The organism is Micromonospora sp. NPDC050417, assembly GCF_044458865.1.
Lineage (GTDB): Bacteria > Actinomycetota > Actinomycetes > Mycobacteriales > Micromonosporaceae > Micromonospora_G.
Genome location: NZ_JBITIH010000008.1, coordinates 173,015 through 229,327 on the forward strand (window position 1 = coordinate 173,015; position 56,313 = coordinate 229,327).

54 protein-coding genes, 1 tRNA gene and 1 pseudogene (1 of these 56 running past the window's edge) are annotated in these 56,313 nt (G+C 70.0%); 17 read left to right on the forward strand and 39 right to left on the reverse strand.

Annotated elements, in window-relative coordinates; genetic code table 11:
* From ACIBF5_RS13060 to ACIBF5_RS13070, 3 genes are all read right to left on the reverse strand, one after another.
* On the reverse strand, positions 1-481 hold the 5' portion of the coding sequence (locus ACIBF5_RS13060; protein ID WP_396811131.1) for an ABC transporter permease. The gene continues 596 nt to the left of window position 1, outside the view; 481 of the gene's 1,077 nt are visible here — the first part of the coding sequence; its start codon is at positions 479-481; its stop codon lies off the left edge, out of view.
* Entirely contained in the window at positions 478-1,563 is a 1,086-nt protein-coding gene (locus tag ACIBF5_RS13065) for a mandelate racemase/muconate lactonizing enzyme family protein (RefSeq protein ID WP_396811133.1), read from the reverse strand. Before ACIBF5_RS13065 ends, ACIBF5_RS13060 begins: the two co-directional genes overlap by 4 nt.
* A gap of 88 nt (positions 1,564-1,651) precedes the next feature.
* Positions 1,652-2,707: a sugar ABC transporter substrate-binding protein gene (locus ACIBF5_RS13070; RefSeq protein WP_396811135.1), complete on the reverse strand. Its 1,056-nt coding sequence runs from the start codon at positions 2,705-2,707 to the stop codon at positions 1,652-1,654.
* 155 nt (positions 2,708-2,862) lie between these two features.
* Here ACIBF5_RS13070 and ACIBF5_RS13075 point away from each other — a divergent pair, with 155 nt between their 5' ends.
* The gene (locus ACIBF5_RS13075) at positions 2,863-3,540 is read left to right on the forward strand and encodes a GntR family transcriptional regulator (RefSeq protein WP_396811137.1); all 678 of its coding nucleotides are present in this window, start codon (positions 2,863-2,865) and stop codon (positions 3,538-3,540) included.
* Positions 3,541-3,665: 125 nt separating this feature from the next.
* Here ACIBF5_RS13075 and ACIBF5_RS13080 read toward each other — a convergent pair whose 3' ends face one another.
* Positions 3,666-5,267, reverse strand: coding sequence for a flavin monoamine oxidase family protein (locus tag ACIBF5_RS13080; protein ID WP_396811139.1), 1,602 nt, complete (start codon positions 5,265-5,267; stop codon positions 3,666-3,668).
* A gap of 171 nt (positions 5,268-5,438) precedes the next feature.
* The gene (locus tag ACIBF5_RS13085) at positions 5,439-6,023 is read right to left on the reverse strand and encodes a sigma-70 family RNA polymerase sigma factor (RefSeq protein ID WP_396811141.1); all 585 of its coding nucleotides are present in this window, start codon (positions 6,021-6,023) and stop codon (positions 5,439-5,441) included.
* Between the two features lie 160 nt (positions 6,024-6,183).
* Here ACIBF5_RS13085 and ACIBF5_RS13090 point away from each other — a divergent pair, with 160 nt between their 5' ends.
* A complete protein-coding gene (locus tag ACIBF5_RS13090; RefSeq protein ID WP_396811143.1) occupies positions 6,184-6,951 on the forward strand; it encodes a zf-HC2 domain-containing protein in 768 nt (255 codons plus the stop codon).
* An 82-nt stretch (positions 6,952-7,033) separates the two neighbouring features.
* On the opposite strand, the gene ACIBF5_RS13095 is transcribed toward ACIBF5_RS13090, so the two are convergent.
* The 6 genes from ACIBF5_RS13095 to ACIBF5_RS13120 all read right to left on the reverse strand — a co-directional run bounded on the left by ACIBF5_RS13095 (position 7,034) and on the right by ACIBF5_RS13120 (position 11,867).
* The gene (locus ACIBF5_RS13095; protein WP_396811145.1) at positions 7,034-9,076 is read right to left on the reverse strand and encodes a cytochrome c oxidase assembly protein; all 2,043 of its coding nucleotides are present in this window, start codon (positions 9,074-9,076) and stop codon (positions 7,034-7,036) included.
* A complete protein-coding gene (locus tag ACIBF5_RS13100) occupies positions 9,073-9,621 on the reverse strand; it encodes a copper resistance protein CopC (protein WP_396811147.1) in 549 nt (182 codons plus the stop codon). The genes ACIBF5_RS13095 and ACIBF5_RS13100 overlap by 4 nt, the downstream gene beginning before the upstream one ends.
* Before the next feature lie 195 nt (positions 9,622-9,816).
* A complete protein-coding gene (locus tag ACIBF5_RS13105) occupies positions 9,817-10,284 on the reverse strand; it encodes a DUF5709 domain-containing protein (protein WP_396811149.1) in 468 nt (155 codons plus the stop codon).
* 141 nt (positions 10,285-10,425) lie between these two features.
* Entirely contained in the window at positions 10,426-10,800 is a 375-nt protein-coding gene (locus ACIBF5_RS13110; protein ID WP_396811151.1) for a hypothetical protein, read from the reverse strand.
* A 345-nt stretch (positions 10,801-11,145) separates the two neighbouring features.
* Positions 11,146-11,220, reverse strand: a tRNA-Val gene (locus tag ACIBF5_RS13115).
* Between the two features lie 86 nt (positions 11,221-11,306).
* Positions 11,307-11,867: a TIGR02611 family protein gene (locus ACIBF5_RS13120; protein ID WP_396811153.1), complete on the reverse strand. Its 561-nt coding sequence runs from the start codon at positions 11,865-11,867 to the stop codon at positions 11,307-11,309.
* A 304-nt stretch (positions 11,868-12,171) separates the two neighbouring features.
* Between ACIBF5_RS13120 and ACIBF5_RS13125 the strand changes: the two genes are divergently transcribed.
* On the forward strand, positions 12,172-12,603 hold the full coding sequence (locus tag ACIBF5_RS13125) for an SsgA family sporulation/cell division regulator (RefSeq protein ID WP_121159322.1): 432 nt from the start codon (positions 12,172-12,174) through the stop codon (positions 12,601-12,603).
* Positions 12,604-12,735: 132 nt separating this feature from the next.
* Here the strand turns inward: ACIBF5_RS13125 and ACIBF5_RS13130 are convergent, their stop codons facing one another.
* Complete coding sequence (locus tag ACIBF5_RS13130; protein WP_396811155.1) at positions 12,736-13,512, reverse strand: glucose 1-dehydrogenase; 777 nt, start codon at positions 13,510-13,512, stop codon at positions 12,736-12,738.
* Between the two features lie 359 nt (positions 13,513-13,871).
* On the opposite strand from ACIBF5_RS13130, the gene ACIBF5_RS13135 reads away from it, so the two are divergent.
* From ACIBF5_RS13135 to ACIBF5_RS13150, 4 genes are all read left to right on the forward strand, one after another.
* On the forward strand, positions 13,872-14,321 hold the full coding sequence (locus ACIBF5_RS13135; protein WP_396811157.1) for a hemerythrin domain-containing protein: 450 nt from the start codon (positions 13,872-13,874) through the stop codon (positions 14,319-14,321).
* A gap of 148 nt (positions 14,322-14,469) precedes the next feature.
* Complete coding sequence (locus ACIBF5_RS13140) at positions 14,470-15,510, forward strand: helix-turn-helix transcriptional regulator (protein WP_396811159.1); 1,041 nt, start codon at positions 14,470-14,472, stop codon at positions 15,508-15,510.
* 85 nt (positions 15,511-15,595) lie between these two features.
* Positions 15,596-16,051, forward strand: coding sequence for an RrF2 family transcriptional regulator (locus tag ACIBF5_RS13145; protein ID WP_396811161.1), 456 nt, complete (start codon positions 15,596-15,598; stop codon positions 16,049-16,051).
* A 167-nt stretch (positions 16,052-16,218) separates the two neighbouring features.
* Positions 16,219-16,398, forward strand: coding sequence for a DUF4236 domain-containing protein (locus ACIBF5_RS13150; RefSeq protein WP_121159317.1), 180 nt, complete (start codon positions 16,219-16,221; stop codon positions 16,396-16,398).
* Positions 16,399-16,490: 92 nt separating this feature from the next.
* Here ACIBF5_RS13150 and ACIBF5_RS13155 read toward each other — a convergent pair whose 3' ends face one another.
* Positions 16,491-17,444, reverse strand: a complete 954-nt coding sequence (locus ACIBF5_RS13155) for a hypothetical protein (RefSeq protein WP_396811163.1) — start codon at positions 17,442-17,444, stop codon at positions 16,491-16,493.
* Positions 17,445-17,536: 92 nt separating this feature from the next.
* Entirely contained in the window at positions 17,537-18,058 is a 522-nt protein-coding gene (locus ACIBF5_RS13160; protein ID WP_396811165.1) for a VOC family protein, read from the reverse strand.
* Between the two features lie 46 nt (positions 18,059-18,104).
* Here ACIBF5_RS13160 and ACIBF5_RS13165 point away from each other — a divergent pair, with 46 nt between their 5' ends.
* Both ACIBF5_RS13165 and ACIBF5_RS13170 read left to right on the forward strand, forming a co-directional pair.
* Complete coding sequence (locus tag ACIBF5_RS13165) at positions 18,105-18,581, forward strand: MarR family winged helix-turn-helix transcriptional regulator (RefSeq protein WP_396811167.1); 477 nt, start codon at positions 18,105-18,107, stop codon at positions 18,579-18,581.
* A 58-nt stretch (positions 18,582-18,639) separates the two neighbouring features.
* Positions 18,640-20,760: a tetratricopeptide repeat protein gene (locus ACIBF5_RS13170; RefSeq protein WP_396811169.1), complete on the forward strand. Its 2,121-nt coding sequence runs from the start codon at positions 18,640-18,642 to the stop codon at positions 20,758-20,760.
* 11 nt (positions 20,761-20,771) lie between these two features.
* Here the strand turns inward: ACIBF5_RS13170 and ACIBF5_RS13175 are convergent, their stop codons facing one another.
* Together ACIBF5_RS13175 and ACIBF5_RS13180 are read right to left on the reverse strand one after the other, a co-directional pair.
* Positions 20,772-22,217, reverse strand: coding sequence for a sensor histidine kinase (locus ACIBF5_RS13175; protein ID WP_396811171.1), 1,446 nt, complete (start codon positions 22,215-22,217; stop codon positions 20,772-20,774).
* A 101-nt stretch (positions 22,218-22,318) separates the two neighbouring features.
* Entirely contained in the window at positions 22,319-22,978 is a 660-nt protein-coding gene (locus tag ACIBF5_RS13180; protein WP_396811173.1) for a response regulator transcription factor, read from the reverse strand.
* Between the two features lie 94 nt (positions 22,979-23,072).
* Between ACIBF5_RS13180 and ACIBF5_RS13185 the strand changes: the two genes are divergently transcribed.
* On the forward strand, positions 23,073-24,215 hold the full coding sequence (locus tag ACIBF5_RS13185; RefSeq protein WP_396811175.1) for an outer membrane lipoprotein carrier protein LolA: 1,143 nt from the start codon (positions 23,073-23,075) through the stop codon (positions 24,213-24,215).
* Positions 24,216-24,510: 295 nt separating this feature from the next.
* Complete coding sequence (locus ACIBF5_RS13190) at positions 24,511-26,853, forward strand: HelD family protein (RefSeq protein WP_396811177.1); 2,343 nt, start codon at positions 24,511-24,513, stop codon at positions 26,851-26,853.
* On the opposite strand, the gene ACIBF5_RS13195 is transcribed toward ACIBF5_RS13190, so the two are convergent.
* Positions 26,833-27,207 (reverse strand): hypothetical protein, encoded by a 375-nt coding sequence (locus ACIBF5_RS13195; RefSeq protein ID WP_396811179.1) that lies wholly within the window; start codon positions 27,205-27,207, stop codon positions 26,833-26,835. The two genes, ACIBF5_RS13190 and ACIBF5_RS13195, sit on opposite strands and share 21 nt — an antisense overlap.
* Before the next feature lie 222 nt (positions 27,208-27,429).
* Here ACIBF5_RS13195 and ACIBF5_RS13200 point away from each other — a divergent pair, with 222 nt between their 5' ends.
* Positions 27,430-27,834, forward strand: coding sequence for a hypothetical protein (locus ACIBF5_RS13200; protein ID WP_396811181.1), 405 nt, complete (start codon positions 27,430-27,432; stop codon positions 27,832-27,834).
* A 136-nt stretch (positions 27,835-27,970) separates the two neighbouring features.
* Here ACIBF5_RS13200 and ACIBF5_RS13205 read toward each other — a convergent pair whose 3' ends face one another.
* The 17 genes and pseudogenes from ACIBF5_RS13205 to ACIBF5_RS13285 all read right to left on the reverse strand — a co-directional run bounded on the left by ACIBF5_RS13205 (position 27,971) and on the right by ACIBF5_RS13285 (position 43,739).
* Positions 27,971-28,918, reverse strand: coding sequence for a sporulation protein (locus tag ACIBF5_RS13205; protein ID WP_396811182.1), 948 nt, complete (start codon positions 28,916-28,918; stop codon positions 27,971-27,973).
* A gap of 195 nt (positions 28,919-29,113) precedes the next feature.
* Positions 29,114-29,554 (reverse strand): carboxypeptidase-like regulatory domain-containing protein, encoded by a 441-nt coding sequence (locus tag ACIBF5_RS13210; RefSeq protein WP_396811184.1) that lies wholly within the window; start codon positions 29,552-29,554, stop codon positions 29,114-29,116.
* 142 nt (positions 29,555-29,696) lie between these two features.
* On the reverse strand, positions 29,697-30,671 hold the full coding sequence (locus tag ACIBF5_RS13215) for a trypsin-like serine peptidase (protein ID WP_396811186.1): 975 nt from the start codon (positions 30,669-30,671) through the stop codon (positions 29,697-29,699).
* Between the two features lie 631 nt (positions 30,672-31,302).
* A complete protein-coding gene (locus ACIBF5_RS13220) occupies positions 31,303-32,688 on the reverse strand; it encodes a cellulase family glycosylhydrolase (RefSeq protein ID WP_396811187.1) in 1,386 nt (461 codons plus the stop codon).
* 218 nt (positions 32,689-32,906) lie between these two features.
* Positions 32,907-34,289, reverse strand: a complete 1,383-nt coding sequence (locus tag ACIBF5_RS13225) for a M1 family metallopeptidase (protein WP_396811189.1) — start codon at positions 34,287-34,289, stop codon at positions 32,907-32,909.
* Between the two features lie 199 nt (positions 34,290-34,488).
* Positions 34,489-35,094 carry a DinB family protein gene (locus ACIBF5_RS13230; RefSeq protein ID WP_396811191.1) on the reverse strand — a complete coding sequence of 202 codons (606 nt, stop codon included), beginning with the start codon at positions 35,092-35,094 and terminating at the stop codon, positions 34,489-34,491.
* Positions 35,095-35,139: 45 nt separating this feature from the next.
* Entirely contained in the window at positions 35,140-36,174 is a 1,035-nt protein-coding gene (locus ACIBF5_RS13235; RefSeq protein ID WP_396811192.1) for a hypothetical protein, read from the reverse strand.
* A 76-nt stretch (positions 36,175-36,250) separates the two neighbouring features.
* Positions 36,251-36,427 (reverse strand): hypothetical protein, encoded by a 177-nt coding sequence (locus tag ACIBF5_RS13240; RefSeq protein ID WP_396811194.1) that lies wholly within the window; start codon positions 36,425-36,427, stop codon positions 36,251-36,253.
* A 201-nt stretch (positions 36,428-36,628) separates the two neighbouring features.
* A complete protein-coding gene (locus ACIBF5_RS13245; RefSeq protein ID WP_396811196.1) occupies positions 36,629-37,090 on the reverse strand; it encodes a hypothetical protein in 462 nt (153 codons plus the stop codon).
* Between the two features lie 210 nt (positions 37,091-37,300).
* Entirely contained in the window at positions 37,301-37,456 is a 156-nt protein-coding gene (locus ACIBF5_RS13250) for a hypothetical protein (RefSeq protein ID WP_396811301.1), read from the reverse strand.
* Positions 37,457-37,521: 65 nt separating this feature from the next.
* Positions 37,522-37,794, reverse strand: a pseudogene (locus ACIBF5_RS13255) (helix-turn-helix domain-containing protein); the annotation flags it as partial.
* A 2-nt stretch (positions 37,795-37,796) separates the two neighbouring features.
* Positions 37,797-39,263: a phosphatase PAP2 family protein gene (locus ACIBF5_RS13260; protein WP_396811198.1), complete on the reverse strand. Its 1,467-nt coding sequence runs from the start codon at positions 39,261-39,263 to the stop codon at positions 37,797-37,799.
* Positions 39,264-39,332: 69 nt separating this feature from the next.
* A complete protein-coding gene (locus ACIBF5_RS13265; RefSeq protein ID WP_396811201.1) occupies positions 39,333-40,376 on the reverse strand; it encodes a YihY/virulence factor BrkB family protein in 1,044 nt (347 codons plus the stop codon).
* Positions 40,369-41,382 carry a diacylglycerol/lipid kinase family protein gene (locus ACIBF5_RS13270; protein ID WP_396811297.1) on the reverse strand — a complete coding sequence of 338 codons (1,014 nt, stop codon included), beginning with the start codon at positions 41,380-41,382 and terminating at the stop codon, positions 40,369-40,371. Before ACIBF5_RS13270 ends, ACIBF5_RS13265 begins: the two co-directional genes overlap by 8 nt.
* Positions 41,383-41,488: 106 nt before the next feature.
* Positions 41,489-42,628, reverse strand: coding sequence for a S1 family peptidase (locus ACIBF5_RS13275; RefSeq protein WP_396811203.1), 1,140 nt, complete (start codon positions 42,626-42,628; stop codon positions 41,489-41,491).
* Positions 42,629-42,933: 305 nt separating this feature from the next.
* A complete protein-coding gene (locus tag ACIBF5_RS13280; protein ID WP_396811205.1) occupies positions 42,934-43,503 on the reverse strand; it encodes a Clp protease N-terminal domain-containing protein in 570 nt (189 codons plus the stop codon).
* Positions 43,503-43,739 carry a helix-turn-helix domain-containing protein gene (locus ACIBF5_RS13285; RefSeq protein WP_396811207.1) on the reverse strand — a complete coding sequence of 79 codons (237 nt, stop codon included), beginning with the start codon at positions 43,737-43,739 and terminating at the stop codon, positions 43,503-43,505. The genes ACIBF5_RS13280 and ACIBF5_RS13285 overlap by 1 nt, the downstream gene beginning before the upstream one ends.
* A 199-nt stretch (positions 43,740-43,938) precedes the next feature.
* Between ACIBF5_RS13285 and ACIBF5_RS13290 the strand changes: the two genes are divergently transcribed.
* From ACIBF5_RS13290 to ACIBF5_RS13300, 3 genes are read left to right on the forward strand one after another with little or no spacing between them, the layout of a single operon-like run.
* A complete protein-coding gene (locus ACIBF5_RS13290) occupies positions 43,939-44,787 on the forward strand; it encodes a universal stress protein (protein ID WP_396811209.1) in 849 nt (282 codons plus the stop codon).
* A gap of 58 nt (positions 44,788-44,845) precedes the next feature.
* A complete protein-coding gene (locus tag ACIBF5_RS13295) occupies positions 44,846-47,227 on the forward strand; it encodes a phosphoketolase (RefSeq protein ID WP_396811211.1) in 2,382 nt (793 codons plus the stop codon).
* 3 nt (positions 47,228-47,230) lie between these two features.
* The gene (locus ACIBF5_RS13300) at positions 47,231-48,133 is read left to right on the forward strand and encodes a universal stress protein (protein WP_396811212.1); all 903 of its coding nucleotides are present in this window, start codon (positions 47,231-47,233) and stop codon (positions 48,131-48,133) included.
* Here the strand turns inward: ACIBF5_RS13300 and ACIBF5_RS13305 are convergent.
* The 3 genes from ACIBF5_RS13305 to ACIBF5_RS13315 all read right to left on the reverse strand — a co-directional run bounded on the left by ACIBF5_RS13305 (position 48,130) and on the right by ACIBF5_RS13315 (position 50,332).
* Complete coding sequence (locus ACIBF5_RS13305; RefSeq protein WP_396811214.1) at positions 48,130-48,669, reverse strand: serine acetyltransferase; 540 nt, start codon at positions 48,667-48,669, stop codon at positions 48,130-48,132. The genes ACIBF5_RS13300 and ACIBF5_RS13305 overlap by 4 nt on opposite strands.
* Before the next feature lie 82 nt (positions 48,670-48,751).
* The gene (locus ACIBF5_RS13310; protein WP_396811216.1) at positions 48,752-49,567 is read right to left on the reverse strand and encodes a hypothetical protein; all 816 of its coding nucleotides are present in this window, start codon (positions 49,565-49,567) and stop codon (positions 48,752-48,754) included.
* Between the two features lie 93 nt (positions 49,568-49,660).
* Positions 49,661-50,332, reverse strand: a complete 672-nt coding sequence (locus tag ACIBF5_RS13315; RefSeq protein WP_121159292.1) for a FadR/GntR family transcriptional regulator — start codon at positions 50,330-50,332, stop codon at positions 49,661-49,663.
* A 286-nt stretch (positions 50,333-50,618) separates the two neighbouring features.
* Here ACIBF5_RS13315 and ACIBF5_RS13320 point away from each other — a divergent pair, with 286 nt between their 5' ends.
* Complete coding sequence (locus ACIBF5_RS13320; protein WP_396811218.1) at positions 50,619-51,089, forward strand: aminoacyl-tRNA deacylase; 471 nt, start codon at positions 50,619-50,621, stop codon at positions 51,087-51,089.
* Between the two features lie 19 nt (positions 51,090-51,108).
* Here ACIBF5_RS13320 and ACIBF5_RS13325 read toward each other — a convergent pair whose 3' ends face one another.
* A complete protein-coding gene (locus ACIBF5_RS13325; protein WP_396811220.1) occupies positions 51,109-51,510 on the reverse strand; it encodes a cold-shock protein in 402 nt (133 codons plus the stop codon).
* Between the two features lie 104 nt (positions 51,511-51,614).
* Entirely contained in the window at positions 51,615-52,175 is a 561-nt protein-coding gene (locus tag ACIBF5_RS13330) for a hypothetical protein (protein ID WP_396811222.1), read from the reverse strand.
* A 778-nt stretch (positions 52,176-52,953) separates the two neighbouring features.
* Here ACIBF5_RS13330 and ACIBF5_RS13335 point away from each other — a divergent pair.
* A complete protein-coding gene (locus tag ACIBF5_RS13335) occupies positions 52,954-56,274 on the forward strand; it encodes a ThuA domain-containing protein (protein WP_396811224.1) in 3,321 nt (1,106 codons plus the stop codon).
* The last annotated feature ends 39 nt before the right edge of the window (positions 56,275-56,313 follow it).

Sequence of the window (56,313 nt, forward strand, 5' to 3'; positions counted from 1 at the left end):
GGATCGTGATCAGGCCGATCATGGCGAAGTCCAGGGCGAGGGTGACCACGAAGGAGTTCACCCCGGTACGCGAGATGATCAGCCCGGCCAACGCGCCGAGCAGGGTGCCGACGGCGAGCCCGATCACCAGCCCGACCGGCAGTGGTACGTCGAGCCGGTCGTACGCCAGCCCCATCGCGAAGGCGCTCATGGCGGCCATCCGCCCGACCGCCATGTTCATGTGCCCGAGCGAGAGGACCATGAGCTGGGCCAGGCCGACCACCGCGTACACGCTGATGTCGGCCTGGAGCGGCACCAGGGTCAACGCGGTGTTGAGGAACGCCGGCCGCAGCGAACTGAAGAGCACGACCAGCCCGATCAGCAGGACCACCAGCCCGAGGCGGGGGTTGGCCCAGAGGGGGATGCCCGGCGGCTTACGGGGTGCCGGAGGCTCGGCCGCCGGTGGCGCCTCCGGTGTGACCGTGGTGGTCTGATCACTCACTGGACTCTCCGGTTGTCGATCGCGTCGCGGTCCCAGTCGATGCCGAGTCCGACGGCGGTCGGTGGCAGCGCGTGCCCGTCGACCACCTCGATCTCGCCCCTGGTGATCGCACGTAGTTGCGGGATGTGTTCCAGGTAGCCGCTGTTCGGTACCGCGCAGCAGAGGCTGACGTGTAGTTCCATCAGGAAGTGCGGGCAGACCGTCACGTTGTACGCCTCGGCGAGGTGGGCGACCTTCAGCCACGGGGTGATGCCGCCGATCCGGGCCACGTCGACCTGGACGATGCCGGCCGCTCCCCGGTGCAGGTAGTCACGGAACTGGGCGATCGAGTACATCGACTCGCCCACCGCGACCGGGATCGACGTGGCCGAGGCGAGCGCCCGGTGCCCGGACACGTCGTCGGCGGGCATCGGTTCCTCGAACCAGTAGGGGTCGGAGGGTTCGAGCAGCCGTGCCCGCCGGATCGCCTCGGCCGAGGTGAGGGACTGGTTGGCGTCGAGCATCAGGTCGAAGTCGGGTCCGACCTCGGCCCGTACCGCGGCGAGCCGTTCGGCGTCCTGGACCGGGGAGCGGCCGATCTTCAGCTTCGCCCCGGGCCAGCCGGCGGCCTGGCTGGCCTTGGCGCCGGCGATCAGTTCGTCGGTACTCAGGTGCAGCCAGCCGCCCTCGGTGTCGTAGAGCGGGATGCGTTGCTTGGCGCCACCGGCGAGCACCCAGAGCGGCTGGTCGGCGTCGCGGCACCGCCAGTCCCAGAGCGCGGTGTCGACCGCGGCCAGGGCGAGCGAGGTGATCGCGCCGACGGTGGTGGCCCGGGTGGCGGCGAAGAGGTCGCGCCAGACCGCCTCGACCCGTCGGGGGTCGGCGCCGACCAGTCGGGGAACCAGGTAGTCGCGCAGCAGCGCGAGCACCGCGGTCCCACCGGTGCCGATCGTGTACGCGTAACCGGTGCCGGTCCCGCCGTCGTCCGTCCGGATCTCGACGAAGACGGTCTCCTGTTTCAGGAACGACTGGACGGCGTCGGTGCGTACGGTCTCGACCTCCAGGTCGACCAGGTACGCCTCGGCGTGGGTGATCGCGGGCAACGAGGCTCCTTGACGGGATGGCGCGGTACGAGGGGGTGCGGTCGGCCGTGGGCCGGTCAGCGGGGGTCCGCTGACCGGCCGGGCGGGACTACTGGCAGTTCAGGTACTGGCCGTCGAAGGCCTTCTTGAGTTCGTCGGTCTTGGCCTGCCGGTCGGTCTCGTAGTTGTCGACGTTGGCCTTGGTGACCACGAAGGAGCCGGAGTCGACGACCACTCCGGGCTTGGTGACCGTGCAGCCACCGGCGAGCTTGGTCAGCGCGTACGACCCGACGGACGCCTGCCCGACCGGGTTCTGCAGGACGGTGCCGGCGACCGAGCCGTCCCGGATGCCGGCGAGGATGGTCTGGTCGTCGTCGATCGCGATCACCTTGATCGGGAGCTTGGCCTGCTTGACTCCCTCGGCGGCGGCGACGGCCGGGTTGTACGCGGTGTTGACGATCCCCTGGATCTGGTTGCCCTTCGCGGCGAGCAGGTCGGCGACCGCCTTCTGCGCGCTCTGTAGGTCCTTGTCCACGTCGGTCACGGTCTGGAGCAGCTTGACCTTGCCGCCGGTCTCGTCGACCGCCTTCTGCACCCCGGCGATCCGGCGCTGGGTGTTGGAGTCGACCTTGTTGCCGGTGAGGTGGACCAGGTTGCCCTGGCCGCCCATTGCCTCGACGGCGGCCTGACCGGCCTTGTACGCGGCGAGTTCGACGTCGGTGGAGAGGCAGAAGTCCGCCTTGTTGACGTCACCGGCCGGGCACGAGGCGAGCGAGGCGACGGGGAAGCCCTGGCCCTTGAGGTCCTCGAAGGTGGAGTTGATGTTCTCCGGGGCGACCCCGAAGATGCCGAACGCGTTGTAGCCCTGCGCCGCCAGCGCCTTGAGGACGTCGTTCTGCTTGGTCTGGTCCCAGCCGGAGGTCTCGTTGAACGTGACGTCGGCCAGGCCGAGGTCGGCCTTGGCCTTCGTGGCCGCGTCCTTCCACGGCTGGAAGTACGGGTGCGCACCGCCCGGCACGAGGGCGATCTTCACCTGGTCGGCGGCCCGCGTGGTCGCGCCGGCCGCCTCGTTGTCACTCTTCTTGGTGCATCCGGCGGTGGCCAGCGTGCCCAGCGCCAGGATGGCAGCCGCGGCGCCGAGCCGAATCAACGGGCTCCGATTCATGACCGCACCTTTCCCGCATATCGTCGATCCTATAGGATGTATCATGGATGTTTAGTCGATCACTCTTGTCGGCGTCAAGGCTTAACCTCGAAGAAACATGACGTCGTTATCAAGGCGTGTTCGAGGACCACGGCGACAACCTCAGAAGGAGACGGATGGTCAACCAGCAGCCGGTCCGTCCGCTACGCCGGTCCACCCTCGGCGAAGACGTGTACGAGACGCTCAAGGTGCTCGTACTCGAACACACACTCAGCCCCGGCGACCGGATCAACATCGACGCGCTCGCCCGCGACCTGGCGGTCAGCCCCACCCCGATCCGCGAGGCGCTGGCCCGCCTGGAGGCCGACGGGCTGGTACGCAAACGCCCACTGGTCGGCTACACGGTGAGCCCACTGCTGACCCGGGCCGAGTTCACCCACATGTTCGAGATGCGGTCACTGTTGGAGACCGCCGCCGCCCGCTGGGCCGCCGAACGTGCCAGCGACGAACTCCGCACCCAGATCAGCGCCGAGGCCGCCACCACGGTCGACACCGACGAGGGCGACCCGGAGGGCTGGCGCTGGCACGCCGCGTTCACCACCCTCGACGCCCGGTTCCATGACCTGATCGCAGGCGCCGCCGGCAACCCGCTGCTCTCCGACGGCATCGCCCGGCTCCACGCCCACCTGCACCTGCACCGCCGCTACTTCCCGTACGCACAGACCGGCACCACCAGCACCGAGCACCAGCGGATCGCCGACGCGATCGCCGCACACGAGCCGGACGAGGCGGAGGCGGCGATGCGGGAACACCTGGACCGGGCCCGGGAACGCCACCTACCCGCCTTCGACTGACGCCGCCGGTGAACCCCGATGCCGCGTACGCCGCGACGGAAGCCCATCCGGAGCGGGCCCGGCAGCGACCTGGCCTGAGCCTGGTCGCCGCCGGGCCGGGGTTCCCCTGCCCGCGCCCGCAGCGGTCAGCTCGACATCACCCGCTGGTGCAAGGCGGTCACCACCGACCGGGCGGAGACGAACGCCCCGTGCTGCCAGGCGGTCTCGTGGCTCAGCCAGTCGCCAGCGAAGTAGACCCGCCCCGCCGGCTGCAACAGCAGGTTGTACCCGGCCGTGCCGTGCGGCGGCGAGGTCCAGGCCCCTTCCAGGTAACGCGTCCGGTCCCAGGCGTGGGAGAAGGAGGTGGCCAACTCGGTCCGGTACTTCTCCCCGTGGATCTTCACCCCCTGGGCGACCGCCCGCGCCTCGCGCTCGGCCGGCGTGAGCGCGCTGTACGTACGGGCGTTCGCGCCGGTGTTGTAGTAACCGACGATCAGGCCCCGCCTACCGTGGAAGCCGTACGACGGGTACCAGATGTGGGCGAGGTCGAGGTCGGTCTCGGTGATGCCGCCGTAGATCCGCTCGTCCGTCTCCCACCAGCGGCTGCGGTACTCCAGTCCGATCTTGCCGGAGGCGGTGACCGGGAAGCTGCCCAGGGCGGCGGTCACGTTGGTACCGAGATTGTGCGGCACCCGGGCCATCAGGTGCGGCGGCAGCGTGGCCACGCAGTAGTCAGCCCGGATCGACTTCTCGTGCCGACCCTGGCGGTAGGTCACCTCGACCTCGCGGCCCCGATTGGTCACCCCGGTGACCTCCGCGCCGAGCCGCACCCGGCGACCGCCGACCGCCCGGGTGAGGGCGCGCGGAATCGCGTCCATCCCACCGACCGGCTGGAACATCAGCATCGCCTGGTCGTAGCCGAGTTCGAAGGAGAAGTAACGCCCGACGTTGCTGGCGAAGACGTCCGACAGCGGTGGCGGGGCGCCGAGCGGGGTGCCCCCGTCGTTGCCGGCACCCGGGTAGGCGGCGTACCCCCGCCGGTTCGTCCCGGTGTACGCCCAACCGCTGGTACGTCCACCGATCGCCCCGAAGTTCTGTAGGAACGACAGCAGGCGCTGCTTGTCCTCGGCGGTGAGTTGGGCGTCCAACGCCCCCTGGTCGGTCGCCTTGGCGAGCAGTTCGGAGACGTAGCCGTACACGTCGGCCTTGGCGGTGCGGTAACGCTGGGCGGAGGCCATACCGGTGGACTCGTTGTAGATCCGGGCGTCGGCGTTGGCGTTGGTGAAGACCTCGATCGGCACCCCGAGTTCGCGGCAGTAGTCCAGGGTGACCATCCACTGTGCCAACCGACCGGGCCCCGCGTTGAAATAGGTCCCGTCGGAGAACCTCGCCTTCTGCGTCCGCCCGTCCAGGTCCGTCTCGACGCTGCCGCCCCGGATGGTCAGGTTCCGCCCGCCGGCGACCCCGCGCGCCTCCAGGATCGTGCAGTCGTACCCGGCCTTGCCCAGTTCGTACGCGGTGGCGAGGCCGGCGACACCGCCGCCGAGGATGACCACCCGGGCACCGGACCGGCCGGTCAGGGTGAAGTCGGATCGCGCCGGTGCGCGAAACGCCGGTGCGGCGGACGCGGCGGTCGGTGCGAGTCCGAGCGCGCCCATGGTGGCGAGCATCGCGCCGGCGCCACCGCTGGCACCGACGGCACGCAGAAAACCGCGCCGGTCGATCGCGGGTCGCGCAGGATGGTTCACGGGTTGCGTGTGGTGGCTCATACGTCCCCCTGTCGAAGATCCGTGGGACGCCGAGTCTCGGCGCGGACTGTTACCGCCGAAGCGAAATGATGTTGCGGAGCGATTTCGTTGATCTTCGATGGAAGCTGGCGCCCACACCGCACCCGCCCGGCAACCCGAGGGGCCGTCGGGTCAGCCGATCACCCGGAGCTGACCCTCCGGGCCGCCCTGCTCCCGCATCGCGACGACGAGGTCCGCCCGCGCCCTCGCCACCCGTGACCGGATGGTGCCCACCGGGCAGTCGCAGACCAGCGCCGCCTCGGCGTAACTCAGCCCCGCCACCTGGGTCGCGACAAACGCCTCACGTCGATCCCGGGGCAACGTACGCAACAAGTGGTCGAGCAGGACGCCCTCCTCGAACCCGCCACCCTGTCCGGCCCTGGTCGCGTCGACGGCGCCCTGCCAGTCGGCAAGCTCGGTGGTGCGCGGACGACGGACCAGCGCGCGGATGTGGTCCGCCGCGACCCGACGCGCGATCGCCAGCAGCCACGTCCGCGCGGACGACCGGGCCGCGAACCGGGGCAGTGCCCGCATCGCCCGCAGATAGGTTTCCTGGGTCAGGTCTTCCGCCTCCTGCGCCCCGGCCAGGTGACTGACGAATCGGTGCACGTCACGCTGGGTGGCCCTGATGAACGCACCGGCCGCGGTCCGGTCGCCGGCCTTCGCGGCCAACGCCCAGCGGGTGATCTCGTCGTCCTCGGACCCGGTCGCAGGCATGTGGGAAGGTTAACCTGCCGGGCCCCCGATTAGGGTTGCGGCATCACCACGGAAAGCGGCGTCCTCATCCCCATCGGCAGCGGCGTCTCGATGGCGCGGCAGCGTCCGCAGGGAAACTCGACGCCTTCACGGGAACTCGACAGAGCCGGGGACCGACAATATGAGTGTGGGGTGCGAACAGTACCGGGAGTCGCTCTCGGCGTGGCTGGACGGCGAGGATGATCCGGCCGAGCGGCACGTCGTGGAGCGACATCTCGGCGAATGCGCGGAATGCCGCTCGTGGATGGATGCCGCCGCCTCGGTGACCCGGCTCGCCCGGACCAGCGTGGTCGGCGCCGAGGTCGAACTCGACGAGCGGCTGCTCGCGGCGGCGCCCGGCCCCGGCCGGCTACGTCTGGCGATCACGCTGCGCGTCCTGTTGGGGGTGCTCGGGGCGGTGCAGTTCGTACTCGGAGCGGCACAGATCGCCGGCATCGCGGGCACCCAGCACCTGCACGACCTGACCGGGACGACGGTCCCGCCCAACCACCTCTGGCACGAGTCGGCCGCCTGGAACGTGGCTATCGGCGCCGGCTTCGGTTGGATCGCGCTGCGGCGTACTCGGCCGGTCGGGATCCTGCCCACCCTCACCGCCTTCGTCGCCGTACTCACCCTGCTCTCCGCGAACGACATGATCGTCGGCCGGGTGGACGTGAGCCGGATCCTCAGCCACGGTTTCATCGTGGCCGGCTACCTGATCATCCTCGCCCTGACCCGGCCCGCGCTCGACCCCGGCGAGCCGCCCCGACAGCACGATTCCGGCCCGTCCCGATGGCGGGCCAGCTTCGACGCCGAGGAAGCAGCCCCGATGCCACCACTGCGCCTGGTCCGCTCCCACCCCGGTGCCCGCCCCGCGCACGCCCGCCACAACACCCACCGCGCCGCCTGAAAGGAAGGGCCCCTTCTTATCGTTTTCGGTAGAGGAAGGGCCCCTTCCTAACGGCTCGCGCTACCGGCGATAACGGCTCGCGTTACCGGCTCGGGTCGTGTCGGGCCGCCTCGGCCAGGAAGGCGTTGTAGCGGGCGAGCTCGTCCTCCTCGCCGCTCGCCCGCGCCCGGTCGGCGGCGCGGTCGAGCCGGGCCTGCTCCCGCTCGTCCGCCCGGATCCACTGACGGACCAGCAGGATCATCACGATCACGGCCGGCACCTCACCGAACGCCCAGGCTATGCCGGCGCCGAGATGCTGGTCGGCGAGGAGCGTGCCGGCCCAGTCCGGGTGTACGGCGCTGTACCAGTCCGGGGCGATGACCGTGGTCGACTGCATCAGGATCACACCGAGGAAGGCGTGGAAGATCATCGCCGCGAAGTGGATCACGACGAGCAGCGGCTGGGGCAGCCGCCGCCGCCCGGGGTCCACCCCGATCAGCACCCAGAAGAGCAGGTAACCCGCGAGCACGAAGTGGGTGAGCATCGCCAGGTGCCCCAGGTGGTAACGCATCAGGGTGCCGAGCAGCCCGCTGAAGTAGAGCCCGTACAGGCTGGCGACATAGATGCCGAGGGCGACCAGCGGATGGGTCAGCACCCGCGTCACCCGGCTGTGGATCAGGATCAGCAACCACTCCCGGGCGCCCCGCACCTCGGGATCGGCGGGTCGGCGCAGCGCCCGCAGGGCAAGCGTGACCGGTGCCCCGCCGACGAGCAGGATCGGCACCGCCATGGAGAGCACCATGTGCTGGACCATGTGCACACTGAAGAGCAGGTACGCGTACCGGGCGACGCCGAGGTTGGTGATCGCGGCGAGCAGCAGCAACCCGGCCAGCCAGCTCGCGGTCCGCGACCACGGCCACCGGTGCCCCGCGCGGCGCAGTCGATACACGCCGGTCACGTACGCGGCGATCCCGAACCCGGTCAGGGTCAGGAAGAACATGTCCGGCAGTACGTCGCCGAGCATCCGAGCCGCTGTCGGCGCCGGTGGCAGTGCGAAGCCGAGCAGTTCGACCAGCGGATCGGGCTCGACCGGGTCGACCGGAACCGGGGTCGGGCTCCGGGACAGCGCCACGGCCAGACCGAACGTGGCCGCGAAGACGGCCACCTCCCCGGCTGCCAGCCGGACGAACGCGCCCGCCCTTCCGGCCCGAAGGGCCGGCAGCGTACGGGCCCGGTGGAGGGCACCGATCCCGCCCAGGAGCAGCAACGCGGCGATCTTTCCGAGCAGCAGGGCGCCGTAGCCGGAGTGCCAGAGCTGGTTCCACTCCCCCAGGCGTACCCAGGCGTTGGTCAGCCCGCTCACCGTCACCAGGACGAAGCAGGCCAAGGCGAGCCGGCTGTACCGCGCCGCCGCGTCGGACAGCAACCGCACGTTCCGTACGAGAAGGAGCCCAACCAGGCCGCCGAGCCAGACGGTGGCGGCCAGTACGTGCAGGGCCAGGCTGGTCACCGCCAGTTGATGGTTGCCGGCGCCGGCCGCGTGCCCGGTGAACGCCGGTGGCAGCACCGCCACCAGCCCCAGTACGGCCGTGGTCGCGGCCAGTGTCCGGGAAACCCCGGCCCGGGACAGTACGGCGAGCAGCAGCGCCAGCCCCGCCTGCAAGGCCAGCGCCCGTCCCTGGCTGATCGAGGTGGCGAAACTGAGGACGGTGGCGGAACGCAGTTCGGGGATCGGCTGTCCGAGCAGGTCGGAGACGGTCAGCACCAGCATGGCGATCGCCGAGAGTGCCCAGCCGAGCGCACAGCCGGTCGCCCAACGGAGCAGGAGGTAACCGCGCGGTGACACACTGCTGCGGTCACCGGGGAGCAGGAAGGCGGCCGTGAGCAGCAGACCGACGGTGACCGTGGCGAACCCGTCCAGGACCAGCCGTACCACGGGCAGCCCCCAGCGGGTGACCGGGCCGGGGTCGGGCAGTCCGGCGATCGCGGTGCTCTCCACCGCACCGCCGAGCCGGAGAGTCAGCAGCAGCACGGCCAGCGCCGCCACCCCGACGGCGACCGGCAACCACCAGCGCCGCCCACCGCCGACGGCGGGGACGGCGGAGCCGGGAGCGGCGGCGGTCCCCGGTTCACCTGGGCCGCTCATCGGGCCCGGACCGCTCGGCGGTGCCGTACCCGGATCAGGCCGGCGGCGGCGACGACCAGGGCGACCGCTCCCCCCGCGCACCACCAGCGTCCGTCCGGACCGGCCGGTGTGGTCGCGGTCGCATCGGCCCGGTCCGCTTCGGCCGGCTGTGCGGGCTGGACCGGCTCCGCCGGTTCCTGCCCGGGTGGCAGCGCCACGGTGAACCGGAACTCGCCCTGCACCGGATGTCCGTCGGCGGAGATCGCCCGCCAGGCGACCCGGTAGTCACCGGAACGCAGCGGGTGCACCGGCTGGCTCATCTCGTGGTCCACCACCCGGACCGGCCCGTCACCGTAACGACGCTGGTCCGCGCCCTCGACCACGACGGTGCTGAGGTCGGCCCGGACGAGTTCGTCGAAGGTCAGCCGGACCGCCGCGACCTGCCTGGTCACGGTCGCGCCGTCGGCCGGGTCGGTGCCGAGCAGCCGGGAATGCGCCCAGGCCGGCGCGGCGGCCGGCACACCAGCCAGGAGTACGGCGATCCCGGCGACCGCCGGCACCGTCATCCGCGCCACGATCCGTCCACCCCGCACGAGCACCGACCTCACTTCCGCCTGTTCCGGAACCCGGTAGGTGGTCGTGCGGACGTGATCTGGAGTTCCCACGAGCCGGTGCGGGGCACGTCACACCGGCACCGGCCCGTCGGTCGAACCGCTCGGACCGGTCAGGTCGGTCGGGTCGGTCGGGTCGGTCAGGCTCCGTCAGGGGAACTCGACGATGTGCATCGCGGCCTCCTCGGCCGACGCGCCGCCACCGTCGATTCCGACATCGCTGCCGATCGACTCACCGTCGACGTCAGGCCCGAACCCCTCGTCCGGGGCGACCAGGCGCCCGGCCCGCAGATCCCCGACCTCGTTGGCATCCAGGAACTCGTCGGCCTCGCGGGAGAGCGCGTCCTCGTCGAGGTCGGTACGGAGCACCGGGCCGTCCCACGGCGTCGCCTGCTCCGGAACCTCCTGGGTGAGCCGCTGGTCGAGCGACTCACCAATGCTCGCCTCCTCGGCGGTCACACCGAAGGCGGTCGAGCCCCGATAGTTCTCCGGCGGGGAGTAGCCCTCGTCGAGCGCGTCGTCGAGCCCTCGGTCCTCCAGCGTGTCCTCCGCCGACAGTTGGCCCTCGTCGTGGGGGAACCAGACGTCCGTCTCGGCCGATCCGTCAGGGGTGGTCATGTCGCGCCTCCTCGCTGCTCATGGCTGGCGGGTGCCGCCGTTGGCGAGCCTAGCCACCTCCTCGCCCGAGTGCCGGGTTCGCGACCGACCGGTACGTCAGTCACCACCACCGGTGATGACGGTGGTGGTGGTCGCCAGGGGTCACGAAACGACCGGTCTCCTGAGTCGCCTCCGGTGCACGGCGACCGCGGCCACGTGGCTTCCGAGTGCGATGGCGACGGCCGCCGGCAGGAAGTCGCGCCACGGATCCGGTAGTCGATCTCCGACGACCAGGTGGCCGAGCGCGAGGCAGGGAAGCATGGTCACGCCGAAGGCGAGCACGGCACGGAGCCGGTAGCCACGCAGGACGATCGCGCCCAGCCCACCGGCCACGGCGTTGGCGCAGACGAATCCGAGTCCAGGCCAGTTCATGACGTCCACGACCGTGGCCATCACGAGTCCGAAGCAGAAGCCGAGGAGGGCCAGGCTGCCGACGACCCTCAGGTCATCACCGAGCGTCCCCGGTTCCTCGTCCATGCGATCCAGTATGGACATGGACCAGGTCGCCGGGCGCGTCCGCTCGGGGGCCGGGAGTTCACCCGTTGGGTGGGTCGACCGGCACCCGCGTCCGGACTGCCACCGCCCCGCTTCTTCGCGCTGTCCCGCTTCATCTCCGCTGTCACGCTTCTTCGCGCTCAACGAACCGGGGATGAATGGGGTTACGCCGGTCATAGCAACCTGATCGACCAGCTTGTAGGGACCATTCGGGTCACACCGGACTCAACGGAAAAAGCAGGGCTGAATGGTGGAGCCACGAATCCGTCGAACGGGCACCCGACAACAACAAGAGGGTATGTCCTTCGACAGGACATACCCTCTTAGTGGTGGGCGATACTGGGATCGAACCAGTGACCTCTTCGGTGTGAACGAAGCGCTCTCCCGCTGAGCTAATCGCCCTCAGCGCGCATGACTCTACCTGATCCGGTCGGCCCCCCGCATCTTCGGGGGTGGCCACCCCAGCGAGCGGGGGCGCCGACTGGGTCTCAGTGGGTCGCGAGGTAGTGGAGTGCGTTGGCGACCAGGTCGATACCGAGGCTGAACTTCAGCGAGAGCCAGACAACCACGCTGACGAAGACCAGGCCGACCGCCCCGAGTAGGAGCCGTACGGGCCAGGACTGCCGGGTCGCCCAGCGGGTCCAGGCATGCACGTTGCGCCGGGTGAAGGTGAGCAGGCGTCGGGCCCAGTGGTATTCGATCGCCCAGACTCCGAGGCCCGCGATCACCAGCAGCCAGCCGGGACCGGGCAACGGGATGAGCGCCAGACCGACCAGCACCACCACCGCGCCGACCACCGCCACGATGATCTTGAGCGCGATCCGGCCGGTCGGGTTGGCCCGGATAATCTCCAGGGCGGTCTGCACCCGCTGCCGAAGACTCCTCGGCTCCGACTCTCGCTCCGCCACCAGGGAGTCGCCCTCGGCGGGCTTCGACCCGCTCTCGTAGGTGACGCGCTCGTCGTCGGACACTTGGTACCTCCGCTCCTCGATCACGGGTGTCGACCCCCCAGCATCGGGCGCACCGCGGTCGCCGTCACCGTTGGTCATTGCTCCATTCAGGAGCATTTGAGGACCATTTCGACCCTCAGTGTCGCCCCGGCCCGTCACTCAACAGGACGACTGGACGTTACCGGAGTGAGTCGACGTGTGAACCATCCGGCGCCGGGTGGAATCAGGGACCTGGGTAGAACTGGACATCCTACCTAAATTTTCGATTTTGAGCGGCGTTTGGGGACCCTCTTCCCACTACTGGGTGAGATCAGCGTATGGCGGAGCGTAACCAGGTTCATCGCCTGAGGATGGGAAAAGCGGGGCACGTACGCCCCGCAGCGGTGCCGGGGGGAGAACGTCCATGAGTGTCATCCGACCGACGACAGTCGAGGTCGAGACGTCGTTAAGGCTCGTCGCACCTGATGCCACCGCGCTGCCGGTGCGCGCCAGTCTGCGCTACGACCCAGCCGACCCGTACGCGGTCCATGTCCTGTTTCATGCCGAATCTGCCGGCGGCGAAGCGGTCAGTTGGTCCTTCGCCCGAGAGCTACTCGTCACCGGGCTCGACGAGCCCGCCGGAATCGGCGATGTCCGGGTGTGGCCCTGGGCCACACCGCGCGGAGACTTCGTCGCGCTCGCCCTTTCCTCACCAGACGGGAACGCACTGTTCGAGGTGCCCCGGAGCGTCCTGGTCAGGTTCCTGCGGCGGACCTACGTGGTCGTGCCCCGGGGTAGGGAGAGCGAACACCTGGACGTCGATGCCGCGGTCAACCGGCTGCTCGCCGGTCGCTGAACGGCAGGGACAACAGCGGCGCCGCGCGGACCTGCCGAGTCCGCGCGGCGTCGGCCTACCCTGACCCGGCACGTACGGCCCGGGGTGAGGTTGCAGGGCATGCGACGTTGTCGCCTGGATCGTGCCGATCGGTCAGCCGTGGGTCGTCATGCCACCGTCGACCGGAATAACCGCACCGGTCAGGTACGCGCCGGCGCGGGAGGCCAGGTAGATCGCCGCCCCGGCCATATCCTCTGGTCGACCGATCCGGCCGAGCGGCACCTGGTGTTCGATGGCCGCCCGGGTGTTCGGGTCATTCAACGCGAAAGCCATCATCTTGCTCTCGAACGGACCGGGCGCGATCGCGTTGACGGTGATGTGTTCCGGGGCCAGTTGGTGGGCCAGGCTCCGGGTCAGCATGTGCACCGCCGCCTTGGTCGCCGCGTAGGCGTAGACCTCCATCGAGGGCACCCGGATGCCGTCGATCGACCCAATGTTGATCACGCGGCCCGGGTCGGCGAGACTCGCCGAACCGCGCAGCGCGGGCAGCAGTGCCGTGGTGAGGCGGAACACCGCCTTGACGTTCACCGCCCAGAGCTTGTCGAAAGCGCTCTCCGGGTACGCCTCCAGCGGCGCACCCCAGGTGGCTCCGGCGTTGTTCACCAGCACGTCCAGCGCGGGCACCCGAGCCGACACCAGCTCGGCGAGCCGGTCGGCGCCCTCGGCGCTGGAGAGGTCGGCGGGGATCGACTCACAGGTGCCGAATTCGGAGAGCCTCCGCGCCACCTCGTCACAGACGTCGGCGCGACGAGAAGAGATGATCACCGACGCGCCCGCCTCGACGAAGCCCTGGGCGATCATCAACCCGATCCCCCGCGAGCCGCCGGTGACCAGCACCGTCTTGCCCTCGACCGAGAAGAGCCCCGGCATGCGCACCTCTCCCGGGAATCGTCGTTTGTCACTATTGTGACATCGCTAACTCATCCGATACCGTTCGGAAACTTAGTCGCGGTGCCACCGCCGGGGCAACCCTTCGGACCCGCCCGTCCCTCGGGTCCGGCTGGTCCCCGGCGGTGTCCGCTCCCCCGCCGTCGCCCCGCGCCAACGTCGGGCGTTGACCATGCTCTGGTCCAGCAAGGACGGCCCCGGACCGGGCGACCGGGGCGTCGACCACAAGCGTCGACGGACCTCGCCGACCGGCGGGGCGGGACGGGACGGGACGGGTGCCGTTTGACGCGCCTCGACGCCGGGTACCCAGCGGATGCTCGGCTCTCCAGGAGGATGACGCGATGAACGACGCGGTTAGCCTGATCCAGCAGGACCACCGGGTCCTGGAGAAACTCCTCCACCAGCTTCGGGATCCCGCCGTCGACCGGGTAGCCGTGGTGGAGGAGGTCCGCGCCCGGCTGGCCGCCCACCGGCGCGCCGCCGAACAGGTCTATCCGCTGCTGGCCGGGGACGACCGGGCCGCCGACCAGATGCCAGATCTGGCTACCGCCGAGGAACGGCTTGAGGCACTGCGCGCGAGCGACCCGAGCAGCGACCGGTTCGACGGGGCACTACGCGAATTCAGCGAAGCCGTCGCCCAGCACATCCAGACGGAGGAGACCGAGGTGCTGCCGGAGTTCGCGATCGACGACGACCCGAAGATGCTGGAACGGGCCGGCGCGGCCTTCGACGACCACCGGGTCGACGAACTACGGGTGTACGGCATCGACGACCGCACGCCGGGTCACTGACCACGACGCGGCCACAGAACCACTTCGGCACGACCGCGATGGCCGGCAGTCCAACTACTGGTCCCATCCGGTCACTGTCTGAAATCAATCGGACACGCGTCGGCGCGCTCGGATGCGCGGGGCCTGAGCTGCGGCTACCGTCAGGCGGATGGTCCGTTTCGGTCAGACTTCCCAGCCCACGGCCGGGTCCGCCCTCACACCACGATGGGCGCGCATCGGCACTTCGACCCTGCGTGAGTTGTCGACCGAGTCCGGACCGAGACGGCCCGCGCTGCTCGACCACCATCTTCTGCTCCTGGTGACCGTCGGGCACGGCAGCTACGAGGTCGACTTCCAGCCGTACCAGTGCCGACCGGGGACACTGATCCTGGCCCGACCGGGCCAGCTTGTCCGTACCGGCGCACCGGGCGGATGGGACGCGGCGGTCGTCTGCTGGTCCGACGACACCCTCGACCGACTCACCCCCGGCAGCCTGCCGCTCGGACCCACCCACTGGCAACTGGCCGGCGAGGACCAGGATGCGGTGATCAATGAGGTGAGCCAACTGGTGGTGGACTGTCAACGCCACCGGGGCGGCCAGCTCGCCGTCGACCTGCTGCGCCACCAGCTCGCCGTGCTCCTGCTCCGACTCGCCCTGCTTCCCAGCGGGACGCCCGCGTCGCCGGTCGCACCGGCAGCGGAGGACGCGGACCCGTCGGCTACCGCGGAGAACGGCACGTACCAGCGGCTGTGCCGGGAGATCGAGGCGCACTTCCAGGACACCCGGCGGGTGGAGGACTACGCCGCCCGGTTGGGCTGCTCGGTGCGTACCCTGACCCGCGCCTGCCTCGCCGAGACCGGCCGTAGCGCGAAACAGCTGGTCGACGACCGGGTGGCCTTGCAGGCACGGCGACTGCTCGCGGCGACCGACGAACCGATCGCCGAGATCGGGCGGCGGCTCGGCTTTCCCGAACCGACCAACTTCGGCCGCTTCTTCCAGCGTGAGGTGGGTCAGAGTCCAGGCGCCTTCCGGACCGGGCTGGGCCGGACCATGGTTCACGTCGGCGACGGGTCGGAACTCCCCGAGACGGCTGGCAACGGGACCAGCGGTCCCGACCGGCCCACGGTCACGCCACGGGTGCCGGGACAACGTCCGGTCGGGCCGCAGCTCCTGCTCGGTGCGCCACCGCACGCCTCGGTTCCCGGATAGCGCCCGCCCCGCCTCCATCCAGACGCTGGTTACTGGCCGCGAGCCTGTCCCAGAGGGAGGGGCGGCGAACGGGCATGATGGTGTGGTGCAAATATCCGCGCGCGGCGACTACGCGGTCCGGGCGGCGCTGAGCCTCGCCTCGGCGTACCCGTCGCTGATGTCGGCCCAGGCCATCGCCCAACAGCAGGACATGCCACGCAAGTTTCTCGAAGCAGTCCTAGCGGACCTGCGTCGCGCCGGCATCGTACGGGCACAGCGCGGCGCGGAGGGCGGCTACACCCTGGCGAGCCCGCCCCGGGAGGTCAGCGTCGGCGCGATCCTGCGAGCCGTCGACGGGCCACTCGCGGGCGTACGGGGACTGCGCCCCGAGGAGACCCAGTACGAAGGTGCCGCCGAGAACCTGCCCCGGCTCTGGATCGCGGTCCGGGCAGCGGTTCGTGACGTGGTCGACGAGGTGAGCCTGGCCGAACTGGTCAGCGGACGAATGCCGGCCCACGTACGGAAGCTGACCACCCGGCCCGACGCGTGGCAACCACGCTGAACCAACGGTCGGGGTGCCGATCAGGTCGGTAGCCGGCCCGTCGGGCGCCCGTCGGCCGGCTGCGTTCAGGACCGTCGCAAGAGGACCGGCCAGGTTTGGCCCGGGAGCGAGCAGGGAACCCTGGACCTGTCCCCCGACATCCACGCACCTACGAAGGGAGCACGGCCATGGGCCTGATGTTCCGGAAGCGCAAGAAGTTCGGTCCGCTGATCCTCAACTTCACCGAAAACGGCTTCTCCTCTTGGAGCATCAAGATCGGCCGCTGGTCGTGGAACTCCCGGGCCCGCGCGCACCGCGTCGACCTGCCCGGCCCGCTGTCATGGAAGCAGGACAAGGCGCGACACTGACCGAACGACCCGAGCGGGGTGCCGGCCAGCGGGTCGGGCACCCCGCTCTATATGTCCGCTCCACCTCGGAGCCGCCCCGGTCCTACGGACGGTCAGCCGACCAGGGCGGCCGACCCGGGAGGCGTGACCGGCGGTGACACCAACTCGATCACGACGTCGCCGCCGAGCCGGCCGTCGACCGGGTCACGGCGTACCAGTCCTGAGCCGAGCAGGTCGAGCAGGGCCCGGTTCGCGTCTCCCGCCCGGTAGACCGTCTGCCCGGCGGTGAACTGGCGCAACTCGCTCACCGAAGACCGGCCCACAGTCCCGAGCCGGGCCAGTAGACGTCGTCCCAGCGGCTGCGGGTCCGGACTCGGCGTCAACGGCAGTGGCTCTCCGGGCACATGGGGATCCCGGTAACGGACCCGCGAGTCGCCGCCGACGGCCCAGAGCCCGTCCTTGAATGCCTCCAGTCGCTTGCCGGAGGACGTACCGAAGACCAGCAGCCGAGGCGGGATATCCGGCGTACCGATCAACTCGACGTCCCCGACCAGGGAAAACCCGGCGTCCGAGAGCACCTCGCGGTGGTCCATCTCAGTCCGCGCCGGACCACCGAGCACCATCAGCACCTCGGCCGGTCGCCCCGCGGTGACCGCCGCGACCGCCGCCCGGTCCGGTGCTGGTCCCCGGCTCGCGTCCAGCACCGCCAACAGTGGCGCCCCGGCGGCACCGGCCGCCTTGAGCGCCACCGGCAGCCGGTCGAATCCACCGGGTACGACGTACACGTTCATCTCCGCCGGCAGCTCGGCCTGACCGGCACCGAGCCGACCACCCAGGTCGCCCGGTTGCGCGGCGAGCACCACGACGGTCAACCGCTGTCCCCGCCTCGGCTGGCCGGGACCGGAGAAGACCCGCAGCGCCGCCTCGACCGTCGCGCTGTCTCCCCCCGGGTACGCGTACACCAGGGTGGCGCGGCGCCCGGGGGCGGACATCGCGCCGGGGGCCCACTCGGCGACCCCGGAAACGAGCAGGTCACGCAGGACATCGGTGATCGGGTCGGGATCCATGCTGTCGTTGTACCGTGCCGATCGAGGCGGTGTCACATCCGCCCCGCCCCGCGCCGGCCGGGTTCACCGGTCGGCTTCGTACGCCCGCCCCGTCAGGCCGGTACGGAGATGCCCACTCCGCCGCGTGTCTGCCCGCCGTACCGCTGCTTCTCCCGGGCGAGGTCGAGCCGGCCGATCCGCTTGCGCGCGGCGAGCGCCGCGTCGTCGAGCCGGTCGGCGGGGACCAGCCAGACCACCTCGAACTCCAGCCCGTCCGGGTCGTGGGCGTAGAGGCTCTTGGTGGTGCCGTGGTCGGAACTGCCCGCGAGCGCACCAGCCTCGGCGAGCCGGGCGGCGGTCGCCGACAGCTCGTCGAGGGTGTCGACCTCCCAGGCGAGGTGGTAGAGGCCGACCGTGGTGCGCCCGGCGCCGGACGGTCCGGCGTTGCCGCCGATCTCGAACAGGCCCAGGTCGTGGTCGTTGGTGGAGCCCGGGGCCTGGAGGAACACGGCTCCGGAGAAGTTGTCCGGCGTCATCGGGACGGGCTGGAAGCCGAGCACGTCGCGGTAGAAGGCAACGCTGCGGGCCAGATCGCTGACGAAGAGTACGGCGTGGTTGAGGCGGTGGATACCCATGTGCCCACGGTAGCGCGAGATAGTTGAACGTTCAACCATCGGAGTTATGCTCTACCTCATGACCCGCTGGCTCGATCCCGAGGAACAGCGCACCTGGCGGACCTTCCTCGCCGCCAGCCAGGCGCTGATGGAAACGCTCGACCGGGAGCTGCAACAGGACGCCGGCATGCCGCACGCCTACTACGTGATCCTGGCCCACCTCTCCGAAGCCCCCGACCGACGGCTACGGATGAGCGAACTGGCCGAGCGGGTGGGCTCCTCGCGCAGCCGGCTCTCACACGCCATCGGGCGCCTTGAACAGTTCGGCTGGGTCCGGCGCGAGGACTGTCCCACCGACCGCCGAGGCCAGCTCGCCGTCCTGACCGACGAAGGCTTCGCGGAACTGGCCGCCGCCGCGCCCGGACACGTCGAGGGAGTACGCCGGCATCTGTTCGACCCGCTCAGCCCAGCGCAGATCGACCAACTGCGGCGAATCAGCGAAGCATTGGTCGACCATCTCGACCCGAAACGTCCAGCATCATGACCAAACTGCCCCCCATCCACCTCTTGTACTGAACGTTGCTGGACCAGCACGATGGGACGTGTCTCCCGGCTTCGGCGATCTCACCCCCCAGGCGCAACAGCTCGTGGCCGCCGGCGACCTGGCCGGCGCGCAGGAACTCCTCAGCGCCGCCCTCAACAGCGCCGATCCCAGACCGGCACACGCCTCACCGGAACTGACCGAGGCAGCCGGGCTACAGGCCAGGGTGCTGGTCGCACTCGGCGAACCCCACTCCGCCCGGGGTTGGGCCGCGTTCGCGTACGCCGCCGCCACCCGGCTCCACGGCCCGTCTGACCAGCGTACGGTCGCCAGCGCGGCGACCCTCGCCGCCGTACTGCACCGGGTCGGCAGCCACGAACGGGCCGCCCGGCTCTACCGCGACGTCATCATCGAGCTGACCGCCACCGACGGTCCCGAGTCACTACGGGTCCTCGCCGCCCACGCCGACCTGGCCACAGTGGAGTACGCCCAGGGTGAGTGCCAACTCGCGCGCAACCGGCTGGAGGACGCCTGGGAGCTGCACCGCGAGGTGTACGGCGACGGCCACCTCAGCGGCATCCGGATGCTCGCCCGACTCGGCTCGATGCAGCGCGACTGCGGGCACTTCGCCGAGGCACACGAACACCTGGCCCTCGCCCGCGAACTGTGCCGCGAACACCTTCCCGCCGACCACCCGCTCGCCGTGCAGGTGGCGGCACTTGCCCGCGCGGCGGCGAACCCGGACCACAGTTGCGCCGACGGGGAGTCCACCGAGCCGGACCAGACGCCGGCCGGCCACCTCGACCCCGCACCGTCCACCGCTACCGACCACTTCCCCGGGCCGGACGGCTACCCGACGCCCGCCGACGCCTACCCCGCCCCGGACGGCTACCCGACGCCTACCGACGCCTACCCCACCCCGGACGACCGCACCGCCCCGACCGGCGCCCACGTCGCACCACAGCACGACTACCCGACCCCCGCCACCTCGTATGCGGCCTATCCACCCGCCGCCGAGTCGTCCACCACACCCGTGGGCGGTTACCCGTCGACCACCGAGAACTACCCGTCGGTGGCAGCAGCCAGCGAGCGCTATCCGGCTGCGGCAACACCCCCGGGCGTCGGTCCGCCCGACCCCCCGCCACCAGCACGAATGCCAACGCCCAGGGTGCCTCCGCCCCGCTCGCCGGTGGACCACGGCCCGTTCGGCCCCGGCGCCTCGCCGGCCGACGCCGTCTACCCCGCGTCCGACGAGAGCGCGGTCGAGCATGACAGCCGGTGGTGGCCCCCCGACCGGACCGAACCCGATCCGGGCGACGATCTCGCCGACGACCGCAACGGTTGGACGGCGAGCGGCCAATCGGGCTGGCGCACCGACCAGTCGACCGAACGGGACAACGACTCCTGGGCCCACGAGCCCTCGGGCACGGACTGGAACCACGCGCCGGCCGGCAGCGGTTGGGATCGTGCCCCGGCCGGTGGCGGCTGGGACCACTCGGTCCCCGGTGGCGGTTCCCCGCTGCTCCCCGGTGGCGGTTCCCCGCTGCCGCCCGCCGTACCGAGCATGGCGACCGAACCCGGCGACGACGGGTTCCGCACCCCCGGTACGGGGGGCGCAACCGGCACCCGCCACCTGCCGGAACGACGGCAACAGGCGAAACTGCCGGTCCGGATCTACCAACCGCCGCGCCGGCCGCTGCGGCGGACCCTCCCGGTGATCCTCGCCGGCCTGGTCGTGGTGCTGCTCGGCACGGTTGCCGTGGTCGCCGGTTTCGCGCTGACCAGCGACTCCGACCCGGGCCCGAGTGGACCGGGTCAACCGACCCCGAACGGACCGAGCCCGGGCACGACGCCGCAACAGAGCGCACCGGCCGGCGCGGTCGCCACGCCGCCGGTCACCCCCGGGGCGCCGCCCAGCGGACTCACCCTGCGGGACAGCCGGGACAGTGTCAGCCTCAGCTGGACCTATCCGCCGGGCGCGGAGGGTCCGGTGGTGATCTCGGCCGGGCGGACCGGGCAGGACCCCCGGGCCATCCACGAACTCCCGCCGGGCACCGACAGCTTCATCGTCTACTCGCTGAATCGGAACACCGACTACTGCTTCACGGTGGCCGTCGTCTACTCGGTGGACCTGGTGGGACGGAGCGAACCGGTCTGCACCAAACGAACCGGGGCAAGCTGAGGGCCCGCTGTTCAGCCAACCGGCGGTCGCACGGCCGGTAGCCGTACCTCGACCCGTAGACCGGGGGCGGGAGCCGGGGCGGGTGCGGGGGCCGGGGCGGGTGCGGGGGCCGGGGCGGGTGCGGGGCCGAGGTGAGGGGCGGTGTGGTCGACACCGACACCGACATCGGCCGGCCCGAGCCGGACCGTACCGCCGAGGCGGCGTACCAGCTCACGGACGATGGCCAGGCCCAGCCCGGCTCCGCCGGCATCCCGGGTCCGTGCGTCGTCCAACCGGGTGAACCGGTCGAAGACCCGCTCCCGGTCGCTCTCCGGGATACCCGGACCGTCGTCGGTGACGGTCACCCGGTGGAAGCCCGGGTCGGAGCGGTCCGACGCCGCCACGGTCAGCACCACCTCGCCGGCCGCATGCCGTACGGCGTTGTCGAGCAGGTTGGCCACCACCCGGCTCAGCGCGTCCGGTTCCCCCTCGGTCCACGCCGGTACGTCGGTGGGGGTGACCCGCACCGGCGGAGACGGATACCGCTGCGCCACCCCGGTCAGCAACTCCACCAGTTCCACCGGCCCACTCGCCCGTCGCGGCCGGGGGATCCCGTCGTCGGCCCTGGCCAGCAGCAACAGGTCGTCGACCAGGCGGCTCAACCGGTTGGTGTCGGCCAGCAGGTCGTCGGCGACCCCCGCCCAGTCGGTACGGTCGCCGAGGTGCTGCGCCACCTCCAACTGGGTACGCATGTTCGCCAACGGGCTGCGCAGCTCGTGCGCGGCGTCGGCGACGAAAGCGCGCTGTCGGACCCGGGCCGCCTCCAGCCGGTCCAGCATCCCGTTGAGCGTGACCGCCAACCGGTGGATCTCGTCGCGGGACGCGGGTACCGGAAGCTGCCCCGGCCGGGCACCACCGGTGATCTCCTCGGCCCCGGCCCGCAGCGCCTCCACCGGCCGCAGGGTCGCGCCGATCACCCGCCAGGCGACCACCGCCAGCAGGACCAACAGCAGTGGGAACCCGATCGTCAGGACGGTACGCACCACCTTCAGGCTGTGCGTGACGTCGGTCATCGACTTGGCCACGAGTACGGTCTGCGGGTCACCGGGTGGGCCGGCGGGCACCGCGACCACGCGTACCGGGCCGCTCACCCCGAGCTGACGTCCCGGAATGTAGATCCCGGACCGGTCCCGGATACGGGTGATCTGGTCGCGGTCGAGCATCGGCACCAGCCGGTCGGCATTGATGCTGGCGGCGGTGATCCGCGAACGCGCGTCGACCACCTGCACGCGTACCTCCGCCCCGGCCACCGGCAGCGGGTTCGGCAGGGCGTTCTCGGTGACCAGCATGGCGACCGCGTCGGCGGTCTTGAACGCCTCGGTGTCGACGGTGCGCTCCAGCGCGTAGCCGAGCGCCACGACCAGCAGCACTCCGCCGACGGCCAACCCGGCCGCCAGCCCCGCCACCCCGATCACCATCAGCCGCGCCCGCAGGCTCAGGGTAAGGAAGGGCCCCTTCTTATCGCTTTCGGTAGAGGAAGGGGCCCTTCCTAACCGAGGGGGCAGGAGTTGGCGGAGGCTCATGTGTTGGTGAGGCGGTAGCCGGCGCCACGGATCGTCTGGAGGCGGTCCCGACCGATCTTGCGGCGGAGATAACCGACGTACACCTCGACCGCGTTCGGGGCGGTCTCCAGGCTGGCATCCCAGACGTGGTCGAGCAGTTCCGTCTTGGAGACCACCTCCCCGGCCCGGCGCAGCAGATACTCCAGCACCCCGTACTCACGGGCGGTCAGTTCGACCTCCGCGCCGGCCCGGGTCACCCGCCGTCGGGCCGGATCGAGGCTGAGGTCCCCGGCGGTGAGCACCGCCGGACGCTGAGGCGCGCCACGACGCAGCAGCGCCCGGAGCCGGGCCAGCAGCACCACGTACGAGAAGGGTTTGGTCAGGTAGTCGTCCGCCCCGCAGTCCAGTCCGTCGGCCTGGTCGTACTCGCCGTCCTTGGCCGAGAGCATCAGCACCGGCAGCCACTGCTCCTCGGCCCGTAGCTGGCGCACCACCCGGTAGCCGGAGAGCCCGGGCAGCATCACGTCCAGGATCATGGCGTCGTACCCACCGTGGCGGGCGAGGTCGAGACCGGTGACCCCGTCACCGGCGATGTCGACCGCGAAACCCTCCGCCTGCAGACCCCGTTGCAGGGCGGCGGCGAGCCGCGCCTCGTCCTCCACCACCAGCAACCGCACCCGCCAAGGGTGCCACCGTCACCGGCGCGTCCAACACCACTTCTCAGCTCCCGCACAGCACCGGCAGGGCAACATGGGCGGCAGGAGGTACGACATGTCTGTGTTCAAGAACCGCCCGGCGCTGCGCTGGCTGGTGCCGGTCGCCGCCACGGCGGTGGTGATCGGCGGTGGCGCCGCCATCGGTACGCTCGGCGCGGCTGCCGACCCGGCCCTGCCGCCGCGCAGTGCCGCCCAACTCCTGGTCGACCTGCAGACCGCTCAGGTGGACGGTTTCTCCGGCACGGTCGTCCAACGAGCCGACCTCGGCCTGCCCGCCCTGGCCGGCCTCGCCGGCTCCGGCAGTGACCTGACCGCACTGGCATCGGGTACGCACACCCTCCGGGTCTGGTACGCCGGACCGGACCGCGCCCGGGTCGCGTTGCTCGGCACCCTCGGCGAGAGCGACTTCGTCCGCAACGGTGCCGATCTCTGGACCTGGCGCAGCCAGGACAACACGGCCACCCACTACACGCTGCCCGGGACCACCGGGGAGGATCCGAGCGCGGTGACCGGGAAGATCCCGACCGGCCTGCCGTCGACGCCGCAGGAGGCGGCCGACCGGGCGTTGGCCGCGATCGACCCGAGCACCGAGGTGACCGTGGGTCGGGCGGCCACGATCGCCGGGCGGCACGCGTACGAGTTGATCCTGCGTCCCAGGGACACGAGGTCGCTGGTGGACCAGATCCGGGTCGCGATCGACAGCAGGGAACACGTACCGCTGCGGTTCGAGGTCTTCGCCGCCGACACCGAGAAACCCGCCTTCGAGATGGCGTTCACCCAGGTCGACTTCAACCGGCCCGGCGACAGCCAGTTCACCTTCAACCCGCCGCCGGGGACCCAGGTCACCGACGAGGGCAGCGGGCACCCGGAGCAGCGACAGAAGCCGCAGGGCGAAGCGGCACCGGACGGGCTGAGCACGGTCGGCACCGGCTGGACCACCGTCCTGGTGGGGCGCCCGCCGACCGGGACCCCGAGCGGTACGGCAACCGGCGACACCGCTGCCGGGGCCGTCACCGGAGCCCCGGCTGAGTTGGCGGACGGCCTGCTCGACGCGTTTCCGAAGGTGAACGGGGACTGGGGCAGCGGCCGACTCTTCACCACGAAGCTGGTGAACGTGTTGCTGCTCGACGACGGCCGGGTGCTTGCCGGCGCGGTCACCCCGCAGCGCCTGTACGAGGTGGCCAAGGGCCTGAACTGATTCCGGCCCGGACCGCCACGGTCCGGAGCTGATCGGCACCAACCGCCGGTCGGTGTCGCCCCCACGGGCGGCGCCGGCCGGCTTTTCGGTTCGGAACGGGCGGCACGGACCGGGACGCGGAGATCCCCGCCGGGTGGGGTCGATAATGGTTGCCGCCGACGATGCCGAGCCGCGCTCCGGCCGAGAGGAAAATGGCCGGAGCAGGCGGTGCTGCGCTATGTTCGTCATTTGGGCACAAAAAAAGAACGACAGATAAATGCCGTTCTCGGAACACTATAGCTAATGGGGAGAAGGTTTGTCAAGGTACTCCGGCACCTCGGATGACCAGCACGCCGACGAGATCGGGCGGGAGCAGGAGTACGTCTCCATGCTCTACGGCCGGCTCGACCGGCTGCGCGACCAGGCCGCACAACGGCTCGCCGGGCAGCTTCGCACCGTCGGCGGCACGCCGCAGGCCCGCTCCCAACGGGACAGCACCATCGCCATGTACGCCGAGCAGGTCGACTCGTACGGCGCGGTGGAGAACGGCCTCTGCTTCGGGCGACTCGACGTCGAGGAAGGGGCGCCCCGCTACATCGGGCGGATCGGCATCTTCGACGACGAGGGCGAGTACGACCCCCTGCTGATCGACTGGCGGGCACCGGCCGCCCGTTCCTTCTACCTCGCCACCGCCGCCTCCCCGGACGGAGTCCGGCGCCGTCGGCACATCCGTACCCGGTTCCGCAAGGTCGTCGGGATCAATGACGAGGTGCTCGACCTGGACGCGGCCAGGACGACCGAGCACGAGGGACTGACCGGCGAGGCGGCGTTGCTCGCCGCGGTCAACGCCCGCCGTACCGGGCGGATGAGCGACATCGTGCAGACCATCCAGGCCGAGCAGGACCGGGTGATCCGGGCCGAGTTGCCCGGGGTTCTGGTCGTCCAGGGCGGTCCGGGCACCGGCAAGACCGCGGTGGCGCTGCACCGCGCCGCATACCTGCTCTACACGTACCGCCAGCAGCTCTCCACCCGGGGCGTGCTGGTGGTCGGCCCGAACGCCACCTTCCTGCGCTACATCTCACAGGTCCTGCCGACCCTTGCCGAGACCGGCGTCCTGCTGCGTACCGTCGGCGAGCTGTTCCCCGGGGTCAGGGCGACCCGGAGCGAACCGGCGACGGTGGCCGAGATCAAGGGTCGGCCGGTGATGACCGAACTGCTCGCCGCCGCGATCCGCGACCGGCAGCAGGTACCCGAGGACGGCATGGACGTGGTGGTCGAGCGGGACACCCTCCGGCTGGACCGGCAGACCGTACTCGTCGCCCGGGAGCGGGCCCGCCGCTCGGGTCGGCCGCACAACCTGGCCCAGCCACTCTTCGACATCGAGATCATCCACGCACTGGCCCGCCAGGTCGGCGAGCGGATCGGCGCCGACCCGCTCGGCGGCGAGAACCTGCTGGAGGAGGCCGACCTCGCCGAGATCCGGCGCGAACTGCGCGACGAACCCGGGGTGCAGGAAGCGCTCGCCGAACTCTGGCCGGTGCTCACCCCGCAGCAACTGCTGACCGACCTGTTCGGCTCCGCCGAACGGCTCGCCGCCGCCGGGGCCGAGGTGACCGGTGACGAGCTGACCGAGTCCGAGTTGGAGCTGCTGCGACGGGACCCCGAGGGCGGCTTCTCCCCCGCCGACGTACCGCTGCTCGACGAGAGCGCGGAGCTGCTCGGCGAGGACGACCGCTCCGCGCAGGCGCTGGTCGAGCGGGAGCGGCAGCAACTGATCGAGTACGCCGAGGGAGCCCTGGAGATCGCGCTCGGTTCCCGCTCGATCGACCTGGAGGACGAGGCGGAGGGCGAGATCCTCAGCGTCACCGACCTGCTCGGCGCGGACGAGCTGGCCGAACGGCAGGAGACCGGGGACCGGCTGACCACCGCGCAGCGGGCCGCCGCCGACCGGAAATGGGCCTTCGGGCACATCATCGTCGACGAGGCCCAGGAACTTTCCCCGATGGCGTGGCGGCTACTGATGCGCCGGTGCCCGAGCCGCTCGATGACGGTGGTCGGGGACGTGGCCCAGACCGGCGCGTTGGGTGGGGCGGCCTCCTGGCGTCAGGCGCTCGGGCCGTACGTGGCCGACCGTTGGCGGATCAGGGAGCTGAGCGTGAGCTACCGCACCCCGGCCGAGATCATGGAGGTGGCCGGGCGGGTGCTGGCCGAGATCGACCCGAACCTGGAGCCGCCCCGGGCGGTACGCCGCACCGGCGTGCCCCCCTGGGATCTGCGGGTCGAGCCGGCCGAGCTGGCGGACCGGCTGGTCGAGCTGGTGTTACGGGAGGCCGGCACGATCGACGACGGACGGCTCGGGGTGATCGTGCCGGAGGGTCTCGCCGCCGACCTGGGTCGGGCGATCACCGACGCGGTGCCCGAGGCGGCGATCGGCGAGCACCCGGAGTTGGAGAGCCAGGTGGTGGTGCTGACCGTGCCCCAGGCCAAGGGGCTGGAGTTCGACTCCGTCCTGGTGGTGGAGCCGGAGCGGATCGTGGCCGAGTCGCCGCGCGGGCGCAGCGACCTGTACGTCGCGCTCACCCGCGCCACCCAGCGGCTCGGCGTACTGCACTGTGACGGACCGGGCATCACCGGTCGGTCAGGTGACCGACCCGCCTGACTGGTCACTGGTCGACCCACCGACCGGGGGGCTCATCCCGCCGGTCGTGGCGTCACCGGTGGTGGTCGGAGCCACCTTTCCCTTACCCCGTGGCGGACCGGTCCGGCGGACACTCGCCGGGCCGGCGCTGCCCCCGGTGGTGGTCACCATGCCCCGTGGTGTCCGGGTGGGGCCGCCGTCCCGGAACACACCGGTGTCGGTACGGGCGTCCGCCGGGTCCTGCCAGTCCTCCTGGCGAGCCTCGTGCTCGCCGTCGGTGGGGAGGGTCACCTCGTCCGGTGAGCCGTATTCGCCCCGGCCGACCCGTTCCTGGGCCCGGCGGGTGGATTTCCGTTTCTCGTCGTCTCCGCGCACTTCACACCACCTCGTGGGATGTCATCCGTACCCGTCTGCCTGCCCGAGCACTGCCGGCCTAAACGGTCCGCGCGTGCCCCAGCGCCGGGGAGACCGGCTGACCAGGTTTTTCGTTTGCCCGGAAGTGGGTCGGGTAGCCAGGTGGTGCCGCCCTCACCGTGGGCCGACCGGACTGCGGCCGAGGGGGCGCCGAAAGCCTCATCGAATCCTGAGGAGGAAAAGATGAGTACGCAGACTCCGTCCAGGTCATCGCAGCGGATGTCGGATCAGCCGACGATGAACCGACCCATGTCGGACCAGTACAACACGCAGGGCTCCTACATGCAGGACGACATGTCGAGCCGACAGATGGTCTCGGACCAGCAGATGATGTCGGGCCGGCGTGGTGACCGGAAGCCGGGCAGCGAAACCAAGCCCGCGTTCCTGACAACCGAGTTCTACGTGTTCGTGCTGGCCGTGGGTGGTGTCATCGCCGCCTCGGTGATCATCGGAAATGACAACGCGGGCCTCGACGTGTTCCGGGCCGACCGGGCGTGGTTCTTCATCGCCCTGCTGAGCATCGGCTACATGTTGAGCCGTGGTATCGCGAAGGCGGGTAACTCGTGGCGGCGCGGCGGTAACCGATAAATCGGGTAGCGCCCTGCCGTACGGACTTCCGGCAGCAACCGGAAGCGGGTAACCCCTGAGCATCACGGTGCCGCGGTCGTCAGGTTCTCCCTGGCGACCGCGGCACCATCGTCATCTCGACCGGCGTGCGGGTCTCTCACTCGCCGCCGAAGTCTCCGCCGTCGTCGCCGCCGAAGGCGTCCTCAAGCAGCTCACCGGCGAGCAGACCGCCACCGAAGCCGAGTGCCGCACCGGCGATCGCACCGCCCATGCCGCCGCCACCGTGGCCGTGGCCGCCGTGGAAGCCGTGGCCCTGCTTGGCCCGGCTGCCGTAGCCCGAGATCGTCTGGTTGAGCCAGCCGTCGACCACCCGGAGCCAGTCGACCGACTCGACCCCGGTGTGCTGGACCGAGTAGCGACCGAAGCTGTCGTGGCCGCCGGTGAAGAAGCCACCCCGCTTGTCGCACTCGATGATCACGTCGACGCTGTACTGGTTGGTGACGAAGGTGAGTTCGACCTCGCGTACGACATTCGAGTACTGCGGCGCGGCGAAGAACTCGATCTCCTGGTAGAACGGGAGCGTCTGCTGCACGCCGTGGATGTGGCCGCGCTCCAGGTCGGCGTTCTTGAACCGGAACCCGAGCTGGTTGAACGCGTCCAGGATCCGTTCGTGCACCGGCAGCGGGTGCACCGACACCTGGTCGAGGTCGCCCTTGTCCACCGCCCGGGCGATCGCCAGCTCGGTACGGAGGCCCATGGTCATCCCGTGCAGGCGCTGACCGTAGACGTCGGTGATCGGGGTTTCCCACGGCACCGGGAGCTGGAACGGAATGCTGAGCTGCTGGCCGGCGGCGAGCTGGAGCGCACCGGTCACCGGCAGCCGGTGGAACTCCATCGTGCCGGCGTACTCGCTGTCGCCGGACTCCATCTCGACCCGGGTGACCAGGGAGAGGCTGATGTGTTCGATGTTCGCCGCGGCGTCCCCGCCACGCAGGTTCACCTGACCCTCGAGCACCAGACCGGGGCGGGTGTTGGGGTTGGACAGCACGGTGTCCACGCTCGGCCCACCGACCCCGAGTGCGCTTAACATCTTCTTGAAGACCATTGGCTTGACACCATCCACCGTGGATCGACCTACGACCTACCGAACAGTAGTGGTCGTCCCTGTGAGATCGCTGAGAGCAGCCGGAATGTCACCCGGGCGTGTCCGGACATGAAATCGACTCGGCAGAGGGACCTGTCAGGCCGTGCGGATGCGATGCCAGGGCGGTTGACGGTGTCGACGCCGCTCCTCGACGGCTCAGCCGACCCTGAGGTCGAGCGTGACCGTCTGACCGATGGTCACGGTGGTGGTCTGCGGCGCGGCCCGGACCGCGGAGGCGGCTCCGACGGGCTGGACCTGGAACTCGTACCTGCCCGGCTCCAGGGTCCACTGGAAGGTGCCCTGGTTGTCGGTGGTGACCACCAGTTCCGGGATCGGACGCGCGGGGTTCTCCAACGACCTGGGCGCAACCGCGACACCGGCGACCGGCGAACCGTCGGCGCCCAGGACACGGCCGGTGACGGTGCCCCGGTTGGTGGCAGCCACCGCGTTCGCCGGGTGGCTGGAGGCGGAGACAGGCGAGTCGCCGTTCGGCGAGCCTGGCGCGCCTGGTGTGGTGGCCGACGGCTGGGCGCAGGCGGAGAGCACAGCGACGACGAAGACCACGGAGACGAGTGCACGTGCACGAGTTGACCGCATGGGTAGCTCCTTATAACGATCTGGAGCATCTGACGTACGTGCGGTCGCGTCGGTTCCGCCTCCGCGACGGAAAGTAAGCGTCTCCGTACGCGTGGCACACAAACGGGTGGGCCGGGAACACCCGGCCCACCCGCTCGATCGGTCAGGCAGCCTTCCATGCCTGCATGTTGTTGAACCTCGCCTCGGTGATGCGGGTTCCGTGGTTGTACGTGTTGTGCGGGTAACCGCTGTGCGGGAAGCCGTAGGCGTGGATCCCCATCGAGCAGTAGCCCGTGCACCACGGGCTGCCCGCGGCGCGGTTCTGGTAGACCGGGCTGCCGCTCATGCCACCGGTGGTGTCGTTGCTGTAGAAGATCTGGTTCGCCTGGCTGACCGCGACGGTGCGCGCCACCGAGTCGCCCCGCCACTGCTCGCCAAAGGGCTTCTCACCCGGGTAACCGTTGATCAGCGTGCTGGCACCGGCGAGGCTCGCCGCCTGCCACCAGTAGCCGAACCAGCCGGTGCTGTAACCGATCGTGCAGTTGAGCTTGATCGCGGCATAGTCGTACGCCTCGTCCCCGCTGACCGTCCAGCCGGTCACCGAGTAGAGCTGCCGGACCCCACACGAACCGTACGGGGCGGAGGAGCCGTTGCGCGCCGGCCAGACGGTGAGCTGGCCGGTGTACCACGAGCCTCCGCTGCCGCCGCTGTGCACACAGTGGCCAGCGGTGGCGACGATGTCCGGTCCGTACATCCAGCCGGTGCAGTGCGCGTTGCCGTTCCGCGTGATCATGACAACCGCGCGGGCCGGGAAGGAGGTGGTCGGGTTGATCCGGATCCGGTTGTCCGGACCGAAGATCGACTCCGTACCGAGAGCCGTCGCCGACGAACCGCTCGGCGCGGACAGGTTGGCACCCACCATCTTGCCGGTACCGGCGAATCCGGAGGTGCCGCCGACCGCCGCCCGGCTCGACACCGACACACGTGACCCGTCGCTCGCGACCGGTGTGTCCGGACGTGCCGAGCCTGGCGCCGCGCTGGCCGGTGCCGTGACGACCGTCAGCCCGGTCGCCAGTACGGTCACCGCCACCGTCACTCCGCGCAGCCAGGTCCGACCCAGTCCATTTCTTGTGTTCATTCGGGAACTCCCTTTCCCTCATGTACCCGGGCTCGAATTGAGCACGGCAGTATTCGGCTCCTGACCCCTCGGTCCGAGCTGGATATTCGATCTGATCGCGGCAAGGTTCCGTAGTCTTCGCCATCGGCCATACCAAGACCGGTCGTCAACCGGTTGCCGGTTAGGCTCCCCGGACGCTTTCCGACTCGACACCCCCTGTGGCAGGCCACCACTCCTACCTGCTGATATCGCTCACTGTAGAGAGACAATTACAGAGAGGGAAGGGAGCCGCAACGCCATTAAGCGGCTATACCGTGTCAGATCCGCGACAAGGCGTTAAACCCCATCGGGATAGTAGAACTCACCCTTCACAAAAAGACTCGCCCTGCGTGATCCTTCATGTTCAGCACGTCGCACCCACACGGCGAATCACGCCACACCCACGGCAATTGGGGATACGAGTTCGACCCCGTACATTCAGTCCGGCAACAACAACCGGCAATCGTCGGTCGGAAGTATCCGATACACGACGGTGGCCGGGTCCACGGAAATGGACCCGGCCACCGGTGACAAAACCGAGGGTGGCGCCGGGCGATGCCCTGAAAACTCATTCACCGAACGGGAACGCGGCGCGCCGGCCCCCGGCCACGCCCTAGCTCGCGGTGCAGCGAGGCACGGGCACCCCGTTGCTGCCGTTCCAACTGCCGATGAACCCGAAGTTCGTGCTCACACCGGCACCCAGGCTGCCGTTCCAACTCACGTTCCGAGCGGTGACGTTGGAGCCGCTACTGGTGACCGTGGCGCTCCAGGACTGACTGACGGTCTGGCCGTTACCGAAGGTCCAGGTGACGGTCCAGCCGCCGATCGCCGCGCCACCGGCGGTCACTCGTACGTCACCCTGGAAGCCGCCCTGCCACTGACCCGTGATCGCGTACGTCGCGGTGCAACTGCGCGTACCCGGAGGTGGGGTGCTGGGTGGGGTGGTCGGCGGCCGAGTGGTCGGCGGGGTGGTCGGCGGGCGCGTGGTCGGCGGAGTGGTCGGATTGCCGCTGTAGACGCTCGCCTCACGGGCGGTCTGCCGGATGCCGTTGGCCCCGTTGAAGATCCGTTGACCCCACGACGTGAGGCTGCCGGCGTCGAAGTTCGTCACCATGTCGAGATACTCGACACCGCCCCCGTTACCGCTCCACGACCAGCCGATGTACCCGATCCCGTTGGCCTGGGTGTAGGACATGATGGTGTCCTCGTCCGGGTTGCCGTCCGAGTGGTTGTGCCCGAACTCGCCGACCACAATCGGCAGGTTGGCGCTACGGAACCGACCAAGGTAATCGGTGATCTCGGCGGCGGTGTCGAAGACTCCGTACATGTGGATGCTGAAGACCGTGTTGCGGTCCGGATCGCTGTTGAACACCGACTGCGCGTTGTCACGCATGACGAACTGCCAGTCCTGACCCCAGTGCGGGGCGTCCACCATGATCGTGTGGTCGAAACCCGCGTCGCGCAGGCGGGTGATGGCGTTGCGGGTCGCCGTCGGCCAGGTGGCGCTGACACTGGCGTTGTTGCCGAACGGCTCGTTGCCGATGTTGAGGATGACGTAACGCTCCTGGCCAGCCAGGGCGCTCTGGACACTGATCCAGTAGCTCACCGCCTGGTCCAGCGTGATCGCCGCGGCCTCCTCGCCGTACCCGGTGGTGTCGTGCGCCTCCAACACGCAGATCAACCGGTTCTGCTTGCAGATGGAGATCACGTTGGCGACGTCGCTGGCGCTGTTCTGCGTCCAACGGGCACCGGTGCTCAGCACCACGCGTACGGTGTTCGCGCCGAGCGACTTGATGCTGGCGAAGGCGCCGGTCTGGCCGGGATACCAGGTGTGCGCGTGGCTGACCCCGCGCATCACGAACGGGTTGCCGTTGGCGTCGAGCAACTGGCCGCCGCTCACCGTGAAGCCCGCGGCGGCATGCGCCGGCGGGATGAAGGCGAGTACGGAGAGAACGAGGGCGAGCAGCGCCGTGACGGCGACAGAGATCCTTGTTTTCATGGCCTACCTCAGGAAGAGCCCCAGGACGGGGAGGGACGTGAGGGTTCGGCAACTGCTGCCCGGCAGCTGCCACCCGGCTTCCCGCGGCGCAGGGATCAGCGTAAAGACATGTATCAATGAACGCAACCGGTTAAGTTCCCCCGCTCCCCCGGAGTAAGGAAGGGGCCCTTGTTAACGCATAGCGTTAACAAGGGCCCCTTCCTTACATGCAGCGGGGGTTACCAGGTGGTGGGTTTGCCGGGGGTGTAGATCCAGGTCTGGAAGAAGGACTGCAACCGCTGACCGGAGACCTTCTCGGCGAGGCGGACGAGGTCCTGGGTGCCGGCGGTACCGTCGCGGTTCGCCGCGTACCAGGTGCGCAGCAGGGTGAAGAAGGCCCGGTCGCCGATCTTCTCTCGCAGCGCCTGGAGGGTCATCGCCCCCTTGGTGTAGACCGAACCAGCAAAGAGGTTGTCCGCACCGGGGTCACCCGGCGGCGGATTCCAGATGCTGGAGGTGTCCGGGCGGGCGTAGTACGAGTCGAACCGGGCCGCCGCCGTGGTGCCGCCGACGTGCTCGGTCCAGAGCCATTCCGCGTACGTGGCGAAGCCCTCGTTGAGCCAGATCTCCTGCCAGCGCTCCGGGCTCACACTGTTGCCGAACCACTGGTGGGCCAACTCGTGCGCGACCGTACCCTCCGACGGCGGACCCGAGTAGATCGGCCGGGTCTGGGTCTCCAGGGCGTACCCGGCGTCGGTGTCGTCGTCGACGATCGCACCGAAGGAGGTGAACGGGTAGCGACCGAAGAGCCCGGCGAAATAACTGATCATCTCAGGGGTACGGGCCAACCCGGCGGCGGCGTCGGCCGGCAGGTCCCGGTCGATCGCGTCGATGATGGGCAGCCCGTTCGGGCCCTTGCTCCGGCGCAGTTCGTAGTCGCCCACCGAGGCGGTGGAGAGGTAACTGGCCATCTGGTCGGTCGCCCGCCAGGTGAACGTGGTCCAGCCCGCCCTGGTTTTCTGGCTCACCAGTTCGCCGTTCGCCACTGCCGTCTTGCCTTCCGGGACGGTGATCCGGAAGTCGTAACCGGCCTTGTCGGTGGGGTGGTCGTTCACCGGGTACCAGGTGGACGCGCCTTCCGGCTCGTTCGCGACGAAAGCGCCGTCGGGGGTGGAGACCCAGCCGTAGAGCGCACCCTCGTTGTCTGTCGGCTGGCCGGTGGTGCCGTCGTACCTCACCACGACGGTGAACCGCTCGCCGGTCGAGAAGCCGTGCTTCGGCGAGATCCGCAGTTCCTGACCGTCCCGGTCGTAGCGGGCGGAGCGCCCGTCGACGGTGACCGAGCGTACGTCGAATCCGCGCAGGTCAAGGTTGAACCGGCTGATCCGCTCGGTCGCCCGCGCGCTGATCGTGGCCACCCCCGAGAACGCCCGGGTCGCCGGCTGGTAGCGGATCTCCAGTCCATAGTGTCGTACGTCGTATCCGCCGTTTCCGGCGAGCGGGAAGTAGTCGTCGCCGACGCCCGGTGCACCGGTCCGGCTCCAGGTGGCACTGGCGGGTGCCCCGGTGACGGTGAGAATGAGGGTCGCCGCCGCCGCGACCGCAGTGATCCGTCGATTCATGTGCATAGCGCGTCACGCTAGTGCCGGCATCGAGGACGGGGAAGGGATCAGGCCGGTGCGGTACGTCCGGTCGATCCGGCGGTTGCCCGTCGGACCGACCGGACGCCGCCATCCCCACCACAGGATGCTCACGCCAGCCAGACTCTTAACCGGTTAAGTCAGGTACGGTACCCGCGCCATCACTGGACAGTCAAGCTCATCACTGTTTCGTCAACCGGACCGCCGCCCCCGACTCCGCCACCACCCCGCCCTGACCCGCCCGGTAGAGATCCCGAAGCAGCGCGATCTCCGCGCCGTGATGAATCGCCTCCCGGTTGATGTGCAACACGAGCGAGGCGAGCGGATAGTCCGCGAACGGTCCTTCGGCCGGACCGCAGGGGCGAGTCAACCCCTCCGCCCCGAGCGTCCGTACGCCCTCGGTCCACCGGGCGTACGCCTCGTCGAGTTGCGCGAGCGCCACCTCGGCCGTCCCCGCGTACGCGAACGAGTCGTAACTGGTCGCCGGGCCGTCGAAATGGGCGGCGTTACGCGCGCCGAAGACCCCGGCGATGATGTGGCCCAGTCGCCAGGCGATCGTCGTCACCGGCGCGGGGATGGGCTCCGGATAGACGAAGTCGATCGCCCACTCCCCCGAACCGATCCCCTCCACCCCGCCCGTGCCCTGCCGGGAGCGGATGCTCCAGCAGCCGGCGACCGGCTCCCAGAGGTACTCGTCGTCGGTGAGGCCGTCCAGGCGCGGCCGGAGTTGGTTACGCCAGTGCCAGTCGAGCTGTTCCAGCAGTTCCTGGTTCCAGTCGATGTCCATGAACCCGAGGTTACGGATCGGGCCGGACAATCACGCCCGGAACGGTCAGGCACGCCGCCGGAGTCCGAGTGCGACAAGGACCTGCCGGACGGTTACCCGTACCGGTCCGACCACGTCGTCGCGTAACCACCGGGCGGTCGGGAGGGCGACGTACGACCATCCCCAACGGACGGCACGTGCCAACGGAACCGCGCTGCGGCGCCAGAGCCAACGCAGCGCGATTCCGATCGGCCGCAGCAGGAACCGGTAGACGAACCGTCCCAGCAACACGGCCAGCCACCAGCCGAAGCGCGCCCCAGAGACCAGCACCCGCAGGACGTACCGCAGCCCGCGCCCGAGCAGTCGTGCCAGGGCGAGGAACCGGCCGGCCAGCCAGCCGATCGCGTACCCGATCGGAACCAGGGTGTGGCGCCAGAGCCAGCGCAACGCGAGTCCCACCGGACGTAACAGGATCCGGTAGCCGAACCGGCCGACCAGCGCGGCGACCCACCAGCCGAACCTCGCGGCGCTGACCAGCACCCGCCCCAGGTGGGCCACCCCCGCCCAGAGCAGGCCCAACAGCCGCAGGAGCTGGCGACCGGACCAGCGGGCGGCGACCGCGAGCACCCTGACAAGGGCCCGTACCGGTGGGGCGAGCTGACGGTACAGCCAGGCCAGCGGCGCCAGGACAAGATGGTGTACGAGCCACACCAGCGGCAACCAGACGAGATGGCGAGCCACCCAGGCCAGGGGCCGCCAGAGCAAGTGAACGCCCACCCAGGCGAGTTGCCGCGCCAGCCACACCAGCGGCAACCAGAGCAGATACCGCGCCACCCAGACGAGTGGACGCCAGAGCAGGTACCGCGCCACCCAGACGAGTGGACGCCAGAGCAGGCGGTCGACGACCCAACCCAGAGGCTGGAGCAGGTAGCGGAGAAGCAGACGGCCGACGTACCGGAGCGACACCCAGAGCAGTCCGAGCGGCACCAGGACAAGCGTGGCGACGACACGTACCGGTAGCTGGATCCACCGTGGCACGTCCGGCTCCAACGGTGGTGGTGCCGACGAACGCTGGGCGCCGCCCGTCTCTGCCTCGATCACCTGCCCGACGGTAGTGGCGGCACACCAGCACCATCCAACGGACCGGCAGGACCGTTCGGGGCGGGGCGGGGCGCGGCTACGCGGCCGGTTCCGGGTCCCGGATCTGGCCGGCGCGGGTGATCACGTGATCGATCCTGCGTACGCTTTCGCCTGCACCTTGGTTCCCTTCGAGGGTTCCTGGCCCCCGTACCGGTTTGGCTGGGTGGTCGGCTTCGACCCACCCTTGCGTGATGTAGCGGTAGAGCAGGTTCATGTTGCCGGTGTAGCCGAGTTCTGGCCGCGAAGACTGCTTACGGCGTTGTAGATACCCAGGAGCAGTTGCGGGGAGAGTCGCGGAAGCGAACCGGGCGCAGCCGGCAGATACCCGCCCAGCGGTCGCCCGAGCGCGAAGCTGCGAAATCCCGCCAGCGACCCCCGGTCGCCTGTAGGGCTGTCCGGGGGTCGCTTCTCCCGGTCACATCGGGATGCGGGTGTACTCACCCCCGATGACCTTCGCGATCTTCTCGCAGTCCGACGCCGTGTCACACGAGGTCGTCCAGTTCTCCCCCACCGTCATGACGACATCCATGAGCCCGGCAAGAAGCTGGTGCTGCTTGGCGGGCGCCCCGGCCGCATCAGCTTTCGTCGCGTAGATACTCACGACCACCTCGGCGTCGCCGATGTGGCACGACCCACGGGCCACAGCCCCGATGACACCTTCGGTGGGGTCATAGCCGGCGCAGTTGATTCCGCCGGCCTCAAGAGCGCCGACGAGGGCTTGTGGGGTGTCGTAGCGGGTCGCGGTCGGGCTCTTGCTCGTAGCGACCGGTGTGGCGGTCCCGGAGGCGCCTGGTGTGCTGGGGCTGTCCGATCCGCAGCCGGTGAGCGTTCCGGCCAGTAGGAGCGCGGCAGCGACGGTGAGGTGGCGTTTGGTCACGCCGCAGTGTGCCAGTTGTTGATCACCGCACGGATGGGTCATTCGGACCGACGCGGTGTCGGGTCCGTGACAGACGCATCGAAGCAGTACACCTTCGACTGGTGCACTACTTCGATCACGGCCACGACCACCCGACCATCGTCAAGAGTCCCGCCCTGACCTACTTCCACGGCACGGGTGGGGTGTCACCTGAGCGCACGTGAGCACTTTTCATGCGAGCTGGTCGGCGGGGTCGATGCCGTCCAGGAAGTCGATCGGTTCCTCGCGGATTGCCTGCTGCGTCGCGGTGTACGGCGCCGGCACGAACTGGAGCAGGCCGGCCGGGTGGAGTCGTTTCTGCTCCGGGGAGATCCGCTGACAGCGCAAGTAGCCGGCGGCGTGCGGTCGGATGCGGACGAGCCCCCGGCGCGGGGTGGGACGACCGGGCGGGCCGGACGGGCCGGCTCGATCCGGGACAGCTCGTCGCGTACGTGTTCGAGCAGTTCCGCCAGGTGCAGCCCGAGCGCGCGACAGATCGCGGCCAGCACCTCCGAGGAGGGTTCCTTGCGGCCCCGCTCCACCTCGGAGAGGTACGGCACCGACACCCCGGCCGACCGGGCGACGTCCCGGAGCGTGCGTCCCTGGCGCAGACGTACACGGCGAAGCACCGAACCGATCAGCCGGCGCAACAGCGGGGTCGGCGGGACGATCTGCTCCGGACCCATCCTCATGCCGCCACTCTAGTCAGCTCCGGCTCCGGCGCGGGGGACGGACGATTGCCCTGTTCGAGGTCGGCGTTGGGACGTACGACCAGATAGAGCAGGCCGACCCAGAGCACGGTGAGCAGGATGGCGCCGGCGAAGTCGCTCGGATGGTGCATCCCCCGGTACATCCGGGAGAGCGCCACACCGAGCGGCATCACCACCGCGGCCACCACGGTCAGCCAGCGCCACCACCGGTCCGTGCGAGGCATCACGAGCACCGCGATCGCCACGTACAGGCAGAGGGTGGCGGCGATGTGCCCGGACGGGAAGGAGGCGGTCGGCAACTGCCCGTCCAGGTGCGCCACCTCCGGTCGGGGCCGGTCCACCGCGCGGGCGGTGGCGAGGAAGAGCGCCAGCTCGCCGAACATGGTGAGCGCGACGAAGAGCACCGGTCGCCAGCGGCGCCAGACCGCGAGCACCAGTGGGCAGAAGATCAGCGAGACGAGCAGGATGGCGTGGGTGTCCCCGACCTTGCTCCAGCCGTAGCTGAGCTGATCGAGGGTCTCGGTCCGGTGCGCCTCGAACCAGCGCGGCACCTCGGTGTCCAGGGTCGCCACGAAGGTGTCCCCGGCGTAGTAGCTGACCAACATGCCGAAGCCGTACAGCGCGCCGAAGACCATCACCCAGCCGGTGACGAGTTCCGCGCTGCCGGCGAGCGGGCGCGGCAGCATCCGCTCCTCGGCCGGTGCCGGTCGCAGGTCCTGCCGGGCCTCCGGCTCCAGCCCCTCGGTCAGCGCCGGCACCGGTCGGCCCCGCTCGCGTCGCCAGAGCCGGAACGCGTACCCGGTGACGACGAGCCAGGCCAGCCCGAGCAGCCAGCCGCCGATCACGTCGGAGACGAAGTGCACGCCGAGCGCGATCCGGGTCAGTCCGATCGCGAACACCAGTACGGCGACGAACACGATCGCGCAGCGGCGCCAACGGGGCCGGATCGCCGGCAGGAAGACCAGCAGCAGGGCGCCGTACGCGACGATCGAGCCGAGCGCGTGCCCGCTCGGGAAGCTGTTGCCCACGCCCGCCGCGACCGGTACGTCGACCACCGGGCGTAACCGACCGACGAGTGCCTTGAGTGACGGGTCGAGCGCCAGCGCGCCGAATCCGGTGACGACGAGGTAACCGGCGAGCCGGCCCTGTCGACGGATCAGCAGCCCGACCACCGCTACCGTGACCAGCCACATCATGATCGGTCGGCCGCCCAGGTCGGTGATCGCCCGTAGTACGGTGACCAGGGGGTGGTGCGGTGCGACCAGTTCGTTGCACCACGCCGCCACCCCGGCGTCGATCCTGTGCAGCGGCCCCCAGCCGACCCGGACCAGCGTCAGCAACAGGGCGAATCCCGCCCCGGTGCCGACGATGAAGACGAGCCCGGCCAGGCTCCTTTCGGTGAACTGGCCGCCCGGCCGCCGCAGAATGTCCTTCACCGCGCCCACACCCGCACCTCCTCGATGCCTGGCGTGCTCGATACCCGATCGGTGGGCGCGGTACACCGGCGCCGGATCTCAGGAGGAGCAGGGGTCGGAGGCGTCCGCGTTGTCCGGGGCGTCGGCGTCGTCCGGGGCGGTGCGGGCGGCCGGGACGACCGGGTCCGGACGGGGCCGCCACAGGTCCGGCTCGGCCGGCTCCGGCACCCCGATCCGCAACGCCTCCAGTTGGGCGCTGAAGGCGAGACCGCCGAGGAGCGCGATTCCGGTCAGGTTCGCCCAGATCAGCAGCGCCATCATGCCGGTCAGCGCGCCGTACGTCTCCCCGAAGCCGTCGCTGAACCGGACGTACGCGGCCAGCAGCACACTCGCCAGCCACCAGAGTGCGGTGGCCAGCGCCGCCCCGAAGAGCAGCCAGGACACGCCCGGCTGTCGGCGACGCGGGGCGTGACGGAAGAGCACCGCCACCGCGGAGACGGTCAACACCAGACTCAACGGCCAGCGGAGCACGTCCCAGACAGTGTGCGCGATCCCGCCCCAGCCGTAGTACCGCTGGACGGAGTCGCCGAGCGGGCCGCCGCCGACCAGGATGAGGAAGCCGAGCAGTGCCGGTACGCCGGCACCGAGGGCCAGCACGATCGCCCGCAGGTATTTCCGGAGCGCGGGCCGGTCCCGCTCCACCCCGTAGATCCGGTTGGCGCCGCGTTCGATCTGCGCCATGGTGGTGGTCAGCGCGGCCAGCCCGGTGATCAGTCCGAGGGCCAGGGCCAGCTCACCCATGTCCTCGGTGCGTTCGGTGTCGACCAGCAACTCCTGCACCATCGCGTCGCTCTGACCGGGGGTCAGCGCGACGACCGTGTCGGCGACCACCCGACCACCGTCCTCGACACCGAGATCGCTGATCAACCCGGTGAGCGCGATCAGGAACGGCACGACCGCCAGACAGAGTTGCAGGGCGGTGGCCCGGGAGTGGCTGAAGCCGTCGCCGTACCGGAAGCGGATGAAGGCGTCACGCAGCAGGTGCCAGCCGCCGTACCGGGTCAGGGTGTGCCACGCGTCGTCGGCGGAGAGCTGGTCGTCGGCCATCAACCGGGTCTCGGGCACCCTCCGGGTGCTACTCACCGCTCACCCGTTCCGCCCGGCGGGCGCCCCGTTGTGTCACCGCCGTGGCGTCCATCGTGAGGTCCGGCGCCTCGGCCGGTCGCGGTACGCAGAGCCAGAGCGCCTGTGGACGGACGTGCACCCGCAGCGAGCGGTCCGGTGCGATCAGGTCGCCGTCGAGCTGCCTCGGTTGTTTCCGGGCGCTGGTGATCTGCACCCGACGGCACCGGAAGACCTCCATCCGGGGCACCCGCTCCCGCCGTGCCAGCACCGCCCAGATCAGTACGGCCCACTGCCCGACGGTCCGGGGAGTGAGGATCGCGACGTCCAGGTAGCCGTCGTCGGGCTCGGCGTCGGCGAGCAGCCGTACGCCGCCCTGGAGCCGGCCGACGTTGGCGACCAGCACGGTCCGCGCCCGGCGGCGCAGCGGCGGTCGGTCGTCGATCCGGATCTGGACCCGCATGGGTCGGTCCCGCAGGTGCCGTACGGCGCCCATCAGGTACGCGGGCCAGCCGATCCGGGCCTTGGATGTCTCCGAGGTGGCGGCGAGCATCTGGGCGTCGAAACCCATGCCGGCCATCACGGTGAAGACCTGGTCGTGCACCACGCCCACGTCGAGCAGCCGGCGGCCCCGTTCGATCGCCACCTCCAGGCCGGCGGCGAGTTCGGTGGAGAGTCCCAGGTTCGCGGCGAGCAGATTGCCGGTGCCGCCGGGCAGGACCGCCATCGCCACCTCCGTGCCGACCAGCGCGTTCACACAGGAGAGGATGGTCCCGTCTCCACCGCACACGAAGACCACCTCGACACCGGCCTCGATCGCCTGTCGGGTCTGCCCCTGACCCGGGTCCTCCACCGTGGTCTCGTACCAGAGCGGCTCCGGCCAGCCGGCCTCGGCGAGAGTGCTGGTGACCGTACGGCGCAGTTGCCGTACATCGACCTTGGTCGGGTTCACCACGACCGCGGAACGTACGCCGCCGTCACCCGTCGTATCGCTTCGCTGCCTCACGGGCGTCAGTGTGCAGCACATCATCGACGCCAGCGACCCGGCACGGCGTGACGTTTTACGCAACCCCGTACGGATTGGAGGCGGGTCGGCGTGGGTACGCCGGCCCGCCCCGTTCCCGTTGCGTCGGTCAGCCGAGGACGAGACTCAACCCGTACGCGGAGAGGATCTCGCGGACCGGCTGGAAGTAGGTCGTGCCGCCGCTGGAGCAGTTGCCCGACCCACCGGAGGTGACGCCCTGCGCCTGGTTGCCGCTGAGCCACGAGCCGCCCGAGTCGCCCGGCTCGGCGCAGGCGTTGGTCCGGGTCAGGCCGCCGACCGAGCCCTGGGAGTAGCGGACGGTCTGGTTCTTCGCCTGCACGGTGCCGCAGCGCCAACCGGTGGTCGAACCGGACCGGCAGATGGAGGCGCCGACCGCCGACTCGGTGGAGCCACGTACGGCGACGGTGGTGCTGCCGCTGTAGCGGTTCACGACGCCGCGCGGAACCCAGTTCGCGTTGGTCCGGACCCAGGCGTAGTCGTTGCCGGGGAAGGAGGAGCCCGCGAAGCTGCCCATGGCGACCCGGTTGGAGCCGGAGACGGCCTGACCGGTGCTGCCGCAGTGGCCGGCGGTGACGAACCCGCCGTTGACCGAGAAGCCGATCGAGCAGCGCCCGCTGCCGATGTAGAAGGCGTCGCCGCCCCGTACGTCGTAGTAGGTCTGCGGCACCTCGGCCGATACGGCCACCCGTACCGCACCGGCCGGTGCACCGCTGGTGGCGGCGAAGCCGGCGGCCGACGCGACCCCGTCCGGGGTGGACTGGACGACGACGGTGTTGCTGGTGACGTCGACGTACCAGCCGGTGACGGACTTCGGCGCCGTGTTGCCCGATGCGTCGAGCGTGTCCTTGATCGCGGTCAGTGCCGCCTCACTGCGGGCCACCAGCTTGGGCTGCGCACCGGCGGCGCGTACCCGCTCGGCCACGGCGGTGTCGGTGACCCCGACGACGACCTGGCTGCCGTCGACGAGCCAGGCACCACCGAACCGGCTGCCGAGTGATCCCCGCAGGCTCTCCTCGGCCTTGGCGGCCCGGCTGTCAGCGGCCAGCCGCGCCTGGACCTGGTCGGCGGTGAGGCCGAGGTCGCGCTGCATCGCGCTGAGGATCTCGACGGAGACGTCCGGCGTCGCCGCCTCGGTGCTGGGCTTGGCCGAGGCCGCCTGGGGAAGCGTGGCCAGCATGCCGGCGGCGAGCAGGATTGCCGCTGCGACGGATGTGGGTCGATGTTGCATCGACGGGTCCCTTCGGTCGGGGGTGAGGGACGCCGCGCACGCTCGGCCAGATCCCGGCCCGGTGCGGCAACGCCGTCAGTGCGCCTCACGCTAGCCCGGATAGATCGAAGGGGATACATATCCTCTATGTCATACCTTGCCGTGACTGCCACAGCGGACGCTGGCCCGCCACGGATCGAAGACCGTTCACGGGTACGGGCTGCGGGGACTTCCTGTGCGGCCACTGCGACACGGCACACGTCGGCGACCCGGTGGAGGATCCGTTCGTCGGATACGGCGGGCACGCCGATGGCGAACGAATTTTGTCAGGCCGCCGCGCCGAGGGCGTGGATGGCGCGGCGACGCAGGTCGTCGAGGTCCAGACCGGCCCGGGTGAGGATCGACGCGGCGAGCCCTTCCCCCTCGCGCAGCAGTCCGAGCAGGATGTGCTCCGGAGCGATCTGGTCGTGCCGCAACCGGAGTGACTCGCGCATCGACAGCTCCATCACCTTCCGCGCCCGGGGCGAGAGGCGGGTCGGGGCCCGCCGCCCACCGAAGAGGCGGCGGCGCCCCGGTGGCAACGGCGCCTCAAGTGCGCCCTCGCCGAACGCCTGCTCGACGCTCGCCCGGACCGCGTCGAGGTCGATGCCGATCGAGCGCAATGCCTCGGCGTCGGTCTCGCCCAGCTCGCGCCGTTGCATGGTGGCGACCTCCGTACGGACCTGGTCGGCGTCGACCCCGGCGTCACGCAGCAACGCCGCGACCGGGCCGACCTCCTCGTCGAGCAGACCGAGCAGCAGGTGCTCGGTGCCGATGAAGTCGTGTCGCAGTGCCCGGCGCTGGGTCTGGGCGCTGACGATGACCTGTCGGGCCGACACGGTGAAGCGATTCCACATCACGACTCTCCCCGGGTAGGGGCCGGCGACCGGCCGGCATGTTTCTTATGGACACCCTGACGGCTGACCTCCAGCGCGTCGGCGATTTCCTGCCAGGACCAGCCCTGGCGTCGAGCGTTGTCGACCTGAACGATCTCCAGCCGCTCCAGCAGTCGGCGGAGGGCGAGCACCGCCCGGAGTCCGACCTTGGGGTCGGTGCTCCCGGCCGCCGCCGCGAGATCCGTTGCCTGACTCATGATGTCAACCTAGGTTGACACGCGGCCGCTGTCAACCCCGGTTGACAAGCGGGTTCCGCCCCATCGGCCCAGGAACCGCCACTACTGTCGGTACCGGGCCTGTTTCCGCAGGTCCCGGCCAGCCTGCCGCCGCAGGTCCCGGCCAGCCGACCCCGCCGACCTCCGGCCCGGTCGACCGCCAGGGACACCCGGCCCGGAGGTGACGACGATAAGCCTGAGCCCGGACGCACCCGTCGTGGTCGGCGTCGACGACTCACCACAGAGCCTGAACGCCGTTCGCCTGGCCGCACACGACGCGGCGGCACACCAGCGATCGCTCCGGATCGTGCACGCCTTCAACTGGATCGCCGACCCGTCGACACCGGTCGAGGGGGAACTACGGGAACCGGCCGAACGAATCCTGAACCGGGCCGCCGAGGCCGCCACCGAGTCCGAACCCGGACTCCGGCTCACCTGCGCGCTGATCGAAGGACCGGCCCTGACCACCCTGCTACGAGAATCGGGCAGCGCCGCGCTGCTCGTACTCGGTGACGGTGGGCTCTCCGCTCAGACCGCCGTACCGATCGAGGCGCTCTCCGTGCAGATCGCCGCCCGAGCCGGGTGCAGCGTGCTGATCGCCCGGGAGAACCTTCCACCGCCGGCACCGGTGCTGGTCGGCATCGACTGCGGGGCCGGTACGTCGACCGCCCTCGACTTCGCCTTCGACGCCGCTGCCTCGCGCAACACCGAACTGGTCGTGCTCCGGGTCTGGGAGGCGGACGACCCCTCGGAGAAACCCGACCCGTCCATCGCCCGGCAACTCGCCGAGACACTCGCCCCGTGGCGGGAGAGGTACCCGGCGGTCCGGCTCGCCCAGCAGGTCCGCTCCGGCGAGTCCAAGCAGATCCTGATCGAGGCGTCCCGTACGGCCGAACTCGTCGTGGTGAGCATGCGCGGCGAGCAGCCCTCACGCAGCATGCTCGGGGCCCTCAGCCAGACGTTGCTCTACCACTCACCCGCCCCGGTGGTGATCGTCCGCACCGCGCACGAGCTCTACGTACAGGCGTGAACGGTCAACATCCCGGATCCGGCTGCGCGAGCGCCCGACTCGCGAGAGTCTGAGGCCGATGGAGACCGCCGTGGACCCACACGCCCCGCTCACCGACGACGAACTGCGTCGGCTGAACGCGTACTGGCGTGCGGCGAACTACCTGACCGTCGGGCAGATCTACCTGATGGCCAACCCGCTGCTGCGCGAGCCGCTGACCCCGGCACAGATCAAGCCCCGGCTGCTCGGGCACTGGGGCACCAGCCCCGGACTGAACCTGGTCTACGCGCACCTGAACCGGACCATCGTCCGCCGCGACCTCCAAATGATGTTCATCACCGGGCCGGGACACGGCGGGCCCGCGATCGTGGCCAACACCTGGCTCGAAGGGACCTACACCGAGCGCTACCCGTCGGTCTCCCAGGACGAGGAGGGCATGCAGCAGCTCTTCCGCCAGTTCTCCTTCCCCGGCGGCATTCCCAGCCACGTCGCCTCGGAGGTGCCCGGGTCGATCCACGAGGGCGGCGAACTCGGTTATTCGCTGATGCACGCGTACGGCGCGGCCTTCGACAACCCGGAACTGATCGTCGCCTGTGTGATCGGCGACGGCGAAGCGGAGACCGGGCCACTGGCCGGCAGTTGGCTCTCCAACGTCTTTCTCAACCCGGCCCGCGACGGGGCGGTCCTGCCCGTCCTGCACCTCAACGGTTACAAGATCGGCAATCCGACGGTGCTCGACCGGATCCCCCGTGAGGATCTGCTGTCGATACTGCGCGGCTTCGGCTACCAGCCGTACGTGGTCACCGGCGACGACCCGGACCGGGTGCACCAGGAACTCGCCGGCACCCTGGACCGGGCGCTGGACGAGATCGCCGCGATCCAACGCCGGGCCCGGGGCACCGGCCTGGTCGAACGCCCCCGCTGGCCGATGATCGTGCTCCGTACGCCGAAGGGCTGGACCGGGCCGCGCGAGGTCGACGGCCGTCAGGTCGAGGGGACCTACCGCGCCCACCAGGTCCCGCTCTCCGGGGTACGGGACAACCCGGAACACCTGGCACAGCTCGAACGGTGGCTGCGCGGTTACCGCCCCGAGGAGCTGTTCGACGCGACCGGCTCGCCCGTACCCGAGATCACCGGCCTGGTTCCGCAGGGTGACCGGCGGATGAGCGCCAACCCGCACACCAACGGCGGCCAGGTGCTGCGCGACCTGACCCTGCCCGACTTCCGTGACTATGCGGTAGCGGTGCCGGAACCGGGCGGTACGACGGCCGGGGCGACCACCGCCACCGGCCAGTGGCTGCGGGACGTGATCGTGGCCAACCCGGACCGGTTCCGGCTCTTCGGCCCGGACGAGGTCGCGTCCAACAAGCTCGATGCGGTCTTCGAGGTGACCGACCGGGTCTGGCTCGGCGCCCGACGGGCCGACGACGACCACCTCGGCCCGGACGGACGGGTGATGGAGGTGCTCTCGGAGCACCTCTGCCAGGGCTGGTTGGAGGGTTACCTGCTGACCGGCCGGCACGGGGTCTTCACCAGCTACGAGGCGTTCATCCATATCGTCGACTCGATGGTCAACCAGCATGCCAAGTGGCTCAAGACGACCCGGGACATCCCCTGGCGCCGCCCGCTGGCATCCCTCAACTACCTGCTCTCCAGCCACGTGTGGCGGCAGGACCACAACGGCTTCTCGCACCAGGATCCGGGCTTCATCGACCACGTGGTGAACAAGAAGGCCGAGGTTGTCCGGGTCTACCTACCGCCGGACGCGAACACCCTGCTCACCACCATGGACCACTGCCTGCGCAGCCGGCACTACATCAACGTGGTGGTCGCCGGCAAGCAGCCCAGCCCGAACTGGCTCTCCCTGGACGAGGCGATCCTGCACGCCCAGCGTGGGCTCGGCATCTGGGACTGGGCCAGCACCGACCAGGGCACCGAACCGGACGTGGTGCTCGCCTGCGCCGGTGACGTACCGACCCTGGAGACGCTGGCCGCCGCCGATCTGCTCCGCCGGCACCTGCCCGAACTCCGGGTACGGGTGGTCAACGTGATCGACCTGATGCGGTTGCAGTCGGAGGCGGAGCACCCGCACGGCCTGCCGGACGCGCAGTTCGACACCATTTTCACCCGCGACAAGCCGGTGATCTTCGCCTACCACGGCTATCCATCACTGATCCACCGACTGACCTACCGCCGCGCCAACCACAACAACCTGCACGTACGCGGCTACCAGGAGGAGGGAACCACCACCACCCCGTTCGACATGGTGATGCTCAACCAGCTCGATCGGTTCCACCTGGTGGTGGACGTGATCGACCGGGTGCCCGGACTCGGCACCCGCGCCGCCCACCTGCGCCAGTCCATGATCGACGCAAGGCAGGAGTGTCGCGACTACACCCGCCGCTACGGCCAGGACTCACCCCGGGTCGCCGAGTGGCGCTGGGTCGGAACCCGGGGCTGACGGATGAGCAGACCGATCCTGGTCGGTTACGACGGCTCCGAGGGCGCCGCCCGCGCGCTCGACTGGGCGCTCGACGAGGCCAGCCGGACCGGGGAGCCGGTCCAGTTGGCGTACGCCTTCGAGTGGATGACCGCCGGGGCCTGGATCGGCCCCGGGCCCGGCCCCGGAACCTGGCCGGACGAGACCACGCGGCGTGCGGTGGAGGGCATGGTCGCGGCGGCGGTGGACCAGGCCGTGGCCAGCCACCCGGGACTGGACGTACGGGGTGAGGTGCTGGAGTCACCGGCCACGATGGGGCTGCGGGAGCGCTCCGCCGACGCCACCATGGTGGTGCTCGGCAGTCGCGGGCACGGTGGCTTCACCGGCCTGCTGGCCGGGTCGACCACGATCGCGTTGAGCGCTCACGCGCACTGCCCGGTCGTGGTGGTGCCGTCGACCGCTCCGCCTGGAAGCACCGGTGCCGACGACCCGGCACGAGGTCGGGTCGTGGTGGGGACCGACGGTTCGCCGTACTCGCAGCTCGCCCTGGGTTGGGCGATCGAGCGGGCGGCGCCGCGCGGTGCCCCGGTGCACGCCGTACGGGTCTGGACCGAGTCGACGACCCGGTGGCGCCCAGCGGAATCGGACCCGAGCGAGATGTCGCGGGCGGAGCAGGACGCGGTGGACCAGCAACTGGTCGACTGGCGGCGGCGGTTTCCGGACCTGTCGATCACCGGCGAGGTGGTCGCCGGCCACCCGGTCGAGGTGCTGGTCGAGGCGAGCCGCCGGGCCCGATTGCTGGTGGTCGGCAGCCGGGGTCGCGGTGGCTTCCGGGGCCTGCTGCTCGGCTCGGTCAGCCAGCAGGTGCTGCACCACACCGAGTGTCCGGCCGTCGTGGTGCGCGAACTGCCCGCCGGTCGGGGTTAGCCTCCGGCGAGCAGTGGGGTGCCGTGGTCGCTGTCGGCCCGCCGCTCCCCCTGCCGGACGCCGGTGACCTGCGCGCGTGGGCCGATCGCCCGACCGCCGGGCGGAACGTCGTCGAGTACGGTGGCGCCGGCTCCGATCTTGGCGCCGCGCCCGACCACGACCGGGCCGAGTACGGTGGCGCCGGCCCCGAGCGTGACCCCGTCGCCGATCTGCGGCTCACCACTGTGGTCCCGCCGCCCGATCGTCACCTGGTGGTAGACGCTGACGTCGCGGCCGAGGCGGGCGTCGCGATGGAAGACCAGCCCGTACGGGTGGAAGAGCCGCAGCCCGGGACCGCAGGACAGTTCACGGGGTAGGTCGCTGTTGGTGCCGAGGCGGATGACGACCAGGTTCAGCACCTTGTACGGGAGGGTGCAGAGCCGTCGGATCGGCGTACGGCGCGCGACCGTCCACTGTCCGAAGCGGAAAACGGTCAGTACGAGCCGGACCAACGGATCACGGTTGCGCCGATAGTCCTGACGAAGGGTGTCGAACATGGTGCAGAGCGTAAGACCAGCGGGTCGCCGTACCTGACCGAACGGCCGAACCGCACCGGTCGGAAATACGACATTGCGCAGCTCAGGATGGATCTTCCCCATCGAGCGGTCGGCGGCCCAGCACCACGTGCAGCCGGACGTACTCCTCGCCCGTGCCGATCACTGGACGGTGCTCCGGATGGTCCAGGTAGTGCCGGATCGCCCCGGAGAGGAAGGCCGGCGCGACCGCGAACCGGTCGCACCAGACGGTTATCCGCTGTCGGCGCCGCGACCGGCGACCCAACCCGGCCGGCGGGTCGATCTCCAACTCAAGCCGGTCGTGGCGGAACCGCCGCCCCGTCGGGCCGGAACGCAACACATCCCACCGCACCTCGGTACGGCGTCGCCAGCCCGGCAGGGACAGCCCCTCCGGGCTCAGTACGAGGTCGGCACGGTGCCAGATGTCCCGCACCACGACGACGGTCACCGCGAGTGCGGCCACGGCACCGATCAGGGCACCGGCCCGAGCGGAGTGTGCGAGCCACCGGGAAACGTCCGGCTCCATCGTGTTCTCGTACCAGATACGGATGACCAGTACGGCACCGAAGATCCGGAACGGCCGGTCGGTCCGCCACCAGGGTCGACCGGGCGCGACCAGACCCTGTCCTCCCACCGGGCCCGCTGTGGCGAAGGCCGACGGCCGCCCGCCGCCCGAACCGTACCGGGCGTCCACCCAGGCCAGGCCGACATGGGCGACGAGGATCAGCAGGAGCGGTCCGAAGTAGCCGACGAGAACGTTGTCGTCCGACACGGGCCAGCGAGCGGAGATGACCCAACCAGTGAGCAGGAGCAGGTATCCGGCGAAGAGGACGAACTGCAGGAAGCGGGCGGGGAGCCAGGCTGGCGACGCAACATTCATGATCCGCGCATTTTTCCGTACGCCGGGGCGCGGTGGATCAGCCCAACGGGCCGCTGGAGAGGACGAATCCTCCACTGCCGAAAGCCGCCCGGCTCAGAGGGCGCGGCGCAGCCAGTCCTCGACGCCGGCCACGTGCACGGTCGCCCAGGATCGGGCGAGTTCGGGTTGCCGGGCGGCGATGGCGTCCAGAATCGCGGCGTGTTGCTCGCGGGTGCGCGCCACCGCGCTCTCCTGGGTCAGGCCCCGCCAGATCCGGGCCCTGGTGGTGGGGCCGGAGAGGCTGTCGATCAGCGAGCAGAGCACGTCGTTGCCGGCGCCGGCCGCGATCTGACGGTGGAACTCCAGGTCGTTGGCGACCAACGCGTCGATGGTCGGCTCGCCACCCAGCCCGTCGAGCAGGGTACGCAGGGTGGCGATCTCCTGCTCGGTCATCCGCTGGGCGGCCATCGCCGCGGCAGCCGGTTCCAGGATCCGACGTACCTCCAGGAACTGCAGGACGGTGTCGTCGCGGTGGAAGTCGACCACGAAGCTCATCGCGTCGAGCAGCAGACCGGGGTCGAGGCTGGTCACGTACGTGCCGTCGCCCTGGCGTACGTCCAGCACCCGGATCACCGAGAGCGCCTTCACCGCCTCGCGGAGGGAGTTGCGGGACAGGCCCAACCGGTCGGCCAGGTCGGCCTCCTTCGGGAGCCGGTCGCCGGGGCGCAGCTCGCCGGAGACGATCATCTCTTTGATCTTGTGGATCGCTTCGTCAGTGAGCGCCATGCTCGTTCCCTCCGGCCCGCTCGGACAGTCAGCTCACAGGCTGGCAGCGCGGTGCCACCGAGACGGTGATCCGTTCCGTCGAGGCACTCAACCGGCCGTGATACATCCGATGTCTACCAGCCTCTTGAACGCTTTCACAACCACTGTCGGTAAGTGGCGCCGCCCAGAGGGCGTACCTTTGGCCAGCCCTCGTGATCACGAACACCACGACATCCGATGGTTTCTCGCCGGGAGGTCACCGCAGAACCATCGTTCGGCCGGACGTCCGCGGAGGTAGAGTTCGATCATGCCAGGCTCCGCCACCGACGCCCTCGACTCCGCCGCCGTCGCCCACCAGGTCATCCGGCACGGCCCGGTCGGAAGCGTCGCGGAGGGGGCGGCGGCGCTCGGTGTCGCGGTCGCGGACGTGGTGAAGACGATCGTGATCCGCCGGGGCGAGAACGACTACGTCTTCGTCCTCGTCCCCGGCGACCGGGTCATCTCCTGGCCCAAGCTCCGTGCCCTGCTCGGCGTGAACCGGCTCTCCCTGCCCGACGCGGGCACGGCAAAGGACGTGACCGGCTACGAACGCGGCACCATCACACCGTTCGGTTCGACCACGGCATGGCCGGTGGTCGCGGACGAACGGATCCACGGTCGGAAGATCACCCTCGGTGCGGGTGAACGGGGTGTCGCCATCGCCCTGGCCGGCGACGATGCGCTGACCGCGCTCGACGCGACCGTCGCCGACGTGACCGAACCGGAGCCCCCGCGCTAGCTGTCGCCCCCTGCGACGGTCAGTTCTCCACCCATCCGTGTCGCTGGGCGAGCCCGGTGAGACTCTGCCGCAGCGCGACGATCTGCGCCCCAGTCAGGGTCGGTACGGCTTCGAGCAGCAACTCCGTCACCTCGTGCCGGAACCCGGCCGGGGTGAGCACATCACACATGCCGTCGTCGTCCGAGCGCTCGGATCCGCCCGGTACGGATTCGGGCAGGCTCACGCTGACCGTGGAGGCCATGGCCCGTTCCGTCTTGAGGATGCGAACCGCGAGGGCCTTCATGCCCCGGTCGCTCTCCACCGCTTCGAACTCCACCGGGACGCCCGGCGCGAAGGCGTACTTCTCGTCGCCCAGCACATTCGCGTGCACGAAGACGTCCTCGCCACCGTTGTCCGGCGTGATGAACCCGTACCCGCGCACCTCGTCGAACCGTATGAACCTACCCCTGATCACCGCACCCGATCCCGTCTCGCCCGATCTCCACCACACAGCGCGGCACCTATTACCGCGTCAACAGCATAGTGTCAATCTCCGCTCGCCGTGGCGGGCTCCCGGCTGGGCGCCACAGCGGGGGGCACGGCAGGCGCCTCGGCGGCGGTCAGCTCGGCGGCGAGCCGGCGGGTCTCCCGCTGGACGAAGAGCAGCGGGATGATGCCGAAAACCCCGAACGAGATGTCAATCAACTGCCACCACCAGGGGATCCCCCGGATCGGGCCGGCGATCAGCGCGAGCGGGACGATCGCGGCGCAGGAGATCATCCCGAAGTGGACCACCCAGACGTTGCGCACCGGATCCCGGTACGGGCCCCAGAACGCGACCGCGATGACGAGGTGCGCGAAGGCCAACCAGTCGGTGCCGTACGCGAGGAAGGGGAACTGGTCGTTGGTCGCGACGATGCCCCGGTGCACGTGGTCGATCCAGTCGACCAGCACCGGCAGGTACTCCGGCGCCGGTGACCAGTCGGCGTGCAGCAGTCGCACCAGCAGGCGGCTCTCGGCTTCGAGCGGGAAGGCGGTCACCCCGCTCAGGACCAGACCGACGACGAAGACGACCAACCAGGCGCGGATCCGGCTGAGGGTGGACACAGGCTGGAGCGTATCGAGGGGCCGGGGCAGGCAGGAACACCTGACCGACCACCTGCACAGAAGATTCACCAACCGTGTGACGTACGCCATGTCGGCTGGTCGACGGGATGCCGGAGGGCGACAGATCACCGCCGCCCGGAGGCTTCTGTTCGGCGTCGCAGTGACTTTCGTCAGTATCGACGGAAGTTAGTTGGTCATGGGTCTATCTTTCGTGTTGCCCACGGATTAAGGTTCTGTTTCAACCGGAACAGCTCCCATATCCCCTGCGTGGGGCCCTACCGAAACGTTTCAGCGGCGCATCGGCGGCGCCACTGTCCCCCACCCACTCCCGCATCGTCGCCGCGGCCCCGGCCGCGAGGAAGGTAGCGAGACATGGACACGACAGAGCCCGGCCGCTTGCACACACCCCCCTCGTCTCTCGCGACGAGATGAGCCGGTAAGACGCGGTCGTAGCGACCCGTCCGTACCCGGAACTCGGCCGCCGCTACGCGGCTGAGCCCTGAGCCCCGCCGCACGGACGGCGGTGGAGCCGGCGCGTACCGAGCCGGCTCGGGAATCAGAGAACATGGTTCGTCGTGGCGGCGCACGCGACCACCGCCAACGGATCGACTCCGCCGCCACCAGCCGGCGAGCGGTGACGGACCAGGCGAGAACACACACCATCCATGACGGATGCGTCACCGCGCCCGACGACGGCAACCGAACCGCGGCACCGGGCCCCGAACGGGCCCGGCCGACGGCGCGACCGCATGCCCGCTCCACACCCCCGGAGGAATGCATGACAAGACCACTGCGCCGGTGGCTCGCCGCCACGGTCGGCGCCGCCATCACCATCCCCGGCCTCGTCGCCGCCCCCGCCAGCGCCGCACCCGACCAGGGCGCCGCCGAGGAACGCCTGGTCAGCGAGGAGAACGGACCGGCGGCGCTGCGCTCAACCGCCCGCGCCCCGCAGACGTACGGGGTGCTCGTCTTCACCAAGACCAGTGGCGCTCGCCGCTCCTCCATTCAGGACGGTGTTCGTACGATCAAGGCACTCGCCGACGCCAACGGCTTCACCGCCACGGTCACCCAGGACGCCGCCGCGTTCACCCCGGCGAACCTCGACAACTACCGGGCGGTGGTCTTCCTCAACACCACCGGCAACGTGCTCAACCCGACCCAGGAAGCCGCCTTCGAGGCGTACGTCAAGGCCGGTGGCGGGTACGTCGGCGTCCACGCCGCCGCCGAGACCGAGCCGGACTGGGCCTTCTACCAGAACCTCGTCGGGGCGAAGGCCTCCGGCGCGGCCAGCGTGGAGGAGGGTGTGGTCGAGGTCGCGGACCGGGTGCACCCCGCCACCGAGGCGGTGCCGCAGACGCTGACCCTCACCGAGGAGTGGTACAACTTCACCGCCAACGTCCGGGGTTCGTCGCACGTGCTCGCCACCGCACAGGAGAAGAGCTTCGCCGGCGGCACGATGGGCTTCGACCACCCGGTGAGCTGGTGCAAGGACTACCAGGGCGGACGCTCCTTCTACACCGGACTCGGCCACTCGATCGAGACGTACCGGGTGGGCGGCTTCAAGAAGCACCTGCTCGGCGGCATCCAGTGGGCCGCCGGCGTGGTCGAGGGCGACTGCGGCGCGACCGTACTCGGCAACTACGAGAAGGTCACGCTCAACGACGAGCCCGGCGAACCGATGTCGCTCTCGGTCCTGCCCGACGGGCGGGTGCTGCACAACACCCGTGGCGGTGAGATCCGGCTCTACGACCCGGCAACCGGCGCCAGCCCGGTCATCACCACCATCCCCGTCTACCAGCACGACGAGGACGGGCTCCAGACGATGACCATCGCGCCCGACTTCGCCACCAGCAAGTGGGTCTACATCTACTACTCGCCGGTGCTGAACACCCCCGTCGACAACCCGGCCACGCCCGGTGTCAACGAGGGCGACGCCCCCGCGACCAGCACCGACCCGACCGTCTGGGACAAGTTCAAGGGCTACAACCAGCTCTCCCGGGTCAAGTTCGTCGACGGCCCGAACCCGCACCTGGACATGTCGACCGAGCAGCAGATCCTGCGGGTCGAGACCGACCGGGGCATCTGCTGCCACGTCGCCGGCAAGGTCAAGTTCGACGGCAAGGGCCTGCTCTACCTGATCACCGGTGACGACACCAACGCCAGCGGCTCGGACGGCTACGTCCCGATCAACGAGTCCCCCACCCAGGGCCCCGGGTACGACGCCCAGCGCTCCTCCGCCAACACCAACGACCTGCGCGGCAAGCTGCTGCGGATCAAGATGAAGGAGAACGGGACCTACAGCATCCCGGCTGGCAACCTCTTCCCGGAGAACACCGACTACGACAACAAGACCCGCCCGGAGATCTTCCTGATGGGCCTGCGCAACCCGTTCCGGTTCGACGTCGACAACAACGGCTTCGTGTACGTCGGCGACTACTCGCCGGACTCGCGTACCTCCAGCCCGACCCGGGGACCGGAGGGCACCGGCCGGTGGTTCGCCACCAACAAGGCCGCGAACTACGGCTGGCCGTACTGCTACTCGCCGAGCCTGCCGTACATCGACTACGACTTCGTCACCCGTACCTCCGGGCAGCCGTTCAACTGCGGTGCCCCGGTGAACAACTCGCCGCGTAACACGGGTCTCGCCACCCTGCCGGCGGTGGCGCAGCCGCAGTTCTGGTACACCTACGAGGCCCGGACCACCTGCGCCGGGGCGTACCTGCAGAACCCGCCGACCGTCTGTGACTTCAAGTGGCCGGTGATCGGCACCGGTGGCGTCGGCCCGCACGGCGGCCCGATCTACTCCTACGACGAGGCGAACACCTCGGAGACGAAGTTCCCGGAGTACTACGACAACAGCGTGGTCTTCGGCGAGTTCACCCGCGACAAGCTCTTCATGATGCGCACCAACGGCAGCGGCCAACTGGCCGGGGTGGAGCAGTTCCTGCCCGGCGTCGTCTTCGACAACCCGATGGAGATGGAGTTCGGCCCGGACGGCAACCTCTACGTGCTGGAGTACGGCGACGGCTTCTTCCGGGCCAACCCGGACGCCCAGCTTTCGATGATCCGGTACGTGAAGGGCACCCGTTCACCGATCGCGCAGCTCTCCGCCAACCCGACCTCCGGCCAGGCCCCGCTGCCGGTGCGGTTCTCCAGCGCCGGTTCGTCCGACCCGGACCCGGGTGAGTCGATCTCGTTCGCCTGGGACTTCGACAGCAACGGCACGGTCGACTCGGCCGACCCGAACCCGACGTACACCTACACCACCAACGGGGTGTACAACGCCAAGCTGACGGTGACCGACTCCAGCGGCAAGACGGCAGTGCTGACCAGGGAAATCGTGGTCGGCAACACGGCGCCGACGGTGACCGTGACGGTGCCGGCAGGCGGGACGTTCTTCAACTGGGGCGACACGGTCCCGTACACGGTCACGGTCACCGACCCGGAGGACGGGACGATCGACTGCGGCCGGGTCACGGTCGCCTTCGTCCTCGGTCACGACAGCCACGGCCACGGTGAGACCGAGACCACCGGCTGCACCGGAACCCTGCCCACCCCGGCCGACGGCGCCGACCACGCCGGCGGCTACCTCTACGGCGGGATCAGCGCCACCTACACCGACCTGGGCGCGGGCGGCCAGCCGGCGCTGACCACGGTCGGCCAGACGGTCATCCAGGTACGGCGGCAGCAGGCCGAGCACGCCCAGGTCCAGCAGGGCGTGACGATCGCGGCCAGCACCGACACCGGTGGCGGATCGCAGGTTGGCGGCATCGACGCCGGTGACCACATCGCGTTCGAGCCGATCAACTTCGCTGGCGTCAGCACGGTGACGTTCCGCTACTCGGGCGGTTCCGCGACCACGGTCGGGCAACCGCGCGCCAACGTGGAACTTCGGGTCGGCTCGCCGACCGGTGCCCTGGTCGCCACCGCCACGTTGAACGCCACCAGCGGCAACGGCGCGTACGCGAGCCAGTCGGTGCCGGTGAACCACCCCGCCGGCACCCAACGGCTCTACCTGGTGTTCACCCCGGTCGCCGGTGGTCCGACCACCGGCCTGGTGAACCTGAACTGGGTCGAGTTCGGCAGCACCACCCCGTAACCACCCGCCCCGCACCTGATACCGAACGGGTGGTTGTCC

Bases quoted from the DNA above. Each gene is read 5' to 3' on its own strand.
- ACIBF5_RS13070 (WP_396811135.1), bottom strand. From the start codon at position 2,707: ATGAATCGGAGCCCGTTGATTCGGCTCGGCGCCGCGGCTGCCATCCTG.
- ACIBF5_RS13075 (WP_396811137.1), top strand. From the start codon at position 2,863: ATGGTCAACCAGCAGCCGGTCCGTCCGCTACGCCGGTCCACCCTCGGC.
- ACIBF5_RS13085 (WP_396811141.1), bottom strand. From the start codon at position 6,023: ATGCCTGCGACCGGGTCCGAGGACGACGAGATCACCCGCTGGGCGTTG.
- ACIBF5_RS13090 (WP_396811143.1), top strand. From the start codon at position 6,184: ATGAGTGTGGGGTGCGAACAGTACCGGGAGTCGCTCTCGGCGTGGCTG.
- ACIBF5_RS13095 (WP_396811145.1), bottom strand. From the start codon at position 9,076: ATGAGCGGCCCAGGTGAACCGGGGACCGCCGCCGCTCCCGGCTCCGCC.
- ACIBF5_RS13100 (WP_396811147.1), bottom strand. From the start codon at position 9,621: ATGACGGTGCCGGCGGTCGCCGGGATCGCCGTACTCCTGGCTGGTGTG.
- ACIBF5_RS13105 (WP_396811149.1), bottom strand. From the start codon at position 10,284: ATGACCACCCCTGACGGATCGGCCGAGACGGACGTCTGGTTCCCCCAC.
- ACIBF5_RS13110 (WP_396811151.1), bottom strand. From the start codon at position 10,800: ATGGACGAGGAACCGGGGACGCTCGGTGATGACCTGAGGGTCGTCGGC.
- ACIBF5_RS13120 (WP_396811153.1), bottom strand. From the start codon at position 11,867: ATGACCAACGGTGACGGCGACCGCGGTGCGCCCGATGCTGGGGGGTCG.
- ACIBF5_RS13125 (WP_121159322.1), top strand. From the start codon at position 12,172: ATGAGTGTCATCCGACCGACGACAGTCGAGGTCGAGACGTCGTTAAGG.
- ACIBF5_RS13130 (WP_396811155.1), bottom strand. From the start codon at position 13,512: ATGCCGGGGCTCTTCTCGGTCGAGGGCAAGACGGTGCTGGTCACCGGC.
- ACIBF5_RS13135 (WP_396811157.1), top strand. From the start codon at position 13,872: ATGAACGACGCGGTTAGCCTGATCCAGCAGGACCACCGGGTCCTGGAG.
- ACIBF5_RS13140 (WP_396811159.1), top strand. From the start codon at position 14,470: ATGGTCCGTTTCGGTCAGACTTCCCAGCCCACGGCCGGGTCCGCCCTC.
- ACIBF5_RS13150 (WP_121159317.1), top strand. From the start codon at position 16,219: ATGGGCCTGATGTTCCGGAAGCGCAAGAAGTTCGGTCCGCTGATCCTC.
- ACIBF5_RS13155 (WP_396811163.1), bottom strand. From the start codon at position 17,444: ATGGATCCCGACCCGATCACCGATGTCCTGCGTGACCTGCTCGTTTCC.
- ACIBF5_RS13160 (WP_396811165.1), bottom strand. From the start codon at position 18,058: ATGGGTATCCACCGCCTCAACCACGCCGTACTCTTCGTCAGCGATCTG.
- ACIBF5_RS13165 (WP_396811167.1), top strand. From the start codon at position 18,105: ATGCTCTACCTCATGACCCGCTGGCTCGATCCCGAGGAACAGCGCACC.
- ACIBF5_RS13175 (WP_396811171.1), bottom strand. From the start codon at position 22,217: ATGGTGATCGGGGTGGCGGGGCTGGCGGCCGGGTTGGCCGTCGGCGGA.
- ACIBF5_RS13185 (WP_396811175.1), top strand. From the start codon at position 23,073: ATGTCTGTGTTCAAGAACCGCCCGGCGCTGCGCTGGCTGGTGCCGGTC.
- ACIBF5_RS13200 (WP_396811181.1), top strand. From the start codon at position 27,430: ATGAGTACGCAGACTCCGTCCAGGTCATCGCAGCGGATGTCGGATCAG.
- ACIBF5_RS13205 (WP_396811182.1), bottom strand. From the start codon at position 28,918: ATGGTCTTCAAGAAGATGTTAAGCGCACTCGGGGTCGGTGGGCCGAGC.
- ACIBF5_RS13210 (WP_396811184.1), bottom strand. From the start codon at position 29,554: ATGCGGTCAACTCGTGCACGTGCACTCGTCTCCGTGGTCTTCGTCGTC.
- ACIBF5_RS13215 (WP_396811186.1), bottom strand. From the start codon at position 30,671: ATGAACACAAGAAATGGACTGGGTCGGACCTGGCTGCGCGGAGTGACG.
- ACIBF5_RS13220 (WP_396811187.1), bottom strand. From the start codon at position 32,688: ATGAAAACAAGGATCTCTGTCGCCGTCACGGCGCTGCTCGCCCTCGTT.
- ACIBF5_RS13225 (WP_396811189.1), bottom strand. From the start codon at position 34,289: ATGAATCGACGGATCACTGCGGTCGCGGCGGCGGCGACCCTCATTCTC.
- ACIBF5_RS13230 (WP_396811191.1), bottom strand. From the start codon at position 35,094: ATGGACATCGACTGGAACCAGGAACTGCTGGAACAGCTCGACTGGCAC.
- ACIBF5_RS13240 (WP_396811194.1), bottom strand. From the start codon at position 36,427: ATGAACCTGCTCTACCGCTACATCACGCAAGGGTGGGTCGAAGCCGAC.
- ACIBF5_RS13270 (WP_396811297.1), bottom strand. From the start codon at position 41,382: ATGTGCTGCACACTGACGCCCGTGAGGCAGCGAAGCGATACGACGGGT.
- ACIBF5_RS13275 (WP_396811203.1), bottom strand. From the start codon at position 42,628: ATGCAACATCGACCCACATCCGTCGCAGCGGCAATCCTGCTCGCCGCC.
- ACIBF5_RS13280 (WP_396811205.1), bottom strand. From the start codon at position 43,503: ATGTGGAATCGCTTCACCGTGTCGGCCCGACAGGTCATCGTCAGCGCC.
- ACIBF5_RS13285 (WP_396811207.1), bottom strand. From the start codon at position 43,739: ATGAGTCAGGCAACGGATCTCGCGGCGGCGGCCGGGAGCACCGACCCC.
- ACIBF5_RS13295 (WP_396811211.1), top strand. From the start codon at position 44,846: ATGGAGACCGCCGTGGACCCACACGCCCCGCTCACCGACGACGAACTG.
- ACIBF5_RS13300 (WP_396811212.1), top strand. From the start codon at position 47,231: ATGAGCAGACCGATCCTGGTCGGTTACGACGGCTCCGAGGGCGCCGCC.
- ACIBF5_RS13305 (WP_396811214.1), bottom strand. From the start codon at position 48,669: ATGTTCGACACCCTTCGTCAGGACTATCGGCGCAACCGTGATCCGTTG.
- ACIBF5_RS13310 (WP_396811216.1), bottom strand. From the start codon at position 49,567: ATGAATGTTGCGTCGCCAGCCTGGCTCCCCGCCCGCTTCCTGCAGTTC.
- ACIBF5_RS13315 (WP_121159292.1), bottom strand. From the start codon at position 50,332: ATGGCGCTCACTGACGAAGCGATCCACAAGATCAAAGAGATGATCGTC.
- ACIBF5_RS13320 (WP_396811218.1), top strand. From the start codon at position 50,619: ATGCCAGGCTCCGCCACCGACGCCCTCGACTCCGCCGCCGTCGCCCAC.
- ACIBF5_RS13335 (WP_396811224.1), top strand. From the start codon at position 52,954: ATGACAAGACCACTGCGCCGGTGGCTCGCCGCCACGGTCGGCGCCGCC.